51 protein-coding genes and 1 riboswitch (2 of these 52 cut by a window edge) are annotated in these 57,671 nt (G+C 47.0%); of the genes, 49 read left to right on the top strand and 2 right to left on the bottom strand.

Annotated features, from left to right (window positions below):
- From FS628_RS18740 to fni, 6 genes are all read left to right on the top strand, one after another.
- Window positions 1-745 carry the 3' portion of a phytoene/squalene synthase family protein gene (locus FS628_RS18740; protein ID WP_145324461.1) on the top strand. It extends 128 nt beyond the left edge of the window, so only the last 745 of its 873 coding nucleotides appear in the window; the start codon falls outside the window, past its left edge; the stop codon is at window positions 743-745.
- Window positions 745-1,512: a carotenoid biosynthesis protein gene (locus tag FS628_RS18735; RefSeq protein ID WP_145324459.1), complete on the top strand. Its 768-nt coding sequence runs from the start codon at window positions 745-747 to the stop codon at window positions 1,510-1,512. Before FS628_RS18740 ends, FS628_RS18735 begins: the two co-directional genes overlap by 1 nt.
- Window positions 1,481-2,242 carry a lysophospholipid acyltransferase family protein gene (locus FS628_RS18730; RefSeq protein ID WP_145324457.1) on the top strand — a complete coding sequence of 254 codons (762 nt, stop codon included), beginning with the start codon at window positions 1,481-1,483 and terminating at the stop codon, window positions 2,240-2,242. The genes FS628_RS18735 and FS628_RS18730 overlap by 32 nt, the downstream gene beginning before the upstream one ends.
- A gap of 1 nt (window position 2,243) precedes the next feature.
- A complete protein-coding gene (locus tag FS628_RS18725) occupies window positions 2,244-3,392 on the top strand; it encodes a glycosyltransferase (protein ID WP_145324455.1) in 1,149 nt (382 codons plus the stop codon).
- A gap of 11 nt (window positions 3,393-3,403) precedes the next feature.
- Entirely contained in the window at window positions 3,404-4,870 is a 1,467-nt protein-coding gene (locus FS628_RS18720) for a phytoene desaturase family protein (RefSeq protein WP_260871111.1), read from the top strand.
- A 279-nt stretch (window positions 4,871-5,149) separates the two neighbouring features.
- Window positions 5,150-6,217 carry a type 2 isopentenyl-diphosphate Delta-isomerase gene (gene fni, locus FS628_RS18715; protein ID WP_145324451.1) on the top strand — a complete coding sequence of 356 codons (1,068 nt, stop codon included), beginning with the start codon at window positions 5,150-5,152 and terminating at the stop codon, window positions 6,215-6,217.
- A gap of 150 nt (window positions 6,218-6,367) precedes the next feature.
- Here the strand turns inward: fni and FS628_RS18710 are convergent, their stop codons facing one another.
- Window positions 6,368-6,784, bottom strand: a complete 417-nt coding sequence (locus FS628_RS18710; protein ID WP_145324449.1) for a hypothetical protein — start codon at window positions 6,782-6,784, stop codon at window positions 6,368-6,370.
- Between the two features lie 72 nt (window positions 6,785-6,856).
- Entirely contained in the window at window positions 6,857-7,246 is a 390-nt protein-coding gene (locus tag FS628_RS18705) for a hypothetical protein (RefSeq protein WP_145324447.1), read from the bottom strand.
- A gap of 250 nt (window positions 7,247-7,496) precedes the next feature.
- Between FS628_RS18705 and FS628_RS18700 the strand changes: the two genes are divergently transcribed.
- From FS628_RS18700 to FS628_RS18490, 43 genes are all read left to right on the top strand, one after another.
- Window positions 7,497-7,967 carry a GNAT family N-acetyltransferase gene (locus tag FS628_RS18700; protein WP_260871110.1) on the top strand — a complete coding sequence of 157 codons (471 nt, stop codon included), beginning with the start codon at window positions 7,497-7,499 and terminating at the stop codon, window positions 7,965-7,967.
- A 189-nt stretch (window positions 7,968-8,156) separates the two neighbouring features.
- Complete coding sequence (gene ychF / locus FS628_RS18695; RefSeq protein ID WP_145324445.1) at window positions 8,157-9,257, top strand: redox-regulated ATPase YchF; 1,101 nt, start codon at window positions 8,157-8,159, stop codon at window positions 9,255-9,257.
- A 523-nt stretch (window positions 9,258-9,780) separates the two neighbouring features.
- Window positions 9,781-10,848 carry a peptide chain release factor 1 gene (gene prfA / locus FS628_RS18690; RefSeq protein ID WP_062836950.1) on the top strand — a complete coding sequence of 356 codons (1,068 nt, stop codon included), beginning with the start codon at window positions 9,781-9,783 and terminating at the stop codon, window positions 10,846-10,848.
- Between the two features lie 24 nt (window positions 10,849-10,872).
- Window positions 10,873-11,757: a peptide chain release factor N(5)-glutamine methyltransferase gene (prmC, locus tag FS628_RS18685; RefSeq protein WP_145324996.1), complete on the top strand. Its 885-nt coding sequence runs from the start codon at window positions 10,873-10,875 to the stop codon at window positions 11,755-11,757.
- Between the two features lie 85 nt (window positions 11,758-11,842).
- A complete protein-coding gene (locus FS628_RS18680; protein ID WP_145324443.1) occupies window positions 11,843-13,063 on the top strand; it encodes an FtsW/RodA/SpoVE family cell cycle protein in 1,221 nt (406 codons plus the stop codon).
- Window positions 13,064-13,428: 365 nt separating this feature from the next.
- Window positions 13,429-14,646, top strand: coding sequence for an FtsW/RodA/SpoVE family cell cycle protein (locus tag FS628_RS18675; protein WP_145324441.1), 1,218 nt, complete (start codon window positions 13,429-13,431; stop codon window positions 14,644-14,646).
- A 256-nt stretch (window positions 14,647-14,902) separates the two neighbouring features.
- Window positions 14,903-15,562: a stage II sporulation protein R gene (spoIIR, locus tag FS628_RS18670; RefSeq protein ID WP_145324439.1), complete on the top strand. Its 660-nt coding sequence runs from the start codon at window positions 14,903-14,905 to the stop codon at window positions 15,560-15,562.
- 237 nt (window positions 15,563-15,799) lie between these two features.
- Entirely contained in the window at window positions 15,800-16,999 is a 1,200-nt protein-coding gene (locus FS628_RS18665) for an L-threonylcarbamoyladenylate synthase (RefSeq protein WP_440131298.1), read from the top strand.
- A gap of 178 nt (window positions 17,000-17,177) precedes the next feature.
- Window positions 17,178-17,738 (top strand): manganese efflux pump MntP, encoded by a 561-nt coding sequence (locus tag FS628_RS18660; RefSeq protein ID WP_145324435.1) that lies wholly within the window; start codon window positions 17,178-17,180, stop codon window positions 17,736-17,738.
- 58 nt (window positions 17,739-17,796) lie between these two features.
- Complete coding sequence (locus tag FS628_RS18655; protein WP_062836957.1) at window positions 17,797-18,369, top strand: low molecular weight protein arginine phosphatase; 573 nt, start codon at window positions 17,797-17,799, stop codon at window positions 18,367-18,369.
- Window positions 18,370-18,465: 96 nt separating this feature from the next.
- Window positions 18,466-18,547, top strand: a riboswitch (ZMP/ZTP riboswitch).
- 141 nt (window positions 18,548-18,688) lie between these two features.
- Window positions 18,689-19,282, top strand: coding sequence for a TIGR01440 family protein (locus FS628_RS18650; RefSeq protein WP_145324433.1), 594 nt, complete (start codon window positions 18,689-18,691; stop codon window positions 19,280-19,282).
- A gap of 253 nt (window positions 19,283-19,535) precedes the next feature.
- Complete coding sequence (gene glyA / locus FS628_RS18645; protein WP_165980299.1) at window positions 19,536-20,783, top strand: serine hydroxymethyltransferase; 1,248 nt, start codon at window positions 19,536-19,538, stop codon at window positions 20,781-20,783.
- Between the two features lie 425 nt (window positions 20,784-21,208).
- Complete coding sequence (gene upp, locus FS628_RS18640) at window positions 21,209-21,838, top strand: uracil phosphoribosyltransferase (RefSeq protein ID WP_017691929.1); 630 nt, start codon at window positions 21,209-21,211, stop codon at window positions 21,836-21,838.
- A gap of 56 nt (window positions 21,839-21,894) precedes the next feature.
- Complete coding sequence (gene wecB, locus FS628_RS18635) at window positions 21,895-23,052, top strand: non-hydrolyzing UDP-N-acetylglucosamine 2-epimerase (RefSeq protein WP_145324431.1); 1,158 nt, start codon at window positions 21,895-21,897, stop codon at window positions 23,050-23,052.
- Window positions 23,053-23,237: 185 nt separating this feature from the next.
- Entirely contained in the window at window positions 23,238-23,492 is a 255-nt protein-coding gene (locus FS628_RS18630; RefSeq protein ID WP_145324430.1) for an AtpZ/AtpI family protein, read from the top strand.
- Entirely contained in the window at window positions 23,485-23,862 is a 378-nt protein-coding gene (locus FS628_RS18625; RefSeq protein ID WP_145324428.1) for an ATP synthase subunit I, read from the top strand. Before FS628_RS18630 ends, FS628_RS18625 begins: the two co-directional genes overlap by 8 nt.
- A 45-nt stretch (window positions 23,863-23,907) precedes the next feature.
- Window positions 23,908-24,726 carry a F0F1 ATP synthase subunit A gene (atpB, locus tag FS628_RS18620; protein WP_145324426.1) on the top strand — a complete coding sequence of 273 codons (819 nt, stop codon included), beginning with the start codon at window positions 23,908-23,910 and terminating at the stop codon, window positions 24,724-24,726.
- Window positions 24,727-24,804: 78 nt separating this feature from the next.
- On the top strand, window positions 24,805-25,029 hold the full coding sequence (gene atpE / locus FS628_RS18615) for a F0F1 ATP synthase subunit C (protein ID WP_017691934.1): 225 nt from the start codon (window positions 24,805-24,807) through the stop codon (window positions 25,027-25,029).
- A 115-nt stretch (window positions 25,030-25,144) separates the two neighbouring features.
- Entirely contained in the window at window positions 25,145-25,633 is a 489-nt protein-coding gene (gene atpF / locus FS628_RS18610; protein WP_145324424.1) for a F0F1 ATP synthase subunit B, read from the top strand.
- Window positions 25,630-26,178, top strand: a complete 549-nt coding sequence (locus FS628_RS18605) for a F0F1 ATP synthase subunit delta (RefSeq protein ID WP_145324422.1) — start codon at window positions 25,630-25,632, stop codon at window positions 26,176-26,178. The genes atpF and FS628_RS18605 overlap by 4 nt, the downstream gene beginning before the upstream one ends.
- Before the next feature lie 16 nt (window positions 26,179-26,194).
- Complete coding sequence (gene atpA, locus FS628_RS18600; RefSeq protein ID WP_047840700.1) at window positions 26,195-27,709, top strand: F0F1 ATP synthase subunit alpha; 1,515 nt, start codon at window positions 26,195-26,197, stop codon at window positions 27,707-27,709.
- A 209-nt stretch (window positions 27,710-27,918) separates the two neighbouring features.
- Window positions 27,919-28,791, top strand: coding sequence for an ATP synthase F1 subunit gamma (atpG, locus tag FS628_RS18595; protein ID WP_036612560.1), 873 nt, complete (start codon window positions 27,919-27,921; stop codon window positions 28,789-28,791).
- A gap of 94 nt (window positions 28,792-28,885) precedes the next feature.
- Entirely contained in the window at window positions 28,886-30,289 is a 1,404-nt protein-coding gene (atpD, locus tag FS628_RS18590) for a F0F1 ATP synthase subunit beta (protein ID WP_047840699.1), read from the top strand.
- 62 nt (window positions 30,290-30,351) lie between these two features.
- A complete protein-coding gene (locus FS628_RS18585; RefSeq protein ID WP_145324420.1) occupies window positions 30,352-30,756 on the top strand; it encodes a F0F1 ATP synthase subunit epsilon in 405 nt (134 codons plus the stop codon).
- 602 nt (window positions 30,757-31,358) lie between these two features.
- A complete protein-coding gene (locus FS628_RS18580; RefSeq protein ID WP_076332551.1) occupies window positions 31,359-31,616 on the top strand; it encodes a DUF1146 family protein in 258 nt (85 codons plus the stop codon).
- Between the two features lie 522 nt (window positions 31,617-32,138).
- Window positions 32,139-33,485 (top strand): UDP-N-acetylglucosamine 1-carboxyvinyltransferase, encoded by a 1,347-nt coding sequence (murA, locus tag FS628_RS18575; protein WP_186327875.1) that lies wholly within the window; start codon window positions 32,139-32,141, stop codon window positions 33,483-33,485.
- Window positions 33,486-33,950: 465 nt separating this feature from the next.
- On the top strand, window positions 33,951-35,291 hold the full coding sequence (gene spoIID, locus FS628_RS18570; RefSeq protein ID WP_145324416.1) for a stage II sporulation protein D: 1,341 nt from the start codon (window positions 33,951-33,953) through the stop codon (window positions 35,289-35,291).
- Between the two features lie 488 nt (window positions 35,292-35,779).
- Entirely contained in the window at window positions 35,780-36,520 is a 741-nt protein-coding gene (locus FS628_RS18565; protein WP_145324414.1) for a M23 family metallopeptidase, read from the top strand.
- 170 nt (window positions 36,521-36,690) lie between these two features.
- Window positions 36,691-36,978 carry a sporulation transcriptional regulator SpoIIID gene (spoIIID, locus tag FS628_RS18560; RefSeq protein WP_024632710.1) on the top strand — a complete coding sequence of 96 codons (288 nt, stop codon included), beginning with the start codon at window positions 36,691-36,693 and terminating at the stop codon, window positions 36,976-36,978.
- Between the two features lie 219 nt (window positions 36,979-37,197).
- Window positions 37,198-38,196 (top strand): rod shape-determining protein, encoded by a 999-nt coding sequence (locus FS628_RS18555; RefSeq protein ID WP_145324412.1) that lies wholly within the window; start codon window positions 37,198-37,200, stop codon window positions 38,194-38,196.
- 102 nt (window positions 38,197-38,298) lie between these two features.
- On the top strand, window positions 38,299-39,183 hold the full coding sequence (locus tag FS628_RS18550; protein WP_145324410.1) for a flagellar hook-basal body protein: 885 nt from the start codon (window positions 38,299-38,301) through the stop codon (window positions 39,181-39,183).
- A gap of 417 nt (window positions 39,184-39,600) precedes the next feature.
- A complete protein-coding gene (locus FS628_RS18545; RefSeq protein ID WP_145324408.1) occupies window positions 39,601-40,440 on the top strand; it encodes a flagellar hook-basal body protein in 840 nt (279 codons plus the stop codon).
- 12 nt (window positions 40,441-40,452) lie between these two features.
- The gene (locus FS628_RS18540; RefSeq protein WP_017691949.1) at window positions 40,453-40,677 is read left to right on the top strand and encodes a DNA-directed RNA polymerase subunit beta; all 225 of its coding nucleotides are present in this window, start codon (window positions 40,453-40,455) and stop codon (window positions 40,675-40,677) included.
- Window positions 40,678-41,160: 483 nt separating this feature from the next.
- On the top strand, window positions 41,161-41,592 hold the full coding sequence (gene fabZ, locus FS628_RS18535) for a 3-hydroxyacyl-ACP dehydratase FabZ (RefSeq protein ID WP_145324406.1): 432 nt from the start codon (window positions 41,161-41,163) through the stop codon (window positions 41,590-41,592).
- A 111-nt stretch (window positions 41,593-41,703) separates the two neighbouring features.
- Window positions 41,704-43,425 (top strand): phospho-sugar mutase, encoded by a 1,722-nt coding sequence (locus tag FS628_RS18530; protein ID WP_145324404.1) that lies wholly within the window; start codon window positions 41,704-41,706, stop codon window positions 43,423-43,425.
- Window positions 43,426-43,749: 324 nt separating this feature from the next.
- Window positions 43,750-45,771: a DUF5693 family protein gene (locus FS628_RS18525; protein WP_145324402.1), complete on the top strand. Its 2,022-nt coding sequence runs from the start codon at window positions 43,750-43,752 to the stop codon at window positions 45,769-45,771.
- The gene (gene csaB / locus FS628_RS18520) at window positions 45,747-46,928 is read left to right on the top strand and encodes a polysaccharide pyruvyl transferase CsaB (RefSeq protein ID WP_145324400.1); all 1,182 of its coding nucleotides are present in this window, start codon (window positions 45,747-45,749) and stop codon (window positions 46,926-46,928) included. Before FS628_RS18525 ends, csaB begins: the two co-directional genes overlap by 25 nt.
- Before the next feature lie 7 nt (window positions 46,929-46,935).
- Window positions 46,936-47,703, top strand: a complete 768-nt coding sequence (locus FS628_RS18515) for a WecB/TagA/CpsF family glycosyltransferase (protein ID WP_145324398.1) — start codon at window positions 46,936-46,938, stop codon at window positions 47,701-47,703.
- Between the two features lie 375 nt (window positions 47,704-48,078).
- Window positions 48,079-49,206 (top strand): glycosyltransferase family 4 protein, encoded by a 1,128-nt coding sequence (locus tag FS628_RS18510; RefSeq protein ID WP_145324396.1) that lies wholly within the window; start codon window positions 48,079-48,081, stop codon window positions 49,204-49,206.
- A gap of 163 nt (window positions 49,207-49,369) precedes the next feature.
- A complete protein-coding gene (locus FS628_RS18505) occupies window positions 49,370-53,269 on the top strand; it encodes an S-layer homology domain-containing protein (protein WP_145324394.1) in 3,900 nt (1,299 codons plus the stop codon).
- 206 nt (window positions 53,270-53,475) lie between these two features.
- Window positions 53,476-53,817, top strand: a complete 342-nt coding sequence (locus FS628_RS18500; RefSeq protein WP_076332560.1) for a hypothetical protein — start codon at window positions 53,476-53,478, stop codon at window positions 53,815-53,817.
- Window positions 53,818-54,418: 601 nt separating this feature from the next.
- Window positions 54,419-57,391: an S-layer homology domain-containing protein gene (locus FS628_RS18495; RefSeq protein WP_260871108.1), complete on the top strand. Its 2,973-nt coding sequence runs from the start codon at window positions 54,419-54,421 to the stop codon at window positions 57,389-57,391.
- Between the two features lie 151 nt (window positions 57,392-57,542).
- Window positions 57,543-57,671, top strand: partial view of a hypothetical protein gene (locus FS628_RS18490; RefSeq protein WP_145324389.1) — the 5' end (the start) only. The gene runs 2,469 nt beyond the window's last position; the window shows 129 of its 2,598 coding nt (coding positions 1-129); it begins with the start codon at window positions 57,543-57,545; its stop codon lies off the right edge, out of view.

Genomic DNA, 57,671 nt, shown 5'->3' with positions numbered 1-57,671 from the left:
CATGATTGATGACAGTGTAGACGAGCCAGAACATTCGCCCTATACGATTCACGAAATCCATGAATTGTTTGATAAGTTGGACGATGCGGAAGGACACTTTATCTGGCCGGCACTGAGATGGTTGTTCAGCAGTTTCCCTCATCTGGATAAGGGACCATTCTTCCGTCAGATGGAAGGACAGCTCACGGATCTTAAAGTGACGCATTATACAACGCTGGGGGAACTGGAGCATTATTGTTATCTGGTAGCCGGAACCGTAGGCGAGATGTTATTGCCTGTATTGCGGGATGATAACGGTGCGGAAGTAGCCGTGAACGGGATTGCTTTGGGTAAAGGAATGCAGATCGTCAATATAATTCGGGATGTTGGTGAAGATCGGGCCAGAGTGCGCCGGTATGTTCCGCTGGAGATCATGGAGAAGCATGGTTACTCCGAACAGGATTTCGAAGACGGAATCGTGGACGAACGGTTTATTGCCATTGTTCATGAATTAAAAGCTGCAGCATTGAACTGGTTCCGTATTGGCATGGATCGTCTGGATACGTACCCAACGGAAAGTGCGTTTTCCATCGAGCTGGCAGCAGCCTTCTACTCTACCATTCTGCACGCGGTTGAACGCAACGACTATGACGTATACACCAAGCGGGCATATGTTAGCGATGAATTGAAACTGGAGATGTTGGGGGCAATTGTGAAACGTTACCCGATGCTGGCCTATCAAGCTTCCCGAACGGCGGTATCCTGATGGTCCAGTGGCTTTACTGGGCGTGGTATGTTATTGGAGCTGTCTTGATGCTGACGATCGGTGTGCCTGACGTATTATCTTTTTCGAATGGTTTATTTCTAATCTTCTACGCGTTGTATGTTCTGGATCTAATCTATCAGGGGCGCAATCGGACAGGTCTGTCCGACCAGTCAGTCATCTGGCTGAAACCCGGACTCTGGATAGCCTCTGTGATCATCTGGTTGGGAGGTATGGGCGTGGAGTGGGTAGGGGTTCATACCCATTGGCCCTTTGGTGAGTATGCCTATTCTGACTTTTTTGGGATACATCTATTCAGTGTGCCTGTTACACTGGGTTTTGCCTGGATCGCAGTGGTTGGTAACTCGGCGCTGTTAAGTGGTGGCGGTTCAACCTGGACTGGCAGACTGCTTCGGGCAGTGAAGACCGGGTTCTGGGCGATTGTACTCGATCTGGTACTCGATCCTGTTGCGCATGCGAGAGGATTCTGGGAGTGGCAGGCCCCGGGTGGTTTCTACGGTGTTCCGTGGACCAATTACATAAGCTGGTTTATCATGGGCGCATTCTTATCCCTCTTCCTTCCGGCCATGCCTAATGACCGAAGTTCATTGCTGCGTGCGAAATGGCTGTATCAGCTGTTTATTCTTCTGTTCGGCCTACTTGCCCTAAAGGAAGGGATTACAGGCAGCTTTATCATCGCCATTGCTGGTGTGCTTCTTGCCGAGGGGAGCTGGCTGTATGATTCGCGCCGTAAAATCAAAACCGTTTAATCGGATTTTTTCCTTATACAATCACTATTATCTGCTGCGTCGGCGCTTCCGCTCATTCACTCTCTCGGGGTCACTGGACCCGCAGGTGGATAGCAGGGACAACTCCCCGATTAAGCCAAATCGCCCGGTGATTTACTTCATGAACCACAGCTCCTGGTGGGATGGTCTGCTGCTCTATCATGCGTCCAGGCAGACGTCGCGAGGAGATCATTATGTGATGATGGAGGAGCAACAGCTTCAGCAATATGCTTTTTTTCGGAAATTGGGCGCATATTCGATCAATAAGGAGAGTGCGTCCGGTATTCGGACCTCTCTACAGTACACTACTGAACTGCTGGATGCGGGCAAAAGGGTCTGGATTTTCCCTCAAGGAGAAATTCTGCATCAGGAGGCGAGACCGATTCGGTTCCGTCCAGGCATTGGATTGTTGCTTCGTCGCTCCCCGAATGCCATCGCCGTACCGGTAACCTTGTGCCATGGGATGGTTCAGCATGATCTACCGGAAATATCGATGCTGGCAGGTCCTCCTGTGATGGAAGACTGGAAGGCGTTGAAGAGTGAAGAGATTGCCTCCAGACTCGGTCTTTTGTTGCAAAAGCAGTTAGACGATCACAGATCAGAGCTTGTACGGATGGGACAGGGGAGTTTACCCGATGCGCTTCCGCTGATTCGTCATGTACGTTCGACAAGTGAGAAATACGATGCTGCACGAAAGCGGGTGAACCGTTAGGATGAATGCATCTGAAATCTTCTGGATTGTGGTTACATGCATATTGGGCATACAGTTGCTGTTCGCTCTATGGAACGTCTCCTGTCTGCCCAAAGTACGTTCATTCCGTCCGGACAGAATACAACCACCGGACCTGCTGGTCTCGGTACTGATTCCGGCGAGAAATGAAAGACTACATATCGAAGGATGTCTGGAAAGTGTGCTTGCGAGCGATACATCGGGATTCCGGATGGAAGTGCTGGTGCTGGATGATCGCTCCGAAGATGAGACAGCCGCCATGGTACAAGCGATTGCCGACCGTGATGCGCGTGTGCGTCTACTGCATGGTGTCGATCTTCCCGAGGGCTGGATGGGGAAATCCCATGCGTGTCACAGGCTGGTTCAGGAGGCCAAGGGAGAATGGTATATGTTCGTGGATGCGGATGTGCGTCTGGAGCCAAGTGCCATTCGGCAGACTCTTGCGGCAGGGTGTGAGCAAAGCGGTGGACTGGTAACCGGTTTTCCTTATCAGGTAACGAAGACGTGTATGGAAAAAATTGTCGTACCGATGATGGTCTTCACCATCATCAGTCATCTGCCCATTTTCATGATACGCAGATCATCCAGTCCGATGTTTGTGGCCGCTACGGGGGCTTTTTTGCTAATTCATCGCTCCAGTTACGAAGCATCCGGCGGTCATGCTGCCATTCAGGCGCATCTGGTGGATGACATGAGTCTCGCCAAAGCAGTCAAGCGTGCAGGTCATCCGGTGATGCTGACAGACGTGCATGACGTAACGAATACCCGCATGTATCAGAACGGTGCAGAAGTATGGAACGGATACAAGAAAAACATGTACGAAGGTATGGGACGCAAAGACGTACTGCTGCTTGGCACGATGTTGATGTATACGCTGATGTATATTGTGCCTCCGCTGGGCTTGATTATTGGGTTAGTCACAGGTAATTTAACGTTTATTCTGTATGGATTGTTAGTAACATTACTGGGTATGGCTGTGAAAAGAGTCGCGGATCATGCTGGCGGACAACCCTGGTGGCTTGCCTTTCTGCAACCGGTCAGCATGGCCTGTGTCATAGCCATCGGACTCGCTTCCTGGCAGGCAGGCCGCTCCGGCAAGGGGTATGTATGGAAAGGTAGGCGGTACAGTTGAGAGGTAACGTCATGATTATCGGTGCAGGATTCGGAGGTCTGTCGTGTGCGATACGACTGGCTTTACAAGGTGTGCAGGTGACCATTCTGGAACGACAGCAACACGTAGGTGGCAAGCTGCAGCAGATTGAGCGGGACGGGTATCATTTTGACCGGGGACCGAGTACGATCACGATGCCATCCACCTTTCGTTCAGTCTTCGACCATGCGGGTGTAGCGATGGAAGATTACGTACAGCTATATGAGCTAGAACCGCGAACGCGTAATGTATTCGCAGATGGCACAGTGGTAGATTTGTCAGGCAATCGCGGGTGGATGAAGGAGCAGATCGCGGCGTATAGTCCGGAGGATGCGTCTCGTTATGATGCGTTTATGGATGAGTCTGCTGCACTGTATGCGGAAGCCAATCGTCATTTTCTGGGTAAGTTGTTGCTGTCTCCTTCTGACAAATACAATCTTCAGATGCTGCGCAGCCTGCTCCGCGTACGCCCAACGGTGAAGCTGGATAAGCTGCTGCGTTCGTATTTCCAACATCCGCATACGCTGGCTATGTTCGGACGATACGCGACCTATGTGGGATCATCGCCGTATCAGTCGCCTTCCATCTTTGCCATGATGGGGCATGTGGAAGCAGACATGGGCATCTACGGGGTCAAGGGTGGAACCTATCAACTGATCGAAGGAATGACTCGGCTGGCACGGGAAAAAGGCGTACGGATCATTACCGGCACAGAAATCCGGCAGATTGTTGTTCGGAACGGCAAAGTGGCTGGCGTGGATACGGATCAAGGCTTCCGGGAAGCCGATCAGGTGGTTGCCAATGGAGATGTGCTTAGTGTGAATCGACTGCTACTCGCACCGGAACACCGAAAAGAGATGAGTGATGCCCGCATACGGAAGTACGAGCCATCCATTTCGGGATTTGTGACGCTGGCGGGTATGCGAAGACAATATGATGCGCTGCTGCACCATACGGTCTTCTTCCCGGAACGGTATGAACCGGAGTTCGACCATATTTTCCGTGAACGTAAAATGCCCGCCGATCCCACGATCTACATCTGTTATTCCGGTTATTCGGAAGAAGGCATGGCTCCGGCGGGAGCCAGTAACCTGTTCATTCTGGTCAATGCCCCCTACTTGTCGGACTCGTGGAATTGGGAGGAACAGACGGAACGTTACGGGGAGTTTGTGCTTGAACAGTTAGCGACGCGGGGAATTACCGGTTTGAAACAATCCGATGTGCTGATCCGGTATACGCCGCGAGATATTGAACGGGATACTTTGGCGCATCAAGGGTCGATCTATGGCATCTCTTCCAACTCCGTGAAGCAGACTTTCATGCGGCCGGGCAACCGAAGCAAAGATGTACAAGGACTCTGGTACGTCGGCGGAACGACACATCCGGGCGGTGGAACCCCGATTGTAACGTTGTCCGGACAGCTTGTTGGTGAGCAGTTGGCATCGGAAATCTTGAGATAAGTTCGTTGCGCAGGATGATGGAGTGAAGTTCATTCAGCGAGGGATGATCCGTGCTTTTAAGCAGGCATATGATAGTGGTGCTCCGAGATTTAAGTGAGATATTTGGTGTCGGGGCATCCTTTCAATAGGAGGATTGGAACGTTATACTGGATAGAGTTGAGCTGTAATGCTTATTTAATAAATGTTTTGTCTTTTTTACAAAAGACTTATATACATAGAAGCTAGGAACAGGCAGGTTATCCTGTCGATCCGCACGATTCTCACATAGGAGGTCTCATCATGAATGAACAAGAGCGAGCCGGCGAACGGCTGCTTCCCGAAGTGGCTACGGGAGAACGGAAGCTGGAACACGTGCGCCTCTGTCTTGAGGAGAATGTGGCAGGAGAAGGGGTAACCAGCGGCATGGAACGGTATGCTTTTCGTCATCACCCACTGCCGGAGCTGAATTTTGAAGAGGTGCATCTGGAGACTTCGTTTATTGGGAAAAAAGTACGCACACCCTTGCTCATCAGTTCGATGACGGGTGGAAGCAAAACAACGGGCGCTATCAATGAGCGCCTCGCCCGAGTAGCGAACGCCAGAGGGTGGGCGCTCGGCGTAGGTTCGATCCGGGCTGCCGTGGAACAGCCGGAACTCGCGAGTACCTTCGATGTGCGGCGCTGGGCACCGGACATCCCGGTCATTGCCAACCTGGGCGCGGTGCAGCTGAACTATGGCTTCACCACGGTTGACTTCCAGCGCGCCGTAGATATTGCGGGAGCGGACATGCTCGTGCTTCATCTGAACACGTTGCAGGAGGTTTTTCAGCCGGAAGGTAACACCAACTTTAGTGGATTATTTCAGCGGATTGAGAACTTGTGTCGTGAGCTAGACGTGCCTGTTGGCGTAAAAGAAGTAGGATTTGGCATCGATGGTGTGACGGCGAAAGCCTTGTATGAAGCGGGCGTTGCATTTATCGATGTAGCCGGTGCAGGTGGTACAAGCTGGGTACAGGTAGAGAAGTACCGCAACAATAACCCGGTACGCCGGGCAGCAGCTGAAGCTTTTGCCGACTGGGGCATTCCCACAACGGAGTGTATTCAGGAAGTACGAGCGCTGAACCCAGCGGGCGCCTTGATTGGCAGCGGTGGACTATACACAGGCGTGGATGCAGCCAAAGCCCTCGCGCTCGGTGCGGATCTGGCTGGCTTTGGCCGATCTCTACTCGAATCCGCAGTAGCTTCCGATGATGCGCTGAACGAGCGGTTAGAACAGGTCGAATTCGAGCTACGTACCGTGATGTTTGGCATTGGGGCTGGGCGGATCGAGGATTTGAAGCAGACGTCACGTCTGGCGGAACGGCGTTAGGCCGGGAGTTAAAATGAAGGTGATATAAACTTATTTGCGCATTATATAATTATGTATTTTGAGTCTACTCATAAGCTTTCTATATAATCTGGAACAAAAATAAAGAGAGAGAATATTTCAAAAAAATATCCTCTCTCTTTATTTTTTATATTAAAATTGTCGGGCACTGATATTCATGTCAATTTTATGCCCTGTTGAACTGTAGACATAAACTTTGACTTTTGTTGTGCCTATGACACCTATTCTTATTTTTGTTTGAGTCCCTTTCTCGATTGGAACGTCAATTGGGGAAAGATTGCCCACGGTAACTTTGGAATACATCGTATTTGTACTAGTGTTCTGAATCCAAATATTGGTATCTTCACCATTGTCAGGATCCAATGTGAAAGATCTCTCATATGCATTGTAACTGCTGTAACGATCTGGTCTGATAAGCTGTATATCCATTGGAGTAATAATCGAATCATCAGGTTTCTCCACAGTGATTGGAGGGTTAGCACTAGCTGGATGTGCAGAAAGTAATATAGACAAAGCTAGACCTGCACCTAAAATTATGTTGAAAGACAATGTAATTTCCTCCTATATGCTGGTAGTATGTAATCATATTCCAATTACTTACATAATCGTGTTGCCGAATGATTACATACATTCCTCTTTCACGGTGACATTCTCATTGGTTACAGTAACGTAGGAATTGCCGGATAAGTATTCCGTATAACCACATACCACCTCGTTATATGTTTCTCCACGACTGTTCGTAAACGTAAGGTAAACAGACGATTCTCCTGAAACTTGCAGCTGTGGAGCGAATTTTAGATCCTCACCGCTGGGGATATTCTCCTCCAATAAATGTAGGGAACCCTTCTTAGTATTGAACGAGTTGCCACCTGTAGTCAGGCTCGTCTGAATATTGGTGAGTTCATAGTCGGACTGATTGTGGATTGTGATTCTTAAATGGCGAAAGGGATCGACTGCATTCAGAAAGCACATAAAAGCGATGATGCCGATTCCGAGTATGATGGCGGACAAGATAATAATTTTATTTTTGGAGAGAGGGCGACGTGTTCTCAGGTATGATCCACTCCTTTCCTTTATGAATTAATAAACGCTGGGAAGAGATCAATAGTTATAAACAAAATGAATAATATGAAACTCAAATTTAAATCGTCAGAATAACTTCAAGCACTAAGCTGGATAACGAGATACAATACGATATAGTAGTGCATAAAAGAGTGCACAGAGATCATACATAGAACACTCAAATGAGGAGGGAAATAAGTTGGAACTTTCTCCAATGAATCAGGAAGATTATGCGAGTTTTCGCATTCGATCGATTAAGGATTTTGCAGAAGAAAAAGTAGAAGCGGGTACCTGGGCTGAGGAAGAGGCGCAGCAACTGGCGGAGGAATCTTATGAACGTTATCTGCCAGAAGGCTTGAATACACCCGGAGCGTATCTCTACAATCTGGTGCATCCTGTGGACGGCAATGTGGGGTATATCTGGTTTAATATCACGGATAATCGTCGCGGGAAAGATGCCTTTTTGCTGGATATTGTGGTTGAAGAAGCACACCGTGGTAAGGGATACGGAACAGAGACAATGCAGGCGCTTGAACAGACGGCTTTGAGTCTTGGGGTGGATCGCATTGGTTTGCATGTGTTTGGACATAATGTGCGGGCGAGCAGCCTGTATCGCAAGATGGGATATGAGGTAACGGATCTGACGATGTACAAGGAAATCAAAAGGTAAATCTAAAAGCGGATAATCTAATCCCAAGTTATATACGAAAAACGAATCAACCGCAGTAACCGGGGATTTCGGGAAGCGGATGGGACTCTGGTCGAATTGGCGAAGTTCCTTGATGCCTTGGGGTTTGTCATATATAATGTATAGGATTATCCATACCGAACAAGTAATCAATGAGGAGTTGTCATATACATGGCTTTGAAAGCTGGAATCGTGGGTCTGCCTAACGTTGGTAAATCTACATTGTTTAATGCAATTACACAAGCAGGTGCCGAATCGGCAAACTATCCGTTCTGTACGATTGACCCTAACGTGGGGATCGTTGAAGTACCCGATGAGCGTTTGGACAAACTGACAGAACTCGTTGTACCTAAGAAAACAGTACCAACGGCGTTTGAGTTTGTAGATATCGCAGGTCTTGTTCGCGGTGCGAGCAAAGGCGAAGGTCTTGGTAACAAGTTCCTTGCCCACATTCGTGAAGTAGATGCAATTGTACACGTGGTACGTTGCTTTGTAGATGAGAACATTACACACGTCGATGGCAAAATTGACCCGGTAAGCGACATCCAGACAATCAATCTGGAGCTGATTCTGGCCGATATCGAGAGTGTTGAGAAAAAAATCGATCGTTCCAAGAAAAACATGAAGGGCGGCAACAAGGCAGCCTCTCAAGAAGTAGAAGTGCTGGAGAAAGTGAAGGCTGTTCTGTACGAAGACAAGCCAGCACGCAGCATGGAACTTACCGATGATGAGCGTCTGATTGTACGCGATCTGCACTTGCTGACCCTGAAGCCTGTTCTATACGCAGCCAATGTAGCTGAGGACGAAATCGGCGACGTGGCGAACAATGCTTACGTGCAAAAAGTAAGAGAATTCGCAGCTGCTGAGAACGCAGAAGTGGTGCCAATCAGTGCGAAGGTTGAAGAAGAGATCTCCGAGCTGGAAGGCGAAGATAAGCAAATGTTCCTGGAAGAACTTGGTATTGAGGATTCCGGTCTGAACCTGTTGATCAAAGCAGCTTACAAATTACTCGGTCTGTATACGTACTTCACAGCAGGTGTACAGGAAGTTCGTGCATGGACAATCCGTAAAGGAACCAAAGCGCCTGGCGCAGCGGGTGTCATTCACACCGACTTCGAACGCGGATTCATCCGTGCAGAGGTTGTTTCCTACGACGATCTGGTTGCAGCGGGTTCCATGAACGGTGCTAAAGAGCGCGGACAACTTCGTCTTGAAGGTAAAGAGTACGTTGTAAATGACGGCGACGTTATGCACTTCCGTTTCAACGTATAATTCCTATATAGTTCACTACGTTTAAATAATAGTTATTGCAGCCCTGTTATCTTCTCTGGAAGATGATGGGGTTTTTTATTTTTTTGATCGCTATCTAACGTATACATGTACTGGATTGTTCATACGTAGTGGATATAATAAAAGGAAAAGCACAATCCGAGATATACAAAATAGAAATATTGTTGCATTACCCGTCGATCGGTTACTATTCAGAACCATAAGAATATGCTATAATTAAGAGTCGTATACCACGTTGAATTTCGCGCTTGAACAGATGAGCTGAAGCGGACTTCACACAGGGTACACGATTTCTTGATCTTACTTTAAAAGTAAAGGATTTGATGACGTTGTAGCGATGTTATACGTCGATCATACGTGAATGTGAATACATGCTGCGGTCAGGGGATTCGGTGAGAATCCTGTGCGTTGTGGAATATAGATTATAGATGTTATGAATTATGAAACCGAAATAATTATTGAAAACGATATTTGCATGGAAAAATAATGCGTGAGGTGACTATATATGTTGGATAAATTACAGGCGTTAGCCGACCGTTATGACAAGTTGAGCGAGTTGTTGTGTGACCCGGATGTGGCAAGTGACAACAAAAAGCTGCGGGAATATTCCAAAGAACAATCGGATCTGCAACCGACTTACGAAGCGTACAATGAGTACAAACAGGTAAGTGAGGATCTTGAAGCAGCGAAGGAAATGCAGGGCGAAAAGCTGGACGATGAGATGCGTGAAATGGTCAAAATGGAAATTGACGAACTGAGCACTCGCCAGAAGGAACTGGACGAATTGATTCGTGTGCTCATGTTGCCAAAAGATCCGAATGACGACAAAAACGTTATTGTTGAGATTCGCGGAGCAGCTGGTGGAGATGAAGCTGCATTGTTTGCAGCAGATCTGTACCGGATGTACACACGTTATGCGGATGCACAAGGCTGGCGTGTAGAGCTGATGGACGTTAACACAAATGATCTCGGTGGATTCAAAGAGGTTGTTTTCCTGATCAACGGCCGTGGCGCTTATAGCAAAATGAAATACGAAAGCGGCGCACACCGTGTGCAGCGTATTCCAACAACCGAATCCGGCGGACGTATTCATACGTCAACTTCAACGGTTGCGGTTATGCCTGAAGCCGAAGATTTCGATATCGAAATTCATGATAAAGACATTCGTGTCGATACGTTCTGTTCCAGTGGTGCCGGTGGACAATCGGTTAATACCACGAAATCCGCAGTACGGGTAACGCACGTTCCAACCGGAATCGTGGCTACGTGTCAGGATGGAAAATCTCAGAACTCTAATAAGGAAAAAGCGTTGCAAGTTCTTCGTACACGTATCTTTGATATGAAACGTATGGAAGAGGAAGCGAAGATCTCTGTTGAGCGGAAGAGCAAAGTGGGAACGGGCGACCGCAGTGAGCGTATTCGTACGTACAACTTCCCGCAAAGCCGTGTGACGGATCACCGTATCGGTCTGACGATGCACAAGCTGGATCAGATCATGAACGGGGAGATTGAAGATATCTTGTCTGCACTGACGATTGCTCAGCAGACCGAGTTGATGGATAGAGGAGAATAATCTGTGACCCGCGCGCAGTTCGTCATGACGCCGGAACAGAGCTGTCGGGAAGCCTTTGTGGAGGCTTCCTCTTTTTTGGAGAAGTGCGGCGTGTACGAGCCGCAAAACAATGCTCGGCTGCTGCTGGAACATGTACTCGGCGTCTATGGCGCCCAGTACTACATGATGCAGCCGGAGCCTTTTCCCAGCGAGCATCGCAGCCGCTGGGAGGACGCCGTCACGCGCAAGGCTGCGGGTGAGCCGGCGCAATACATTATCGGCAGCCAGGAATTCTACGGGCTGCCGTTCGAGGTCACGCCGGCTGTGCTGATTCCGCGGCCGGAGACCGAGCTGTTGGTCGAGGCTGTGCTACGCGAAGCCGACCGCGTGTTTCCTGACGGCGCTCCACTCGCCGTCGATATCGGCACGGGCAGTGGTGCCATCGCGGTGACGATGGCTTCACTGCGCCCGCGCTGGCAGGTTGGCGCCGGGGATCTCTCGGCGGCTGCCCTGCAAGTGGCCGCGCGGAACGCGGCCGCGAACGGCGTACAGATCGACTTCCGTGAAGGCGATCTGCTGGCCCCGTTCGCAGGGGCACGGGTGGACATCCTGGTGTCCAACCCGCCATACATCCCGGCGGCGGATATCGCCGGGTTGCAGCAGGAGGTGCGCGATCATGAGCCGCGCATGGCACTGGACGGCGGTCCGGACGGGCTTGCACCGTACCGTATCATGCTGGAGCAACTGGCGCTGCTGCCTGGACCGCCACAGATCATTGGTTTTGAGCTGGGCCAGGGGCAAGCTCGCGACATCGCGGCTCTGCTTGAAACGGCGGGACATTGGCCGGAAATTATCATTGTACCGGACCTTGCCGGAATCGAGCGGCATGTCCTGGGTGTTCGTACTTCGGAACAGGTGACGAAAATGTAAGGTTCCGCGGGTTTTCTTTTTACCGTGAAATCCTCTACAATGAGATATACCGAAGATTTCTGAATGCTTGGGGGAACATAATTACATGCTGCACAAATTTAAAAAGATAGACTATTCTATTGTGTTTATACTGGTTATTCTGATGGTTATCAGTGTTTTGTCGATTTACAGTACGACGTTTGGTCGTCCGAGGCTAGAGGGTCTCGCGAAAAGTGCAGTTCTCTTTTATATTTTGGGATTCGTAGTCTTTTTTGGAATGTCGATGATCAATTATAAATTCATAATCAAAAATTATTTATATATCTATGGCGTGGGTATGCTACTGCTTATATTCGTTATGTTCTTTGGTAAAGAGTATTACGGTGCAAAAGGTTGGCTGTCCATCTTCGGGGTCAGTTTGCAGCCTGCTGAGTTGTTCAAGCTATGCCTGATTGTGTTTTTATCGGCCTTATTGGCCAGAAAGAAGAATCGTCCGCTCTATTTCGGACGTGATGTTATTCCGATCTCACTCTGTGTTCTGCCGCCATTACTACTCGTATTGCTTCAAAATGACTTGGGAAATGCGTTAAGTTATGTGATCATTCTTGTGGGTCTATTATGGATCGGCAACATCAAATTTACGCATGCCCTCATTGGCTTTATGATTGCTGTGGCTGCTTTTATCGGCGGCACACAGGCGTACATTCATTATCATGATGAGATTGTTAAATTCCTGAATGACATTGGACGTTCGCACTGGGCGGATCGCTTTGACCCTTGGCTAGTGCCAGAGCTGACCTCAAGAGATGTGCTCTGGCAGACGTATAATGCGAAGCTTGCGATTGGTTCAGGCGGTATTACGGGCAAAGGCTATATGGAGGGCACGACGATTCAGTCGAATCGGGTGCCGCTGGCTTATGCCGACTCGATCTTTGTACAGATCGGAGAGGAATTTGGCTTCATCGGTGCCTCGGTATTGCTTCTCCTGTACTTTATCCTTATTCACAGGCTGGTGTTGATTGCACTGGAGTGTAAGGATCGCGCGGGGCCTTATCTCATTGTAGGTATTATAGCGATGCTGCTCTACCAGATCTTTGTCAATATTGGTCCATTCATTGGTCTGATGCCGTTGACGGGGATTACGCTGCCGTTTATCAGTTCGGGTGGTACCTCAATTATGATCAACATGATCAGTATGGGAATTGTAATGAGTATTAAGGTTCACACGGAAGAGAACGAGGATATTCTTGGCTCTGCGGAACAACCGAGTATTACAGACTTGGTGATGAAATTGTTAAGACGCAAGCCCTCCCAGCAGGAGCAATAATGTTCTCGAATCAAACCGTGAAATAGCACGTCAGATTTATGTAAATAAGCTATATAAGTTGAACTAATCTTTTACACGATAACAGCGATTGGAAGGTTATTCTGTCATCGTAGTGTCAGTGCAAATAATCCTTGGTTAACTTATATATAACTATAGAACCCTGGAACAGACCAACCCAAGTCACATTGGGTGGATGTTTTGGGGTTTTTGTTGTTTTTTTTTGGTGGGATTGACGCCATTGAATAGTTTGCTTTTTAACCTGAAGCGATCCAGATTTCCATTTTATTATCCAATTATATACAATGGTAATATTGAGTTTAATTGGAAATCATAGAATGCTAGATTTCAGGGGGATGGACGGCGTCATGTTGAGAATGCTGAAGAAGATGGACGGTGTGATTCTTTTTGTAATGCTGCTGCTCATGATTATTAGTGTATTTGCGATTTACAGCGGGACGCAGACAGATGCCAACCTGGCGAATCACCATGTCAAAACGCTGTATTTCTATGTGGCCGGGTTCATTGGAGTGCTCGTGATCGGGCTTGTGAATTACAAGTTATACGTGAAATATGCGTTTTATTTGTATGGCTTGGGCATCATACTGCTAATCCTGGCCAATGTTCTGGGCAGTTCGATCAATAATGCCAACGGCTGGCTGAAGCTGGGGGACTTTTCTTTTCAACCGGCAGAGCTGTTCAAGATGATTCTGATTCTGTTCCTTGCCCATTTGATCGTGAAGAGGCAACGAAGCACGCTGGAGTTCTGGAGAGATATTGTGCCCATTGGCTGCTGGGCGTTTATTCCATTTGCCCTGGTTATGGCTCAGAATGATTTGGGTAATGCACTGGGATATGTGGTGATTCTGGCTTCAGTGTTCTGGATCGGGAACATGAGGCTGAAGCATGCATTGATTGGGCTGGCAATTGTGGGAGTGGCATTTTTTGGCTTTGTCAAAGCCTATACCTTCTACCATGACGAAGTGTTCACCTTTCTTGAAAAGGTAAAGCGGGAGCATTGGGCGGAGCGGATTGATCCATGGCTTGTACCGGAAAAAGCTACCTCTAAGGCTTCCTGGCATACCAAAAATGCAGGCTTAGCCATCGGATCAGGGGGCATTATCGGTAAAGGTTATTTGCAAGGAACATCCGTTCAGAGTGGACGAGTCCCCTATACGTATTCTGATTCCATTTTTGTCGTAATCGCAGAGGAGTTTGGCTTTGTCGGTGCATCCATATTGATTCTATTGTACTTTATCCTAATCCACCGCATGGTGCTGATTGCTCTGGCATGCAGAGATCGCGCTGGACCCGTCATCATTGTAGGCATTATTGGAATGTTATTGTATCAGGTGTTTGAGAATGTGGGGGCGTTCCTCGGGCTGATGCCGCTCACAGGCATTACGTTGCCGTTCATCAGTTACGGGGGAACCTCTTTGCTCATTAATATGGCTTGTATTGGGGTGGTCATGAGCATTAAATTATACGGGCAAGAAGAGGAGGATGAGCTTCTGATGGGGGAGCAGCAACCCCGGTTGTCCGAACGTTTATGGAATATGCTCAAGAAAGAGAAAAGTGCTGTGTAACTGTTGAGTCGGTGTAGGTGAAAAGTAAAGCGGTGGGACGTATAACGAGATTGTAATTAGAAATGGAGAGGTTGATTTGCCCTGTAATCAGGTGCAGATCGGCCTTTTTAACATGACTGGTGAGCGAATGTAAATGAGAGAATTGATGTAGTAGATTTATTGCAAATGCTAGGTTTACTTCCGGTTCTTCGGGGCATACTGATAGACATGAGAGAGTTGCAGGCAACGTGATCAGAGAGCCGAGGGGGAGAATGGAATGAACAGACGAATTGTAAAGCAAATTGGACTTATTATTGTATGTCTTATGATGATTATCATGATGTGGGAAGGTCAGAAGACGGATGCAGCTGTGGCGGCCACAGCGATTCCGGAACAATCGATTCGCTTGCGGATTCTCGCAAACTCGGATGCACCGGGAGATCAATTGGTGAAACGCGAGATTCGAGATGCAGTCGTTGCACAGATGGGTGAGTGGGTAGCCGAGCTGGAGAATCCGCAAAGTCTGGATGAAGCGCGCAAGGTAATCCGTGAACATCTGTCCCAGATTGAGGATCGGGTAGGAGAAGAGCTGGCCAGTCGCGGTTTGAATTATGAGTATCAGGTGGAATTGGGTTCTGTTCCGTTCCCAACCAAACTATATGGTGGCACCGTGTATCCTGCGGGAGATTATGAAGCTGTTCGGATCACGCTGGGCGAAGGAAAAGGTCAGAACTGGTGGTGTGTGTTGTTCCCGCCGCTGTGCTTCATTGATGCAGGGACCGGGGATGCACTGGCGAAACCTTCAACCGTATCCGCTGCAGCGGCTGAACCTGGAGATGCAGAGGCATCTGTGCAGGGAGATACACCGGAGGCGAGATTCTTTCTGTGGGACATGGCTGTGAAATTATGGAGTTGGGTCACTGGATTATTCGCATAACAATGCATTAGTGATATCAATAAGGGCGACTTCGATTCAGGAAGTTGCCCTTTACATATGAATTGGTGGAGAAGTTACAGTGAGACTTATGCGTGGAACGAAGTGCGAAGGGCATCCGAGGCGGGACAGGTATGTTATAATTACTTATATTGAAGATGTATGTGAACTAACCTACTTGAAGTTTAGGAATGATGATATATGAGCAGAGAAAACGAACCTTGGCAACACACCTCTGAGATGAGGGATGGTAGAGAAATCCGTAATACGAAAGCTCCGGGAGAACTGGTTACCGAGATGTGGGATGTACGCGTCTTGGTGAGCGCTGAGAATGATCATGGAATGGGTAATATTAATGGGTTGGATGTGAAAAAGGGGAGCCCCGATCAACAGGCGCTCGACGACTTGCAGGCTGCCGCAGCCTGCATTCGTCAAGGTCAGACGGTGGCCTTTCCGACCGAGACGGTCTATGGCCTGGGTGCTGATGCGCGTAGCACAGCAGCCGTGGAGGCTGTATTTGTCGCCAAAGGCCGACCTTCCGACAATCCACTGATTGTGCATATCGCGCACCGTGACCAGTTGGATGCGCTGGTCACGGAAGTGAATGAAACGGCAGAAGCGCTGATGGCGGCCTTTTGGCCGGGACCATTGACGCTCGTGTTGCCGGTTAGGCCGGGGGCGGTGTCCCCACGAGTCACCGCCGGTCTGGACACGGTGGCCGTGCGCATGCCGGACCACCCGGTGGCCTTGCAGTTGATCGCGGCGGCGGCATGCCCTGTGGCTGCGCCAAGCGCCAACCGCTCCGGGCGGCCAAGCCCGACACTCGCGTCTCATGTGCGCGAGGATCTGGATGGCCGCATCGGCGGCATCGTGGACGGCGGCCCCACCGGGGTGGGCGTCGAGTCCACGGTCGTGCAGGTCGGTGACGACGGTACCGTCACCATCCTGCGCCCTGGCGGCATTACGGCGGAACAGCTGTCCGCCGTTGCCGCCCGTGTCGCCACGGACCCCGCGCTACTCGCGGAGGGGTTCGATGGCGTGGGCAGCCCGGCGCCGCGCTCGCCCGGCATGAAGTACACGCACTACGCACCCGCAGGGGCGCTGTGCGTGGTAGAGGGGCCGCCCGCAGCGGTGGTGGCCTGGATCAGCGCCGCCATCGCAGAGGCGGCGCAGCGCGGAGAGCGCACCGCGGTGCTGGCGTTCGCCGAGCACGCGGAGCAGTACCGCGCCGATGCCGTGTTCTCGCTGGGTGACGCCAGCGAGCTGGAAGAAGCAGCGCGCCGGCTATACGCTGCGCTGCGCAGCTGCGATGAGCAAGGCGCCACATATATTGTGGCTGAAGCCTGCTCGCGCGAAGGGCTGGGTGCAGCCGTCATGAATCGGCTGCTCAAGGCTGCAGGTAACCAACTCATACAAGTTGGCGACCAGCAACCCTCCTAACCTCTCCTGATCATACAGTCAGGAGAGCAATCACCCTTTTTTCAAAACAATTTCAAGATATCTATAAAGCCAGCATCGAATTCCATAGATCCGTCATCGTTTACCTTTCATCGGTCATGTTTAGGTCCTTGTCCGCATATCGTGTACAAGAACCTTTACGTGACTTGGGGGTATGGGGATGTGGGATGTGTCTGCCCATGTAGGGCAGTTGGTAACTATTTTGATCATGGCTGTTGCGCTGGGCCTTGATGCGTTCTCGCTCGGAATCGGAATTGGCATGAAGGGCATTCGACTGAGGGATGTATTACGGATCAGTACAGTAACAGCGCTGTTTCATATCATCATGCCGCTCATCGGCATGTATATGGGCAAATACGTCAGCTCGCTGCTCGGTGACATTACGACTTATGCGGCGGGTGGATTGCTTGTTCTACTGGGTGGTCATATGATTCTGAATGCATTCCGCGAAGGCGATACCAAGCTGGTGGACCACCGTTCCCTGCTCGGCGTTGTTTTGTTTTCACTCAGTGTAAGTGTGGATTCATTTTCCGTTGGCGTTTCACTGGGAATGTTTAGTAGTAATCTGATTTTGACGGTCCTTGCCTTTGGTGTGTGTGGCGGGGTGATGTCGGTAATGGGGCTGCTATTAGGCCGCCGGGTGAGTCAGAATCTTGGTGATTACGGCGAAGCTATTGGTGGCGCAATCTTGCTTGCGTTCGGACTTTTGTTTATATTCTAGAATAAAACGTGAGTAATCATATCATTCGCATCATATGTAAAATGGGGAGGCTAACACAATGAAACATATTTTATTCGTATGTACAGGAAATACGTGCCGCAGCCCCATGGCAGAGGGGCTTTTGCGAAAATTGGCATCGGAGCGCGGTATTCAGGTAGAGGTTCGTTCCGCAGGTGTGGCAGCAACATCGGGTATGCCGATCTCCCGTCATGCGGAAGCGGTGTTGAGAGATCATAACGTGGAAGGACCACCTCATTCCACACAACTTAGCTCCAATCTAGTAGGTTGGGCTGACTTGGTTCTTACGTTAACACGGAGTCACAAGCAACATGTCATGCAGGTTTTTCCCGACTCCGTCCACAAAACCTATACATTGAAAGAGTATGTGGAGGATGATGAACAGGTATTAAATGATGTCCAGGAGTTGGACAGCCTGTTTGCGACGCTGGAGATGAAACGTGCCCTTGGGCAAGAGATCCTGGCATCGGAGCGTGAGCGAGCCATTGAGATCAGACAACGAATTCCAAGTTTCGATATCTCCGATCCGTTTGGGGGAAGTCGTGATGATTACAATATAGCGGCGGCTGAGATTCGGACTGCATTGGATCGGCTTTTGGATAAGCTGGGATAATTCTGATCCTGCGGGGCAGGTTATAGAAACAGGACACGTGATGTAAATTAACCGTTGATTTTAGACGCGGGTTGTTTTATGATGAAGGGGAAAACAGGGATCCGGTGTAACTGGCGACGAAGTGGGCATAACCACGATGGAGCACCGGAACAAACGGCCGGTCGCCTGGGCAAAAGAGCAATTCTGCGTTACCCGCAGACTGCTCTTTTTTTCGTCTTTCATCTGATTATTCGCTATAATAGTACCTGAGATGCCGTGCAAGAATACGAAGGACAGCCAAGAGAAAGCAGGCATGATTTTATCGGGAGGCGATGATAGGATGACTATAGAGTTAGATTCGGAACAACCCGGATTGCAAGAACAGACCGCATCCATTCTGCATGAACTGGCGCTAGCCGGACAGCTTGGACCTGGACAGATCGTTGTGATCGGTACAAGCACAAGTGAAGTCGCAGGCGAGCGAATTGGTACAAGTGGTGCCATTGAAGTGGCGCAGCAGCTTCTTGCGGGTATACGCGAGGTGCAGGAGGAGTTCGGTTTTGACACGGTATTCCAATGTTGTGAGCATCTGAACCGTGCGCTGGTAATGGAACGTTCTGTGCTAACTCGTCTTGGATTGACTGAGGTTGGTGCAGTACCCGTGCCCAAGGCCGGAGGTTCCATGGCATCCGCAGCATATCGTTCGCTGACCGATCCATGCCTGGCTGAACATGTGCAGGCCCATGCTGGCCTGGATATTGGGGAGACGATGATTGGAATGCATCTCCGGCATGTAGCCGTACCCTATCGTACAGCGCTCCGCTATGTTGGAGATGCTCGTGTTACCACAGCGTTGACTCGTCCGAAGTTGATTGGCGGCGAACGCGCGGTGTATCGTATGGAAGAGCAACCAGATTCGACATTTTGTGACTAACATATAAAGCGAGACTAATTGGGTTACACTCCTGACTTTGATTGCATCACCATCTTCCGATCGCTGTTATCCCCAGATTTTTTTATTCCCTATTTAAAGGGGAAATCCGGTGATAGCCTATGCTTCGGAGTAGCTTTCTAAAGAAAGCTTTTAGGCGACCACTTCGTTTCTTCAGATTGGTGTTGCACTCGCCGTTTTCGTGTAAACATTAGTTTCACTTTATAATTCACTTATACCTGGGAGGAATTTAATCATGGAACAATTGCGCAAGAATGACCCGGCAGTACTGGAAGCGATGAATCTTGAACTAAAACGTCAACAGAACAACATTGAGCTGATTGCATCCGAGAACATCGTAAGTGAAGCAGTAATTGAAGCACTGGGATCTGTTCTGACCAACAAGTACGCTGAGGGATATCCTGGCAAACGTTACTACGGCGGTTGTGAGCATGTGGACATCGTTGAAGACATCGCACGTGACCGTGCAAAAGAATTGTTCGGAGCAGAACACGTGAATGTTCAGCCTCACTCCGGTGCACAAGCGAACATGGCAGTATATCTTGCAGCATTGAAACCTGGTGATACTGTACTTGGTATGAACCTTGCCCATGGTGGACACCTCACACACGGTAGCCCGGTTAACGCATCCGGTTTGCTGTACAACTTCGTAGCATACGGCGTACAGGAAGATACATTCCTGATTGATTATGATGAAGTACGCAAAGCAGCTTTCAAACACCGCCCTCGTCTGATCGTTGCAGGTGCAAGCGCATATCCGCGTACCATTGATTTTGAAAAGCTGGCTTCCATCGCCAATGATGTAGGCGCTTTGTTCATGGTGGATATGGCTCACATCGCCGGACTGGTTGCTGCTGGTTTGCATCCAAACCCGGTTCCACATGCGCATTTCGTAACAACAACAACACACAAAACGCTGCGTGGACCTCGTGGTGGTATGATTCTGTGCCGCAAAGCATGGGCAGCAGCCATTGATAAAGCTGTATTCCCAGGTTCCCAAGGTGGACCTCTGATGCACGTGATCGCTTCCAAAGCGGTAGCATTCGGAGAAGCTTTGCAACCTTCGTTCAAAACATATGCACAGAATGTCGTGAAAAACGCACAGGTTTTGGCTGAAACACTGATCGCTGAAGGATTGAACATCGTTTCCGGTGGTACAGATAACCACTTGATGCTGATCGACACACGCAGTGTGAACATCACAGGTAAGGAAGCTGAGCATGTGCTTGATTCCATCGGTATTACCGTGAACAAAAATGCAATTCCATTCGATCCTACTAGCCCGTTTGTAACGAGCGGTATTCGAATTGGTACACCTGCTGCAACTTCCCGTGGCATGAACGAAGAAGCGATGGTAGCGATCGGTAAGATCATTGCCAAAACACTGAAAAATCCAAAAGATACGGCGAAGCTGGATGAAGCTCGTGCAGAAGTGACTGCACTGACAGACCAATTCCCGCTCTATACCGACCTTAAATACTAAAAAAACGTTGCTCATGCTGCTTTCTTTTGAGTTTTTATAAATTGGAATACAAAAGACGAAGCTGGCAGAATGCAACCGGAGAAGCGAAGCGCTCGCCTTTATCCCATGATTTTCTCCTTTTATAGGAGAATCAAAAAAATCAGGGGATAACAGCGGTCGTAGGTGCAATCTGTTTGCGGAGCATCACTTGTATTCATATTTTTCCCACTCAATGACATAACAGCATGAGCAAAACAGGACCGGATGGATCATTTTCCGGTCCTGTTTTTTATAGGATTCGGTATTCTGTAATGATTGGGTGCCCTTTGATGGTGTAATTCGTTGTTGGTGATGATATAATATACAGGATTTATCGAGCCCATGAATGGTGGCTAGGTATATTTGGAAATGCTGAACATGAAGAACTTACCGGAGGGACAAATTAGATGGGAAAATTAGTAATATGTGATCACCCTTTGATTCAACACAAACTGACGTTTATACGCGACATGCGTACGAATACGAAAGATTTTCGTGAATTGGTGGATGAAGTAGCAACGTTGATGGCTTATGAGATTACAAGAGATGTTGAACTGGAAACGATTGATGTACAGACACCTGTAGCTGCAACACAAGGTAAAGTCATCTCTGGACGTATGCTCGGACTGGTGCCGATTCTGCGTGCAGGACTCGGAATGCTGGATGGCGTTGTGAAATTGTTGCCAGCGGCAAAAGTTGGACATGTTGGTCTGTTCCGTGACCCGGAAACACTGCAACCGGTAGAATACTACACCAAACTGCCTACAGACGTGACAGAGCGTCAATTGATCGTAATTGATCCGATGCTTGCGACTGGCGGTTCGGCAATTGCAGCCATTGACGTGCTCAAAAAACGCGGCTGTACTCAAATTAAAATGATGAACCTGGTGGCAGCGCCGGAAGGCGTCAAAGCTGTACAGGATGCACATCCTGATGTGGATATCTATGTAGCAGCATTGGACGACCGTCTGGATGATCATGGTTATATCGTTCCAGGACTTGGAGATGCAGGAGACCGTCTATACGGCACTAAATAAGCATATTTTCATGCTTGTAAGAGGTTCGGAACTTATAGAAAAGGGGCTTTGCTCGAATGTCCAACAAAATTAAAGTCATGACGATCTTCGGGGTGCGTCCGGAAGCCATCAAGATGGCTCCGCTTATTTTGGAATTGCAAAAACATCCCGAGTCTATTGAATCCATTGTTTGCGTAACTGCGCAGCATCGCCAAATGTTGGATCAGGTACTTGAAGTTTTCGACATTCATCCCGATTATGATCTGGATGTAATGAAAGACCGCCAGACATTGAACGAAATTACGATTCGTGTACTTGGTGGTCTGGAGCCGGTATTAGCTGAAGCCAAGCCGGATATTGTACTGGTTCACGGGGATACATTGACTACCTTTGTAGCGAGCTACGCAGCATTCCTGCAACAGATTCAGGTAGGGCATGTGGAAGCGGGACTGCGGACGTGGAACAAGCTGTCTCCATATCCGGAAGAGATGAACCGTCAGCTGACGGGAGTACTGGCTGATCTACACTTTGCGCCTACGGATTGGTCTTCTTCCAATCTTGCCAAAGAAAATAAATCGGAGTCTAGTACGTACGTCACAGGCAACACGGTAACCGATGTGTTTCAATATACAGTACGGGAGGACTACACGCACCCGGTACTTGATTGGGCCCAAGGCAAACGCCTTGTGCTGATGACAGCTCATCGCCGTGAATCTCAAGGCGAGCCTCACCGCAACATTTTCCAGGCCGTCAAACGGATTGCCGACGAATTCGAAGATATTGCCATCGTGTACCCGGTGCATCCAAGTCCTGCTGTGAAGGAGCCGGCTCACGCGATTTTGGGGAATCATCCCCGTATTCAATTAATTGATCCACTAGACGTGGTGGATTTGCATAACTTTTACCCGCATACTCACTTGATTTTGACCGATTCAGGCGGTTTGCAGGAAGAAGCGCCTTCGTTTGGTGTGCCTGTGCTCGTATTGCGGGATACAACAGAACGCCCGGAAGGTATTGAAGCTGGAACGCTGGAATTGGTAGGTACCGAAGAGGAACGTGTATATGAACGGACCAAAGCTCTGCTTACAGACGAAACACTGTATGCAAGCATGAGTCAGGCTGCCAATCCATACGGTGATGGACATGCTTCGGAAAGAATTGTCAATGCGATTTTGCACCATTTTGGTGTAAATAGTGAGCGTCCGGAATCATTTCACAGAAAATTCAAAAAATAATACTTTTTTTCTGACGGATTTATAAAGGGCAAGCATACAGTTAAACTGTACGGTTTACGCGGGTTTATGGGCTTTGAGGGTCTATATTCCCGTCGTTTTACCCTTTAAAACGCTAAAATCATTCAATTGACAAAGGCTCTCATCATTCAGTAAAATTAACTGGGATTGCAAGGGTGGCGTGGAAAATGGCCGATTCGAACAAACCAAATTCATCCCGTAACCATGACGATAACGTGTGGAAAGCAATGGGACTCGTGACAGCATTTGGGATCGAGATTGCCATTCTCGCTGTTGCCGGATATTACGCTGGCTCCTGGTTGGACAAGACCATCGGAGGTAACGGAATATGGATCGCCGTAAGCGTTCTCTTTTTTCTTGCGGCAGGCGGTGTAAGCATCTACTTTATCGCGAAAAAAGTCATGGGGGAAAGTGATGAGTGAACTAACCAGATACCGCAGATCGATGACTGTTTTCATCATGTACTTTCTTATGATTTGTTTTCTCGCAGCGGCCTTTATGCCACGTGTGGAGACAATTGCTTTGGGACTGGCCCTGGGTACAGGAGTTAGCTGGATCAATGCATTTTACTTGGGCTACAAAGTAAGGAAAATGTCTGATGATGCGGCAGAAGGTAACTTGAAGCGTGTGAACCTGGGATTTTTGACAAGAGCGGCACTCGCTGTGCTCGGTATATTCATATCGATGCGCTTTCCGCAGTACTTCAATACATATGCGGTTGCAGGCGGTCTCGTCATTGCACAATATTCCTTACTGATTATAGGGATTGTCCATTCCCGCAGAGCAAAATGATGTTAGGTGCTGCAGCTTTCAAGTCGAGAAAGGGGTGAGAAAAATATGCATGAAGCTCCAATTATTATGCTTGGCGGATTTCGACTGGATCTATCGGTTCTGTTGATGCTGGTTGTTACAGGTGCAATTGTTTTTATATTTGCTGTATTGGCAACAAGAAGATTATCCGTTGAAAACCCCGGCAAGCTGCAAAATTTTATGGAGTGGGCAGTAGAATTCGTCCGCAATCTGATTTCCAGTACAATGGATATGAAGAAAGGTAAACATTTTATCTCTCTCGCTCTTTCCATGATTATGTTCATTTTTGTAGGGAATATGCTCGGTCTTCCGATCGTGGCTGTATCTGAAGTAACAGATGTTAATCAGGCACAGGTATTCGGTCAGCCGATTGTTACAGCGGTGGAAGCGTTTGAAGAAGCGCATGCCAAGGACCCGGAAGCACACCCGCACGTTGAACTGGCATGGTGGAAATCACCGACAGCCGATCTGTCTGTAACAATGGGACTTGCTCTGGTAGCGTTCCTTGTATCTCATGGACTCGGATTGTTCCGCAACACGAAAGGCTATCTCCAGCATTACCTCAAGCCATTCGCCTTGTTCTTGCCAATCAACTTGATTGAGACGGCATCCAAGCTATTGACACACGGTATGCGTCTATTCGCGAATATCTTCGCGGGTGAGGTACTGATCGCAACGATCCTGAAACTGACCACATTCAAAGTGTTTGGTGCTATTGCAGCGATTCCGCTACTAATGGTGTGGCAAGGCTTTAGTATCTTTATCGGCGCGATCCAGGCATTTGTGTTTGTTATCTTGATGATGGTGTACATTTCACAGAGCATCGAGACGCACGACGAGCATTAAGTTTCAAGCCCTACGAAGATTTCTTCACCAGGCTGAACAATAAAAAATTCGATTTATCATTTTAAGGAGGATATACAAATGGGAGCAATGGCATTAATCGCAGCAGCAATTGTTGCAGGACTGGGCGCGTTTGGCGCAGGTATTGGTAACGGTATGGTAATCAGCAAAACGGTGGAAGGTATTGCCCGTCAACCGGAAGCAAAATCCACTCTTCAAACAACAATGTTTATCGGTGTAGGTTTGATCGAGGTATTGCCGATCATCGGTGTGGTACTCGCGTTCATGTTCTACGGTATGGCTTAATTAAATTTTAAAGGTTTGGCGGGGAAGGCCATAGCCATCCGCGCCTTCTTTTTAGGTAATGTCTGCTACCTGCAGATGAATGTTTCAAGGATACCTCCAGGAAGGAGTGAACAGATTGAGTTTCATATGGGAAAATACGCTTCTTGCGATTGTTGCATTCGCAATTTTATATTGGCTGCTTAGCCGTTATGCTTTCGGTCCTTTGTTCTCCATTATGGAAAAACGTCGTGAACTCGTGTTGACGCAGATGAATGAGGCTGCACAGACTAGAGAACAGGCCATCGCCTATGTGGAGGAACAAAAACAAGCTCTTGAGCAAGCACGCCAAGATGCTTACGACATCATTGAACAATCCAAACAAACGGGTGGCAAACAAGCTGAATCGATTTTGGCTGATGCGAAAGCAGAAGCTAATCGTCTGAAAGACGATGCAGTACGCGAAATCGAGAGCGAGAAGAACAAAGCAGTCGCAGCGCTTCGAAGCGAACTGGGTACAGCTTCCGTTCAGATTGCATCCAAGTTGATCAAAAAAGAAGTTGAGAACGGTCCTGCACAAGAAGAACTTGTGAACCAATACCTCAATGAGGTAGGAGGCCGACAATGAGCCGCGATACGATTGTTGCCAAGCGTTATGCGAAAGCATTGTTCGAAGTTGCTCTTCAGCAGCAGCAGGTGCTTGAGGTTGAACAGGAACTGGTTGCAGTAGTTAGTGCATTGACCGGAGATGCTGATATCGAGAAATTCATCGTATCTCCTAACATCTCTGATGAAGCTAAGCAGCAGGTGCTTCACTCAAGTCTTGATGGTAAGGTATCCGAATCAGTCCTTCGTACAGTCTTGTTGTTGATTGAACGCGGACGCGTTGAATTGCTGGAAGACTTGCTGATTGATTATCGGAAGATCCAAGGTGAGTCGCTCGGCATCGCTGATGCGCGTGTCTACTCGACTTATGCATTGAATGATGAAGAAAAAGAAGCGGTAGCCCGTGAGTTCGGTGGCCGTGTGAATAAAAAGATTCGTATCGAGAACATTGTTGATCCGACTCTGCTGGGCGGATTGAAAGTCGCCATTGGCGATACGATCTATGACGGCAGCTTGGCTGGCAAGCTCGAACGTCTTGAGCAGTCTTTTAACAGACGAGTACAGTAGATTGGGGTGAGGACACTTGAGTATCAAACCAGAAGAAATCAGTACATTAATTAAGAGCCAAATCGAACAATACAAGACCGATATCGATGTAGTCGAAGTCGGAACGGTAATCGAGGTTGGTGATGGTATCGCTCGTGTTTACGGACTTGAGAACGTCATGTCCAACGAGTTGGTTGAATTCCCAAGCGGTGTTATGGGACTCGCCATGAACGTAGAAGAAAGCAATGTCGGTGTCGTTATCCTGGGACCTTACTACGATATTCGTGAAGGCGACCAAGTGAAACGTACTGGTCAAATCATGCAAGTGCCTGTAGGCGAAGCATTGATTGGACGCGTTGTGAACCCGCTCGGTATTCCAGTAGATGGCAAAGGGCCAATCGCTACAACGGAATTCCGTCCAGTTGAAGGTAAAGCACCAGGTGTAATGGATCGTAAATCGGTTCATGAGCCAATGCAAACAGGGATCAAAGCCATCGATGCAATGGTTCCAATCGGCCGTGGACAACGTGAGTTGATCATCGGTGACCGTCAAACAGGTAAAACATCCATCGCAATTGATGCGATCCTGAACCAAAAAGGTAGCGGCATGAAGTGTATCTACGTGGCTATTGGTCAGAAACAGTCTACGGTTGCTCAAGTTGTGGAAACTCTTCGTCGTAAAGGCGCAATGGAGTACACAATTGTTGTAACTGCAGCAGCTTCCGATCCATCACCACTCTTGTACATCGCACCGTATTCCGGTTGCTCAATGGGTGAGTACTTCATGTACAAAGGCGAGCATGTTCTGGTTATCTATGATGACTTGACCAAACAAGCCTCTGCATATCGTGAGCTCTCCTTGTTGCTTCGTCGTCCACCGGGCCGTGAGGCTTATCCGGGTGACGTCTTCTACCTGCACTCCCGTTTGCTGGAGCGTGCTGCGAAGCTGAATGATGAACTTGGTGGTGGTTCTTTAACCGCACTTCCGTTTATTGAAACACAAGCTTCCGACGTATCTGCATACATTCCAACGAACGTAATCTCCATCACAGACGGACAAATCTTCCTGGAAGCTGACTTGTTCAATGCTGGACAACGCCCGGCGATCAACGTAGGTATTTCCGTATCCCGTGTCGGTGGTTCTGCTCAGATTAAAGCGATGAAAAAGGTTGCAGGTTCCCTGCGTCTCGACCTCGCTCAATATCGTGAGCTTCAAGCGTTCTCCCAGTTCGGTTCCGATCTGGATAAAGCGACTCAGGCCCGCCTGAATCGTGGTGCACGCATGATGGAAATCCTGAAGCAAGGTGTTAACCAGCCTCTGCCTGTAGAACAACAGGTAGTCAGCTTGTACACTGCAGTTAAAGGATTCCTGGATGAAATTCCAACAGGTGATGTTACTCGTTTTGAGCGTGAGTTCCTCGCGTTCATGGAGAGCAGCCACCCGGAAATTCTTGCATCGATCCGTGATACTAAAGAATTGACTGCAGACAACGAAAACGCGCTGAAAGGCGCAATTGAGAAGTTCAGAAAGAGCTTTGCTGTCTCTGTCTAAATAAATGATTGCAGGTGCGGAGTTGTCTAACCGATTCCGCATGTCTGCATGTAATACTTTGACTCTGTCAAAAAAGATGATGCTTACGATGTAGTTTTGACTTTGTCAAAACTAATGGTGATGCTTACGAAGTAACTTTGACTCCGTCAAAGTAGGGTTGTGCTTACGATGTAGTTTTGACTTTGTCAAAACTTTAAGGTGGTGAAATCATGGCAAAAGGCATGCGCGAAATTAAGCGGCAAATTAAAAGCGTACAAAGCACCAAGCAGATCACCAAAGCAATGGAGATGGTAGCTGCTGCAAAACTGCGTAAAGCGCAGGAAAAAGCGGAAGCAGCCCGTCCTTATTCGGAGAAACTGAAAGAAGTTGTAGCGAGTATTGCATCAAGCACCCAAGGCATACAGCACCCGATGCTGGAGAGCCGTCCGGTCAAAAAGACTGCTTACCTGATCATTACATCGGACCGTGGTCTTGCAGGTGGATACAATGCGAACGTTTTGCGTCAGGTTAATCAGACGCTCAAAGAGCGCCACAACTCCCAGGATGACTACGAATTGTTCGTCATTGGACGTAAAGGACGCGATTACTTCAGACGTCGTGAAATTGCGATGGCATCCACAACAACGGATCTGTCGGATTCGCCTTCATTTGCAGATATCAAATCCATCGCACACGAAGCTGTTCATGGGTTTGAACTGGCTGAATTTGATGAATTGTACATTTGTTATAACCGCTTTGTGAATGCGTTGACCCAGATTCCTACGGTAGAAAAACTTCTTCCGATGGAAACACCTGAGGTAACTGCTGCGGAAGGACCAACGGCAAGCTACGAATACGAGCCGTCTGCTGAGGCTGTACTGGAGGTTTTGCTTCCGCGTTACGCGGAAACGCTGATCTATGGTGCGCTTCTGAACGGTAAGGCAAGTGAGCTGGGCGCGAAAATGACGGCAATGGGTAATGCAACCAAAAATGCATCCAAACTCATTAACGACTTGTCATTGACCTATAACCGTGCCCGTCAAGCGGCGATTACGCAGGAGATTACGGAAATTGTGGCAGGTGCCAACGCAGCACAAGGCTAACCGTTTTTTATTAATGAAGGCTTGCAGAGCAAAGATAAACGAACGGTACATTATTTTTGCAAAAGTAGCAGGCTTGTAGGAGGGGAACGTTAAGATGAACAAAGGACGCGTTGTGAGCATCATGGGTCCGGTTGTTGACGTCGAGTTTGATCGCGGCGGTCTGCCGGAAATCCTCAATGCCATTACGATCACTACAGTAAGTGAGAGCGGCGTTAGTGTAAACCTTACACTCGAAGCTTCGAAACATCTGGGTGACAACCGTGTACGTTGTATTGCGATGTCCTCCACGGATGGACTTGTTCGTGGTATGGAAGCATTAGATACAGGAGCTCCAATCTCTGTACCTGTCGGAGAAGCAACACTGGGTCGTGTATTTAACGTACTCGGCGAAGCAATTGATACTGGCGGTGCCGTAGCTGCTGAGCACAAGAACCCGATTCACCGTTCAGCACCTGCATTTGATGAACTGACTACCCAAGCAGAGATGCTGGAGACAGGAATCAAAGTTATCGACTTGCTCGCTCCTTACGCCAAAGGTGGTAAAATCGGCCTCTTCGGTGGTGCGGGTGTAGGTAAGACGGTAACCATTCAGGAATTGATCAACAACATCGCACAGGAGCACGGCGGTATCTCCGTATTCGCGGGTGTTGGTGAGCGTACACGTGAAGGTAATGACTTGTATCACGAGATGAGTGATTCCGGCGTTATCAACAAAACAGCAATGGTCTTCGGACAAATGAACGAGCCTCCAGGTGCACGTCTTCGTGTAGCCCTCACAGGTCTGACAATGGCGGAATATTTCCGTGATGAAGAAGGCCGTGACGTGTTGCTCTTTATCGATAACATCTTCCGTTTCACCCAAGCGGGTTCAGAAGTATCTGCCTTGCTTGGACGTATGCCTTCCGCGGTAGGTTACCAACCTACGTTGGCAACAGAAATGGGTCAACTGCAAGAGCGTATCACATCAACGAAAAAAGGTTCTGTAACATCCATCCAGGCCATCTACGTGCCTGCGGATGACTACACTGACCCGGCTCCTGCAACGACGTTTGCCCACTTGGATGCAACGACGAACCTGGAGCGTAAAATTTCCGAGATGGGTATCTACCCTGCGGTAGATCCACTGGCTTCCAGCTCCCGGATCTTGTCCCCTGAAGTTGTAGGTGAAGAACACTACAGTGTAGCTCAAGGCGTTAAACGTATCTTGGCACGTTACAATGAATTGCAAGATATCATTGCAATCCTGGGTATGGACGAGTTGAGTGAAGAAGACAGAGCGCTTGTATACCGTGCTCGTAAAATCCAGCGTTTCTTGTCCCAGCCATTCCACGTTGCTGAAGCATTTAACGGTATTCCGGGTAAATACGTTCCGGTTAAAGAAACGGTGCGCAGCTTTAAAGAGATTCTCGAAGGTAAGTATGATGATCTTCCGGAAGCAGCTTTCCTCTTTGTTGGTACAATTGAAGAGGCAGTGGAGAAAGCCAAAACACTGGTTTAGTCTGAATCCAGGATTGTCCTTATGAAGCGGGCTATCCTTCGGATATTTCAGGAGGGATGGAATTGAGCACCTTTTTGTTGGAAATCGTAACACCCGAGCGTTTGGTATATTCAGAACAGGTGAATAGCATTACGGCTCGTGGTATTGAAGGGGAACTGGGCATTCTGCCAGGTCATATTCCTATGGTTACACCTTTGCAGATTGCACCGATCCATATCCATAATGGAAAAGAAAATAAACAAGTTGCTATCGGTGGCGGGTTTATCGAAGTTCGTAAAGATAAGGTAGTTGTACTCGCAGAGAGTGCTGAATTCCCGGAAAATATTGATGTGGATCGTGCGCGTGCGGCAAAAGAGCGGGCAGAACGTCGGCTTGCAAGCCAAAGCAACCAGGACCACTTTGATCACCGACGTGCAGAGATCGCACTGCAAAAAGCGGTTAACCGGATTAATGTATTCGGCAAATAAACGATTCTTGAAGGCCCGGCGGCCTAGTCTGCCGGGCTTTTTTGAGTTTTTTTGATAGAATTGTTTTATCAAAATAGCAAAATTATTTGTTTGAACATCCAGGAGATTCTTCATTATAGAGAAGTTTCTTAAATCCATTATTCACCGTTTATGAGAATTTGAATAGGATGTAGGACTAAAGTAGTGGGCGTATTTACCACTATGAGAACCATTTTTTACATGAAGGATTATAAATTATTTCCGAGGAAATGACAGAATCGATATCGAAATAACGCTCTTTTATGTCGTTTTAGTCACAAAATCCCGGCATTTTAAAATTAAAATATTTTAGAAGTGGAAATCAATGTAATTGACAATGTATGATGAAAGAGCCTATATTCCATAGAGTCAGCAGAAGCAGGAAGCTGCGTAGTAGATTCCATAGTCATGCACAGCCGGATTGTTGCTGCTCGCCCTTTGGGCATCAGGAGATTCCTGCATGGCAGGAGTAAATCTGACAGTACGCTCAGCATGTTATCCTCAATACATTCTATGCTAACAAGTTATGGGTGTTGGGCATATGATATGCTGATCGCTGCAACAAATGTGGAGGTAATGAATATATGGATACTGATCTGACGAATCAGGTGAACCAAGCGCTAAGCACCAATGGCTTGGTCTCAATTATCGTCTCCCTGTTATGTATAGCATTGTCTTGGTGGGCTTTGCAAAACCTCAAACTGGATTTAATCATCAGACAGCCACGAGGTGCTCAGGGAAGACTGTTACATTTGTTGCTCGCTATCATTTTGGGGCACGCCGTTGCTGGCTTTGTCATTGACTACTTGTCTTGGACCCAAATGTTGAAGAATTTGTTTTAATGTTGAGATGGTTGGTTAATCATCTGTTAGGTTCTTCAAGCTGCTCATTGTCGAATAACATCGATTAATTGTGTTAACAATTAGAGTATGAGTTGTCGGCAAAGAAATTAAGAAAAAAATGTGACGTGAAATTGGATGGATTTGAGATGTTTTATGTAAAAATGCTTGTATCGTACAATTCAAAAATGTTATGATGGAAGTTAGGGAATTCACAATTGTTCACTTATTTTGTAGTTATAAACGGGATATCCGGTTGATGCCGGCTAATAACCATCCCACTGTGTCTGTTCTGATGCTCTGCTTGCTTGTAAGACACTAATTTTACATGCTAAATAGCAGAATGCACTGCACATGGTATTATTGATATGGATTATAAAAACCAATTCTTTTCTGAACAGACATCTGCGGCAATATGCCAGAATATGTCGAAATTCCACACACAGCAACAGTCCTTTCTACACATAGTGGGGCTTACGTATTCCGGAATGAAGAAAAGGGAATAAAAGCGCGGAGGGAACCATGATGAGCAAATTTATCGTCCGCGGTGGCAAAAGGTTGACCGGAAGTGTCAAAGTTAGCGGCGCTAAAAATTCTGTTCTTCCGATCATCGCTGCCTCTCTCTTAGGGGAAGAAGGACAAAGCGTTATTATTGACGCGCCTCCTCTAGACGATGTGATGACGATTAACAAGGTGTTGGAATCGCTGGGAGCGGGAGTTACATACCGGGACGAAGTGATTACCGTAAATGCGGAGAAACTTACTTCCTGCGAAGCCCCGTATGAATGGGTAAGTAAAATGCGGGCGTCTTTCCTGGTCATGGGGCCTTTGTTGACCCGAATGGGTCATACAAGAATCTCACTTCCTGGTGGATGTGCCATCGGTACACGGCCTATTGATCAGCATTTGAAAGGTTTTGAAGCCATGGGCGCAGAGATCAGCTTGGGCCAAGGTTATATCGAAGCTCGTAGCCAAGGTCGGTTGCGTGGCGCGAAAATTTATCTGGATGTGGCTTCCGTAGGTGCCACTCAAAATATTATGATGGCTGCAACATTGGCTGAAGGTGTAACTGTTCTGGAGAACGCGGCAAAAGAACCTGAAATTGTGGATCTTGCCAACTTCCTGAATGGAATGGGCGCCATAGTACGTGGTGCTGGTACTGGAGTTATCCGCATTGAAGGTGTGGAGAAACTGACAGGCGTAACACACACGGTTATTCCGGATCGGGTAGAAGCTGGTACGTATATGGCTGCTGCTGCAATCTCTGGTGGTGACGTGTACATTGAAGGTGCAATCTCTGATCACTTGGGCTCCGTTATTGCGAAGCTTGAAGAGATGGGTGTAACGGTCCAACCGGATGAGAATGGCGTGCGTGTAATCGCAGATCGTCCTCTTAAGGCTGTGGATGTGAAAACATTACCATACCCAGGATTCCCGACAGATATGCAATCTCAGATGATGGCACTCTTGCTGGCATCTGAAGGAACAAGTGTCGTGACAGAGACTGTTTTTGAAAACCGATTCATGCATGTGGATGAGTTCCAATTGATGAATGCGGAGATCAAAGTTGAAGGACGTTCGTCCATCATCACAGGTAATGCCAAGCTGAAGGGTGCCAAAGTAACGGCTACCGATTTGCGTGCGGGTGCCGCACTCATTATTGCAGGTCTTGTTGCTGAAGGTACAACGGAAGTGGGCGGTGTTCATCACATCGACCGTGGTTATGTACATCTCGCTGAGAAGCTTAACGGTCTTGGCGCTGACATCTATCGGATCTCGGTTGATGAGCCTAAGCTGGAAGCAACCAAAGCACCTAGTGAAAAAGTGGAGAAAGAAGTACCTATGTTTAAGGTACAACCAACTTTGGCTTAACACTGGATTGAACGAAAAGAATACTGTTCTGTAGTATTGAGGCACACGGTTGTTTGGAAATGCGATGGAACATATGTTGTAAAAGATGAAAAAGCTAAGCCATCCGGCTTGGCTTTTTTTGTGTTTATTTTTAAGAAGACGAACGTGATGTTTGATACCTGATTCTATTAATAGCTGGTCCTAACTTATATATCATAACATCGTATTCTGTATCGATTCTGAACCAAATGAAAGAGCAGACTTTATATAGGGTGTCATATCCAGATAAACACCGGTATTCAGCGACAGATCAACCTTTTTAAGATGTACATGGTAAAAGAAAGCTGGAAAGTTAACGGAACGAAAAGGGACCCGTTTCTCTTAAATCAGGTTCTATCAGATCGAGCTAGCTCATACCCTAAACTATGGATTTGAACAACACGACCGGCACTTAACCGGCCATAGACAACGGAGGGTTATATTCGAATGAAAGAAGCTCGTGTACAGGTAAAGGTACCCCTTGTCCCCCGTCCGGATATGCAAGAGCCGGAGGAGAATATCGTTACTGGAGTGGAAAAAGACAAGCTTGCCCCAGTGAACCTGAGGGCTGTCCCATCACAGCCTGCAAAATGTTCAAGCCCAGAAGGGAAGTCGACAGATAAACTAGACCGACAGGCAGCCGAGCACATCCATATACCTGTTATTGAGTTGGACCAGTTCCGCCGGGTAAAGCGTCGTCGAATGCGGACATTCGGACGAAAACGTCGATGGGGGCGCAACCCTACAAAATGGCAACCGGCTGCGGCTGTATCTGCATTATTGGCGATGGCATTACTGATTCCGGTGATTCTGGTATGGCCGCGGGAGAGCGACTCGGTTAAGTCAACCCCTGTTAGAGCAGATGCCAACATTACACGAACCCCAGCTCCTGCGCCAGCAGTCCCTGTTACCTACCCCGAACCCAAAGTACGCGTATACCTGTCTGCAACAGGGACAACGATGAATCTGCCATTGGAAGACTATGTTACAGGGGTAGTGGCAGCAGAGATGCCGGCGGAATTCAGACTGGAGGCGTTAAAGGCGCAGGCGATCGCAGCGCGCACATTTATCGTACGAAGACTCGCTGCGAGTGATACAAGCGGTGTTCCATCGGGTGCGGCGGATGTGACGGATACGGTCAGTCACCAGGTGTTTATCCCGCCAGATCAGGTGAAATCGGAATGGACTCGTCTGGGGAAGGCGAAGGAATGGGAGAAGCTGCAACAGGCTGTACGCGAAAGTCGAGATGCGGTCATGACATATCAAGGCAAAGCGATCACAGCTTCCTTTTTCTCTACAAGCAATGGATATACGGAGAATGCAGAAGATGTGTGGGGGAACGCTGTGCCATATCTGCAAAGTGTAGACAGTCCATGGGATAAAAGTCTGGCTCCGGGCTTCAAACAGACCGTTACGATGAAACGTAGCGAGATTCTGCAGAAACTGAATCTGGATGCCATTCCGGTTACTGCTCAGAAGGATGGATCGTGGATGGAAGTATTATCTACAACCAAAGGGCATCGAATTAAGGAAATGCAGATCGCAGGTGAAACATTCAACGGTCCTGAGGTTCGCAAGCTGCTTGGGTTAAGGTCCAGCCAGTTCAGTTGGAAGGCCGTGGGAGATGAGGTCCAGATTACAACGTACGGATATGGGCATGGTGTGGGTATGAGCCAATGGGGAGCGAACGGCATGGCGCAGGAGGGACACACCGCCACCCAGATTCTCAAACATTACTATACAGGCATCTCATTCGGACAGGCATCCAAGATGCTGGCATCGAAGTAGGAGAGAGGAATTCGAATGGATACTAACGTACGGGGATGAGCAGTTTAGTTTTGGAACTGATGGGTAACGAATCTGAGAAACCTTATCAGCCCATATCACGACGAATGAAAATTCTAACGAATCTCAGACGCGTGGTATCTCAGTCACATCCTATATCATTTCGGCTTCTCTACGAACCACCCATTCCGGAGCTTTCGAGATTCGGTTATATATGCGGAGAGTGTAGCGTATGGGGAGCGCAGGGGACAGAAAAGACCTGTAGAAACGAAGTGTCCGCCTTTACTACCGGATTTCACCTTTTGAAGAAGGTGATAGAAGAAATCCGGGAGTAACAGCCGGTCGAAAGTTTTTCTGGCCCCGGAGCGGCGCACGTACTAACCACTCATCCCCACATATATAGCACTCTCTGAAACCTCCGTGAAAATAATTAGAGTCGCGCGTGTATAAAAGAGTTGCACCCGGTAACACTTGTTACTGAGGTGATTAAGATGAATGAACAAAACAAAAAAACAATCCAAGAAGAAACTCCTAAAACAACTCAAGGAGTACCGGCTAGCCAGCCCTCTTCATGGAAAAGAGCAATGTCCAAACGCTGGGTCTTCCCGGCAGCCTACATCGCAGCAGCAGGCATTATACTAACCTTAGTGTGGGTCTATCAGGGCACAGGCGACAAAACGCTGAACTCGGACCCTGCTAGCGGGGTAGTAGAAACAGGCGCAACGGCGGGTACAGAAGAAACAGCAGTAGGCGGAGAACAGGAAAGTGTGGAAGTTGTTGCAAAGTCGGAGAATTTTGTATGGCCGGTAGCGGTACCGTCCGAAATTTCAGTAGTAAAACCTTTCTATGACAACGAAGCTTCAACCGAGGAACATGAAGCGGCGATGGTGCAGTACAATGATACATTTATCCCGAACACGGGTGTCGATCTGGCACGTGGGGATAACAAAACGTTTGAGGTAAAAGCAGCGCTTGCCGGTAAAGTTACACGGGTGGAGCAAAATCCGCTCACAGGTCAAGTTGTGGAAATCACTCACAGCGATAACCTGAAGACGGTATACCAAAGCTTGGCAGACGTCAAAGTGAAACAGGACGACGAAGTGAAACAGGGAGATGCAATTGCATCTGCTGGCGTCAATGAATTGGGTAAAACGCTTGGCAACCACCTTCACTTTGAAGTGTACGAAGACGGACAGCCGGTTAACCCGCAAGGATATCTTCCGGAAAAATAAATGATTTTTACCGCAGCAACATGATGGGCAGAGGGTTAAACCTCTGCTCTTTTTGTGCTTTTCAGAAAATAATGGGACCTTCGAAGCTTGTCACACCTCTAAACCGCGAATATATAGGCATGCTCCTCATATAATGTACCAAACTATCCACACAGTAGGGAGGCGGGAGCGTGCACGATTACATCAAGGAACGGACCATCAAAATTGGTCGCTGCATTGTTGAGACGAGGAATACGGTCCGTACCATAGCCAAGGAATTCGGCGTGTCAAAGAGTACTGTGCATAAGGATCTGACGGAGCGTCTGCCGGAAATCAACCCTGATCTTGCTGACCAGGTGAAACACATTTTGGAGTACCACAAGTCGATCCGCCATTTGCGGGGCGGTGAAGCGACCAAAATCAAATACAAAAAAACGAGTGGCAAGAAACGTGAGGTGTTGGCTTCCGCCAAATCGTAAGCCTCTTCTTAAAGACGTAGGCCAAAAAGCTCACACATGCATTGAATCCCTCCCCTGAAGTATGATATGTTAAAAGCTGGTACAGGATCGAATTATGACATCTTATCAGCCCGATTTTTACATATATATGTTGCACTTTGTCGAACGAGCGGTGACGTGATAAGGGACTCTTTTTCACAGGATACGCTGACCAAATAATATCACTTTGGGGGCTCTTTTATGTTTAGCAAGGATATCGGTATTGATCTTGGCACGGCGAACGTGCTTATTCACGTGAAAGGAAGTGGGGTTGTCCTCGATGAACCTTCCGTCGTGACCATTGAAAGAGATACGAAGCGTGTCCTTGCTGTTGGGGAAGAAGCGCGTCGTATGGTGGGGCGTACTCCAGGTAACATTGTTGCCATTAGACCGTTGCGCGACGGCGTTATTGCGGACTTCGAGATTACAGAAGCGATGCTCAGACATTTCATTAATCGTGTAGGTGCAAGAAGCTGGTACAGCCACCCTCGAATTCTGATCTGTGCACCAACGAACATTACTTCCGTGGAGCAGAAGGCCATCCGCGAGGCGGCGGAGCGCAGCGGTGCCAAAGAAGTGTTTCTGGAAGAAGAGCCGAAAGCGGCAGCGATCGGTGCGGGAATGGATATTTTTCAGCCGAGCGGCAATATGGTCGTGGATATCGGCGGCGGAACGACTGACGTTGCAGTCCTTTCTATGGGCGACGTGGTCACCGCCTCTTCTATTAAAGTCGCAGGGGACAAGTTCGACGAAGCCATTATCAAGTTTATCAAAGCCAAGTACAAGCTCATGATCGGCGAACGGACCGCGGAAGATATCAAAATTGCGATTGGTTCCGTGACACCAGGTGGACATCAGTCCGAGATGGATATTCGCGGACGCGATATGGTATCCGGTCTGCCAGTTACCGTAACGGTATCGGGAAAAGAAGTACAGGAAGCACTCTGGGATTCTGTGCAATCCATCATCGTTGCAGCGAAGTCGGTATTGGAACGTACACCGCCGGAATTGTCAGCGGACATTATCGACCGTGGTGTAGTGTTGACTGGTGGAGGCGCATTGCTCAAAGGACTGGACGAGCTTTTGTCCAATGAATTGCATGTACCGGTATGGGTTGCGGAAGATCCAATGCATTGTGTCGTGAAGGGGACAGGCATTATGCTTAATAATTTGGATCAGGTGGTTAAGAAAAAGTTCTAATCTGCCGATATAAATAGCAAAGGTTCGCCATGCTCGGGAAGCAGAACGGACAAGCAGCCAACCTGCGATGCAGGACAAGCGCTTGAGGAGAGGGGTTAATTCATGTTAAGAGGTCTGTACACCGCTACTGCGGGAATGATTACGCAACAACGCCGCCATGACACAGCAACACAGAATATCGTAAATATGAACACCACGGGATACAAACAGGTGAACAGCGTAAGCCGTTCCTTCCCGGAAATGCTCATTACTTTGGTAGGCGGAGATGCCAATCTTCCAACAAAGCGGCTGGGCAAGCTGAACACGGGAGTGTTCGCGGAAGAGAGTTTGTCCATGAATTTGCAGGGGACCATTATGGAGACGGGACAGAAAAATGATTTTTCCATCTCATCCAATATGACGGTCAATGATCCGCAGACTGGACAACCTGTTCCGTTTGACGCTTCAGGCAAATTTGTACGGGCCGATGGCACGGTAACTTACCAACCTCAGGCGTACTTTACAGTTCAGGATGCGGAAGGTAACACGAGATATACACGCGATGGTCACTTTGATATTACAGGAACAGGGCAACTGCTGAGTTCAACAGGTTCACAAGTGTTGGATAATAATGGTCAACCTGTGGTGTTGACAGGTTCTGTAGAGCAATTTAAAGTGGATGAGCAAGGACGTCTTGTGGATGCAGCAACAGGTGTACCGACAGGCGTAACACTTGGGATCAGTGTCATTGACCAACCGAATCAGCTGGTTCGTCAAGGTGATGGCAATTTCAGTCTTAGTGATACAAACGGGGCAACGGCCCGGATGATGGCTGCAGGAGATAATGTGCAGATCCGTCAGGGTTACCTGGAAGGCTCGAATGTGGATGCTTCACAGGCCACAGTTGATATGAACGCCGCATTCCGCGCGTATGAAGCAAACCAGAAGATCGTGCAATTTTACGATCGCAGTTTGGATAAAGCCGTCAATGAAGTCGGGCGTGTATAACGCCGACGTTTAAATATAACCGCGCAGCGGAGAGTCAAACGTCCTTTGCGTAGCAAAGCAGAGAGGCTCACGCGGAGCGCAAACCAAACGCATCCGAGACTATGGGAGGAATGCGCAGCAGTATCTGAGCGTAGCGACGGTCTCGACAGTCCTTTGCGAAGCAAAGCAGGGAAGAGACCACGCGGAGCTACACGCCGTATAAAGAGCGTGCCCGACTATGATTCAGCCATGTGAAGATATGGCGTGAATCATAGTCGGGCAGTCGCGGCGAACACACACCATCGTCACTTAGCAAGATCGTACCCCACTTACCTAATCCGCCTGTTTCGGGAGTCCAGAGGGCAGCGCCATCTGGGGCCCTCCCTACTAGGGAGGGTTTGGGAGGGTGGACAGGACACAAGGGAGGGTAAACCACCGATGAATAATTCCATGATTAGTGCCAAGGTTTCCATGACCGCTATACAGCAGCGTCTGGATGTCATTTCCGATAATATTGCCAACGTGAATACGGCAGGCTATAAGAGCAAGCAAGCGGCCTTCGAGGACGTGCTGACCCGGGTTCAACAACAACCGGATAAGTACAAGCTGGATGGGCGCTCTACACCAATGGGATATAACCTCGGTTTTGGTGCTCGTTTGGCAGATGTGACGAAGGATATGTCTCAAGGTACCTTAAACGAGACTGGTCTTCCCACAGATCTGGCCATTGAGGGAAATGCCATGTTTGCGGTTGAAGCAAATGGGGAGAAAATGTGGACACGTCAGGGTGCATTTCATTTTGTACCGGATACAAGACCGAAGCCTACTCCGAATGCACCAGATATGATGGTCATGGTCAACGGCGAAGGTCACTTTGCCCTGGATCGTCTAGGCAACCGTATTACGGCACCGACTAATAGCAAAGTTGCTTTTGATGAAAATGGCAACCTGTTAATCCGACGCGGTAATGAGGCGAACGCAACCATTGGAGCACAGCTGCAAGTGGTAGACATTGAACGCCCTGAGGGACTGGTACAGTATGCGGATAACCTATTCGGTCTGGATGCGGGATTGACTGAGGATGATGTATTTGGCGCCAACGCGGCTACACGTCAAGCGGTCGCCATGATCCGTCCAGGTTATCTGGAGCAATCCAATGTAGATTTGACACAGGAGATGTCTTTGCTTATGCAAGGACAGCGGACATACCAGCTGGCAGCACGAGCGCTGACTTCGAGTGATTCCATGTTGGGTCTTGCCAACAATATGAGAGCGTAAAAGGTGAATGTGATGACAGAAACACAGCAGCAGAACAGTAAGCCGGAGAAGAAGGAAGTCAAGAAGAAGAAAAGTGGATGGCGCATCGCAAGATGGTTCCTTGTTCCTGTCCTGCTTGTTCTTGCCCTCGCTGGCGGAATGGTAGCTGGATATGTGGTACTGGGCAAACAGGATATCGGTTCCGTATGGCAATGGAGTACATGGGAACATGTATATAATCTGGTGTTCGCTCCATAATGTAACGAGTTCAGCGAAAACTCCTGCGCAGGCAGGAGTTTTCTTTTTGACGTTGAAAACAGTATAATGATGGATGACGTTTCATAGCAAAAGAGGCCTCCCCTGCGAAAGACATTCGTCATCGCGAAGAGAGACCCCTTATCTTAACCTTCACTACTGCAGTCATGAAGGATATAACTAGTGTTAACCGAAAAAATGCTTTTCATACAACATTAAAATTAAAAACCTTTTATATGAGCTTCGACTTGATGATAATCAGGTTTTTCACGTCCGCACTAAAGTCAGTGGAGGGAACGGAATCGTTTGAAAGAAGCGAAGCGCTCGCCTTTGTTTCCGAATGTTATCCATCTGAAAATAGTTCAGAAACATTAGGAAACAACAGCGATCGAAAGAACGATCCGTAACCGCAACGGCCACCTGTGCGCACATGAAAACTTTATGATGAAGAATGCTCATATAAACATCCCGAGAGGAGATAACACTGTGCTCGATATCAAACAGATTCAAGAAATCATCCCGCACCGCCCCCCGTTTTTGCTGGTGGACAAGATTCTAGAGATTGAGGATGGCAAACGTGCCGTTGGTCTGAAAAACGTAACGATCAACGAACCATTCTTCATTGGTCATTTCCCAGAGTATCCGGTAATGCCTGGCGTGCTGATTACAGAAGCGCTGGCTCAGGTTGGCGCAGTAGCTATTCTGAATATGGAAGGCAATAAAGGCAAAATCGGCTTTTTGGCGGGACTGGACAACTTCCGATTCCGTGGACAAGTTGTGCCCGGCGATACGTTGATATTGGAAGTGGAGATTACGCGTCTGAAGGGTTCTATTGGTAAAGGTAAAGCAACAGCCCGAGTGGACGACAAAGTGGTCGCTGAAGGCGAGATCATGTTTGCACTGTCTGACCCAAGCTGATTACATACGTGAGCATTTACATCATGCAGGAACGTAGTCGGGCCGAATGATGCAAGATGCTGAAGTATCTCAGCACACCTGAATTTATATAGACGGAAGGGGTTTATCGGAATGGAACAGTTAAGCACAACAGCAGCAGAGACGTTGCAGCAATGGTTGGAGGATGCTTCGATTGATGAAGCAACGAAACAGGAGCTTCGTGACTTGCAGGATCAGCCGAAAGAGCTGGAGGAACGTTTTTACAGAAACCTGGAGTTCGGTACAGGGGGATTGCGTGGAGTTATTGGTGCCGGAAGCAATCGGATGAACCGTTACACTGTAGGTCGGGCAACGCAAGGGTTCGCGCGTTATCTGCTTGAGGAACATGGTGACAAAGAAGGCAAACCTTCTGTAGTCATTGCCCATGATTCCCGTCATTTCTCGCCTGAATTCACATTGGATGCTGCGCTTGTATTGGCTGGAAACGGCATTGTAGCCAAGCTGTTCCCATCCCTTCGTTCGACTCCGGAATTGTCATTCGCAGTGCGTCATCAGAAGGCCACTGGCGGAATCGTCGTAACAGCGAGCCATAACCCACCGGAATATAACGGATATAAAGTGTACAACCATGAGGGTGGTCAATTGGTACCGGATGAAGCGGAAAAAGTCATTCAGTACATCCAGGAAGTACCTTCTCTTGCTGACGTGAAGAAGCTGACGCAAGAAGAAGCAGAGGCTCAAGGCCTTCTGATCTGGTTGGGTGAAGAGCAAGACCAAGCGTTCGTGGACACCGTAGGAAGCCGTAGCCTGAGTCGTGAACTGATCCAATCCGGCATAGGTCGTGATTTCAAAATCGTATACACACCGCTGCACGGAACAGGCAACATCCCTGTACGTCGCGTGCTGGAGCAGATCGGATTCGAGCAAGTACACATTGTGGCTGAACAAGAACAGCCGGATGCTGAGTTCTCTACCGTGAAATCGCCTAACCCGGAAGAACGCGAAGCGTTTACGCTCGCAATGAAGCTGGGAGAATCCGTGGGCGCTGACATTCTGATCGGAACTGATCCGGATGCAGACCGTATGGGTGCTGTTGTGAAAGACAACGATGGCAAATATTTCGTCTTGTCCGGTAACCAGTCTGGTGCCATTATGGTACATTACCTGTTGAGCCGCCTGCAAGAGACGGGTACACTGCCAAGCAACGGCGCGGTTGTCAAAACGATCGTAACAAGTGAGATGGGTGCTGTCATTGCTGAACAATACGGTGCAGAAGTGATGAACACCCTGACAGGCTTCAAATATATCGGTGAAAAAATGAACCAGTTCGAAGCAACAGGCAGTCATACATTCTTATTCGGATATGAAGAGAGTTATGGCTACCTTTCAGGCAATTATGCCCGTGATAAGGATGCTGTCCTTGCCTCGATGCTGATTGCTGAAGCAGCTGCGTACTATAAGAGCCAAGGCAAGACACTCTATGATGTTTTGCAAGAGCTGTACAACCAATTCGGATATTTCCTGGAGAAGCTGGAGTCCCGTACGCTGAAAGGCAAAGACGGCGTAGCTCAGATTCAGGCAAAAATGACGGACTGGCGTTCCAATCCACCACAAGAAGTAGCGGGAACTGCTGTACAAGATGTATTGGATTATTCTCTTGGTCTGGACGGTCTTCCGAAGGAGAACGTACTGAAGTTCATTTTGGCAGACGGTTCATGGTTCTGCTTGCGTCCTTCAGGAACAGAACCGAAGATCAAAGTATACTTCGCCGTACGTGGCGAAAACCTGGAAGATGCGGAAAGTCGGATCGAGCGTCTGGTAACTACAGTGATGTCGCGTGTAGACGCACAATAATAGGATTGAAGCAACAAGTAAGGACATGAGAAGGCCTCTCCGCACCGTAAGGTTGGTTGGCGGAGGGGTTTTTCTTTGAAATAATATTATAGATGGATCTATATATATTGAACTAAACGTTTACAAATCGGGGGATAACAGCGATCGAAAGGTTGTTCTGTCATCGAAGTGGCAAGTGAAATATTGCTTTGGTTCAATCTATATGGCATATAAGAGGGCTTGTTGACACAAGCTGTTTGTATCCTATTATTGTATGAATGTTAAATGAACGAATTACTTGAGCTGAACGTGCATTTGGTTCCAACACTTGAGGAGGTACATGTAGTGCGTCAAAAATGGCTTTATTGGAATAACGCTTCTCGGAAGTGGTTGTGGCTCGTCGTTATTATCGGTCTGGTTGCGTCCATCCCTGTAATCAGTGATCGGGTGCAGACAGAATCTTCTGCCAAAAAGGTGGAGCTTGTCTTCAACTATCGGGGTCTGCTGGATATCTCCGCCTATCAGGCACATCCACAAGATTTCATGAATGAACAATTGACTCGTCTAAAAGACGCAGGCGTAACAACGATGGCTGTGTTCGAAAGTACATTGGACGAGCTGAGAAAGACACGTCGACTAATGGTATATAACGGCCAGGATCTCGCGAACCTGACCAAAGATGTGATTCCTTCTAACGCAAATTACACGTATGTGTTATTTACATCAGAGGAAAACGCACAGACGTATACCCCTATTATTGAACAGACGTTCGCTGATCGGCAGATCCCAGTAGTCCCATGGGAATATGAAGGTCGTAGCGGCTTAATATTGCAGACTCCTCCGGAGAATGCCAACATGCAGCCTTTGCAGCCCGATCCGGTTGCCGTGAAGATGCTGCGTGATAAAGGTTTCTACATTTTGCCGCGGATTTCAGACAGTGTGCCTTACAGCCAAGAATCGATGGAGCGCTTGCTTACTTTCTTCGAGGAGAATGGTGTGAAGCGCATCTTGTTTGATGGTGATGCTGTGAAAGGGTACAATGATAATGAAGAGATGAAAAGTCTCGACCAGTTCGCACAGTTGCTGAACAAGCACGATATTGGTCTTGCAGCCATTGAGAACTTGAAGAAACCACAGTCTGGATTCCAGACCCTTGCGTATAAAACGGATTACAACGTTACGCGTCTGTACTCGCTTAGTGACGGCGATGCCAACTTGGACGTCGATGTCATAGCTGACCGTTTTGTTCTGGCAACCAAGGATCGTAACATTCGAATGCTCTATATGAATGCTTCCCCTAGCCGGAATACAGCCAAGGCCATGATTACAGATCCAATTGAGAATCTGATCAACAGCCTGGGTGAACCGGGGCATGCGGTAGAACGCATGGCGAAGCGTGGATTTGAACTTGGACAAGCTGAAGCATTCACAGTTAAGGATTCTTCGATTCAGCGTTATGCGAAGCTGGTTGCTCTCGTTGGTGCGATTGCCATGATTGCACTTATGGTTTCTTATTTTATCCCACTACTGACATTGATCGCATTTGTAGTTGCTCTGGTTGGCAGTGCCGGATTGTTCCTTTTGAAACCAACGCTGCTGGAGCAAGGGATTGCCTTGCTTGTGGCCATAGCTGCGCCGACCATAGCGATGGTGCTGGCTGTTCGTACAGTGAACTATCAGCAACAGCGTCAACCCGACGCATCTGCGGGTCGTCGTTTGAAGCAAACGTTGGTGTTATATGTAAGAACATCAATTCTGTCGTTCCTGGCGGTACCTTTTGTCATCGCGCTGCTTAACAGCATTACGTACAGTCTGGTGATTAACCAGTTCCGCGGCGTAAGTCTGTTGCACTTTGCACCTATGGCACTGGTAGCGATCTACATTGTGTTTTATCGTGGTTCGGGATCGTTCTCGATTAAACAAATTAAAGAAATGCTTCGTATGCCAATTAATGTGTTAATGGTTGTTTTGGCGCTTGTTGCTGCCGTTGTTGGATACTATTACTTGAGCCGTACAGGCAACTCGGGTTCAGTAACACCATTTGAGATGTTCCTGCGTACCACGCTGGAAGATACGTTCGGTGTACGTCCGAGATTCAAAGAATTTATGCTGGGACACCCGCTGTTTATCGTTGGCGTGTTCGCCGCTTTAAAATATCGTAAAGTCGTCTTTGTGCTCATTATTGCAGCGATTGGACAGTTGTCCATGGTGGATACGTTCGCGCATATTCATACGCCGGCTGTATTGTCACTCATTCGTGGAGTGATGGGATTGGGACTTGGCTTAATCTTCGGTATCATTGCTGTGGGTGTGTGGCAAGTAGCGGAAGGATGTTGGAAAAAATGGTCACCACTTCTCAAAAGTTAGTCATCTCGGGGTATTACGGATTCCGCAACAGCGGAGACGAAGCGGTGCTGAAGTCGATTTTGACAGCGCTGGAAGAGGAAAGTCAACGGTCAAACGTCACTATTGAACCGATTGTACTCTCGGGTGATCCCGAGTGGACAACCTCCATGTACGGTGTGCGCTCTGTGCATCGTATGAAACTGAAGGAAGTCCGTGAAGCTCTCAAGGAGAGTGACGGATTAATCAGTGGTGGAGGAAGTCTATTGCAGGATGCAACTGGACTGAAATCCATTCCTTATTATCTGGGTGTGATCAAGCTGGCCCAATGGTTGAAAAAACCAACGTTTATCTATGCACAGGGTATTGGCCCTGTGAATCGCAAAATTTTCAATCCAATGATCAAATCGGTCTTCAAGGCCTGCACCTATGTATCCGTTCGGGATGAACAATCTGCAGACTACCTGCGCGGGCTCGGGTTACAGTGGAATCAGATCCATGTCGTACCCGACCCAGTAATGGGCTTGCCATTACCTGAAGCAAAAGTGGAGAGTGGGGCAGGTGCTGTTTCAGCAGATGCTGCAACTCAAGCTAATCGAGTGGAACCTACATCTGGAGGACATACCAAGCTTCCTGTGATCGGCATATCGGTACGATTCTGGGAGTCAGACCGCAAGGAGCTTACGGCTATTGCTGCAGGATTGAAAAAGTTGTGCTCCAAAAGAGCCGTGCACTTGCGTTTTCTACCATTTCATTTGCCGAATGATGAACAGGCATCACGATTCCTTATGGAAATGCTCGGTGATGTGACCAGCAAAGGCAGCGAGATTAGCATCACACCGGATCTAACAGACCCTCAGCTTATGCTGGAGGAAGTCAGCAAGTGTGATCTCGTGATCGGTATGCGTCTGCACAGTCTGATCTATGCGGCATCGCAGTATGTTCCACCGGTAGGTATCTCGTATGATCCGAAAATTGATCAATTCCTGCTTCGTCTGGATAGTGAACCAGCAGGCAATACAGATACACTCGATGGAGATAAGCTCGCCAAGACTGTCGTTGGACTGCTGGATCAACGTTCACAGTGGTTGAAGGAACATGAAGAAGGCATCACCCAACTGAAGCAGGAAGCCAGAGTGCCTGCACAGCAGATTATTACCTATTTAGGCCGCAAAGGATGAGATAAAGATGAGTCAGAGTCAGACCGGATCAATACCTACCGTTTCGATCTACGGCATTCCTTTTTCCAAACTGACGATGAAAGAAACGGTAAAGGTTCTCCAGGAAGCTGTGCTGTCCAAGCAGACACCATATCAGGTCATTACAGCTAACCCCATTATGGTTATGGCCGCATTGGAAAATCCCGCAATCATGGAAGTCATGCAAGCTGCGGAATTGATTGTTCCTGATGGAACAGGTGTCGTATGGGCTGCAAACTATTGTGGAGATCCTGTAGCTGAGCGAGTGCCGGGTTTTGAGCTTTTACATGAATTGCTGCGTGTTGGAGAAAACTATCGATGGGGCGTATATCTGCTGGGTTCCACCCCTGAGGTGATTCAAGAAACGGCAGTTCGGTTACAACAGCAATATCCGGCGATTCGAATTGTGGGCTATCGCGACGGTTATTTTGGTCCGGCTGAGGATGAACAGGTCATCGCTTCCATTCGGGAAGCCGCACCGGATCTGTTGTTTGTAGCACGTGGGGCCGACAACCAAGAACCGTGGATTCATAAGCACAAAGATGCGTTGCAGGTTCCCGTAACCATGGGCGTTGGCGGCAGCTTTGATGTGATTTCGGGCAAAACCAAACGTGCACCTATACTGTTCCAAAAGTTAAGACTGGAGTGGTTCTATCGCTTGTTGCGTGAACCAAGCCGGGCTGGCCGGATGCTTGCGCTTCCGAAATTCGCTGTTAAGGTGATGCGGGACAAAGAAAACGTGACGAAAGTCCGTTAAAAACAGGTAATTGCGAGATAAATGCGTGTTTTTGCTAGAAATTGAGGATGGCTTTTCGGGTGTGATCAGCGTATAATTCATTCCGGATTACATGTGTGCCACTCCATGAAAACAGAAGCGTTACACTTGCACTACGATTGCAAGGCAACCTGTCGATCGCCGTTATCCCCAGATTTCCTTTTATCCTTTTCCAAAGGATGAAATCCGGTGATAAATGCGAACGTTACACTTCTCTAGGTTTTCCTTGCACTCTCCGTTATCGTGTAACAAAAATTTTTCATCAAAAGTGACTAACAAAACATTTTTTATATATAAAAAGAGATCAGGGGATTTATAATTTCGTACAGGTATTATAATTGGGGGTCGAATGTTCAAATGGTAGCGATCTTTATCATTGGATTTATCGTGTCAATGGGACTGGCTCTTGCCCTGACACCGCTTGTTAAAAAGTTCGCAGTCCGCATTGGCGCGATGGATACGCCGAATGCACGTAAAGTACACACACGGATCATGCCGCGTCTTGGCGGTCTGGGGATATTCCTGGCCTTTATTATTACAGTTGCTGCATTGCTTCCGTTTGTATCGGCATGGTTCACGACTCGGGATATGAGTTTTGTTAGTGCGTTCTTGATCGGTGGATCGATTATTGTACTGATCGGAGCACTTGATGATCGGTTTGAACTGTCTGCCAAAGTGAAGCTGCTTGGTCAGATCGTAGCTGCTTCTGTCGTTGTATTCGGATTTAATATCCGGGTAGATTTCGTCAACATTCCGTTTCAGGATTCCTATTCTTCACTCGAAGCTTGGGTAGCCATTCCACTAACGATCTTCTGGATTGTTGGTGTAACGAATGCGATTAACCTTATTGACGGCCTGGATGGTCTGGCTGCGGGTGTATCTGGTATCGCAATTGGTACCATTGCCGTAATGTCCTTCCTGATGGGGAACATGATGATCGCTTTGATGTGCCTTGTGTTGTTGGGTAGCATCATTGGATTCCTGTTTTTCAACTTCCACCCAGCCAAGATCTTCATGGGGGATACCGGATCGCTATTCCTTGGTTTCTCTCTGGCGATGCTGTCCATGCTGGGATTCAAACAAATTGCTATCGTGTCCTTTATTACACCGCTGATCATTATCGGTGTGCCGCTCTCGGATACCTTCTTCGCGATTATCCGTCGTGCGGTACAGCGGAAACCGATTTTCGCACCGGATAAAGGTCACCTGCATCACTGCTTGCGTGAACTTGGATTCAGTCACCGTCAGACGGTCCTGATCATTTATGGAATTGCCGCTTTCTTCGGAGTTCTGGCCATTATCCAATCTTCCGCTGCGATGTTCGAAGCGAACTGGGTAACGTTCGTGGTCATCTGTATCATGATGTTCTTCCTCCAAGTGGGAGCAGAAGTCATCGGACTTGTTAGCAAAACGAGAAGACCGGTCATCAACTTCCTAATGCGCATGCGCGTCAAGCTGAATCCGGAGACCCGTTCGAAATCATAAATAGATAAATGTAATGGTTACAGCTATTCTTGAATATTATTCCAGACCCAACCTTATCCCTTGTGGATAAGGTTTTTTGTTTATTTTGAGATTTTTACTAAATATTTGGAACCTTTTGCCGATATATAAAGGTAACTGACTTAAAAAGAGGAGAGATGATTGAATGCAACGTACGAAGAAGCCGTTAATCTGGCTGATGATGGTGGCACTGGTTGTATCTCTAATACCAGCTGGCCTTGCACCAGTCGCATCGGCGGCGGGACAAACAAGTTACTTTACTCCTGATAATGCTGGGAATGTCCAATTGAAAGATACAGTAGGCCTCAAATTGACTGGAACTGGCACGGATGTGCTATCGCGTGCAACTGCTTTTGTGGTAACTAGTAGTGAACAGCCTGTAACCGGTACGTTCACGAATGTTACAGGATCCACTTTGGGTGCCAACGTTCAACTCATGAATCTTAAAGATGGAACTTGGGTTCCAGATAGCACACGAGTAGCACCAGCAGTTGTAACAGTTGATCCGGATCGTCCGGATAACCGTTTTAAAGCAACGCTAACATTGTTTGCAGGTATGAATAAAGTTACGTTTACAGGTTCACAAGGACCAAGTGAAAGATCAGAGAGTTTTTATATTTTGTATGATTCTGTTCCGTATATTGAAAAATTGCAAGTTCTTGGAGGAGCGGACAACCTTGATCTGAATGAAGGATCCCAAGTGGTCGTCGATACAGGCGAAGTAACACTTAGTGGTGTTGCCAAAAACTCATCTAAAGTTACAGTTTCCCTGAATAATGGTGAGCCTCTTCCAACCGCTTTGCAACCGGATGGACAATTTTATTCACCGATGATGCGACTGAAGGCTGGCTTAAACGATGTAAAGATAACTATTGAGAGTGGCGTGGACAAGAACGTCTTCAATTACTCATTGTTATACTATGATGAAACCAACCCATACTCTAAATTGGATCTGATAGAGGGCGTGGCCCCAGGTGCTTTGGCTCAAAGCATGTTATCTACTAGACCGACATATGGAGGGAATCCTGCGGAAGCCAATGTGAAGGTGGAATTGCTTGTCCCAGACGATGAGACAAATGCTGTAACGCAAATTACAATTGACGGAGCAATTAACTCTACGATTACTCCAAATGTTGTACCGATACCGAGTGTTGGAGTCAACACACCTTCTTATGCTTTGATTTCATTCGATATCCCATCGATTACTTTTACCAGCTCCGGAACTCCTGCGGAATTGGATCGTTTGCAGAATCACTCACTTACTGTGAAATATGGTAAAAGCACGGCAACGACAAATATGAACTTTCAGTATTTGGCTAATGAAACAGTTATTACAGACTTGAAGTATCTTAGAGATTATAAAGGAACAGGTACGATTCCTGATGGTGTACCATTGACAGGTGCAAGTGTCAATGCGGCGGATTTCTACATTTTGGTTGAGACAAGCAGAAACCCAAACGGTGCAGTGTTATCAGCTGAGTATCTTCCAAGAGGAACTAGTGCGATAGATCTGCAGTTTGTTCAGCAAGTTACGCCAACCAAATATATTTATCAAATTAAAGGCTTCAAAAACGGAAATCAGACAGTTCAGTTTAAATTTGATGGATCGGCGTCAAGTCGCAATGCAACCATTTCGTTTGCATCCAAAAATTATATTTTCGTAAGTAATTTATCGGATGGTCAAACATATGATATGAACTCAAAGGCAACAGATGAAATTATAGTTGAAGGTAAATATGTAGATTTTGCGACACTGGATAGCAACTTCTTCGTAGCTGAAATTTTTGCGAATGGCGTCAAAGTATATTCTACTCATCCCCAGAATCCAGCTGGGACAACAGCACCACAACAAACGCTTACCTTGGGTAGCGATGGTAGCTTTAAGGCTATTATTAAAGTAGACGGAGACACAGGGCCTCTTTACTTCGGGGAGAACCGTATTGTGCTTACAGGTACCGGTACTGGAGATAAGGGGCAGTTAAACGAAGTTTCCAAAGAATTGCGCATTTACATCAATGACAATAATGTGTCTACCATTAAAAATCTACAGCCATCACCAAGTAGAGCTCGTTCAACATTTTTGGAACCCTTTAATCCTGACGATCAATGGGTGAAGAATTTATTCAACCTTTCTACCGATTTTACATTTGCTGATAAGAAGTACACTACAAGTCTTAAAAATTTCGATTTGGCTATTCGTGGTGCAGGAGCTACTCGTATGAGTCTGAGTATGGGTACCCAAAATATATTTACACTGAACATACCAGAAGGGTCTGCCGGAAGTACAACATGGGAAGACCCAGAAATTTCTGCTGAGTATGCTTTGAACAACGGTACAGTTATTGTTGATCGTACCGGGAGACAACAGGATTTTGTAGTGCGTCTAAGAGACCTGAAGGCAGAAACTCCTGGCACATATATCTATACCTTGGACCTATATAACAAAACTGGTGCAAAGACAAGTCAAAAGATTGAAATCGTAAGGGAAGCTGCTGGTTATCGCATTATAGCTCCGCAACCCACTTCCGGTAGCCAGATTGTTGTTAACAAAAACTTTGTTCATTTTGATATTGAAGCCGAGGGAGCAACTTCAGTTGTCATAGACAAAGAGACGGCTAAAAAGCTGCAAGGAACAGAATCCGACCGTTTTGCTCTTGACTATGTTGGGCTCAAAGCGGATAAAGTAAACAAAATTAAACTTACAATTGATCGTAGTGGTGTAAAAACCACTGATACAATCGAGGTGTATTATACGAGTGCTGCAGGTGTGGATTCACAGTATATGGCACCTAAAGTAGCCAATAAATACTCTGCCTTCAACAAGCAGTTAGAGCTGAACTTTCCAAAAGGCACAGTAATGGAGAGCACAGATAATAGTGGAATTGCCAAGTTTTATCCGAATAACAAGTTGCTGTTCGGTATTGCGGACCCGAATACGGGAATAGTGGAACGCCGCAATGACTATGGAAGTATTGTTGGTTTCAAAACAGAGGATGGAGATCCTAATCCATTAAGCGTGCCAGATGAGTATTACAGAAGATTCTCAGCAATAACAGGTGATTCTGTAAACTTTAGTCCAATCTCAGAGATTTACTGGATTAGTGGTGGTCTCGGAGAATCAGGAACCAGAGGTACTGATAATTACAAGGAACCAACGAATGGGGTAGGTCCTTATACTTTGGATTCGTTATATGGTAATCCCTTAACGCCTACTGAACGCAAAATTAAACCTTCTGAGCGTGGTACATTGACCTTGACATACGATTCAAATGTCGTAGATGATGCTGGCTCAACGATCTCAGTATTTTATTATTCACCAACTCGGGAGTGGAAGCGAATTGGTGGAGAAGTTGATTCCAAGAAACACACAATTACAGTTCCATTTGATAACTTCGGTTATTACAAAGTCATGAAATTAAGAAGAAGTTACAACGATATTACGAATCATGGATGGGCCAGAAATATTCTTAATGCATTGTATGCAAAAGGGTTCATGACGCCATTACGATTCGAACAATTCGGAACAGATGATCGAACATCCAGAGGAGAGTTTGCTACGCTTCTGGTAAAAGGATTGAATCTGCCTATCACTTCCGATAGCAGAAGAACTTTTACAGATGTAGCACCTGGAACGAGTTCGTTTACATGGGATTATGATAGTATTGAGACAGCAGCTAGAGCAGGAATTATCACCGGTCTGACCGATGGTGTATTTGGACCGGACCGTCCTCTCACACGCGAGCAGGCAGCTGTTATGATTGCGAGAGCACTCGAACTGAAATTAGCTGCAAATGATAATAAGCTCCAAAGTGCATTAGCCAAGTCTTTCATTGACTCAGGTAGCATGGAGAATTACGCAGGACCTTCGGTACAAGCTGTTACCAAAGCGAAGATCATGGAAGGCTCACCAGTTACAGTTACAGGTCAAAGCAAACCACAATTTGCATTTAATCCCAAAGGTAATCTGACACGTGCAGAAGCGGGTAAAATTGCAGTTGAATTGCTCAAAAAGAGCACAAAAGTATTCCCTAAAAACTTAAGCTAGTTTTGAGATGAATTGATGCATTTTAGGAAGGACCTGCCCCTCATTCTGCAAGGGGCGGGTTCTTTTTATGACTGTGAAGCAACTGATATAGAACTCTTTTATAATAGAAGAGATCTGTTTTTTACCAATAACTATTTTTGTAATTTGTTAGAGATTAAGATACAATAACGGTAAATACACAATGATCTAGAGGGTGAAGTTAGCTAATGAAACCGATTTATTCGAGAGCCCAATTGGGTTACATGAAGGCAAAGACACAGTTCGAGAAGCAGGCAGTCATTCTGGAGAAAAAATTGGAAGATACACGTAAGACAGAGGAGATCTCTCAGGAAGTAATGGAAGGACTTGTACAGTCCACTGGCTTCCATGATGCGTATAACAGTCTGGTTCTGGCCGAGAATGAATTGATTGAATGGTCTCACACCACGATGAAGCATGAGAAGACATACCGGGAGAACAGACAACCAATTGACGATATGTATCTGAGATTGAATAGTGATCCGAATATGCGTGCTCAGATTATTGAGTTAGCGATGAAGATTCGCTAAAAGTTAGATTATAGCAATTGTAGTGTTTCAAGAAGAGGTGCCCCTTGGGCACCTCTTCTTTTATTTTCAATATTGTAGAATTTGTCGCTTCATCGTGGAAAATAACGGGTACAAATAAACGTCTAAATCATTTCTTACGCAAGATGTTCTTGGAAAAATCATGATAAGTACAGCTGTGATAAAGGTTTTGAACCTGATAAAGACCCGCACTGCATCAATACATAAATAAATTCAAAACTTTTTTTGATGAATCCGCAACTTTTTGAAATCTGCTGCGTTTAAGATGTAGAGTCGAAAACATTGGGCAACTTACCAAGAATGACCTCGTGAAGAATCTTGTCTATTTATTAGAAAAAATTGCTTTACGGCACGAGAGACCCATTGTATAATACGTAAGGTAGGATTAGGAAACTACTCTATTTACGTATGATTCTATCATTTATTATTGTTTACAAGTTTCTGTGATATGCTCACAGACATCATTTATATTAACTTGCTCATAACTCTGGAAAGGGGGTGCGACAATAGAATGAGGAATACGAGCGACCCTATTAAAGAAAATTCCAATGTTATGAACGCCCAAGGAGGAGACAAAAAGGTTATGAAGAAAATTTTATCCGTAGCACTGTCTACAGCAATGGCATTCTCAATGTTTGCATCTGTAGCATTCGGTGACACAGCAGTAACACCACAACAACAGTTTGATGCATTGAAAGCAAAAGGTATCTTCAATGGTTACCCAAATGGCACAGCTGGTCTGGACAAAGAGATGACTCGTGCTGAGTTCGCAAAAGTTATCACTAAATTGCTAGGTCTGAAAGAGATCACTGGAACTCTTTCTTACAACGACAAAAACTACACAGCTAAAAACTGGGCTGTACCTTACATCGAAGCAGTAACTGCTGCGGGTATCATGGAAGGTAAAAACGTAGAGAAAAAAATCTTCGACTTCAATGGTAAAGTGACAGTAGCTGAAATGGCTACAATCTTGACTCGTGCACTTGATCTTGAAATCCCAACTGAAACTAACAACAATGCAGCAGCATGGGCTAAAGGTTATGTTCAAGCAGCGATCAACGCAGGTCTGATCGACGCTAACGCTAACTTCTCTGGTAATGCTTCCCGTGAATTGTTGGTAGGTGCAGCTTACTCCATCGATCAAGCTCAAAGCATTAAAGTTGAATCTTACACAGTATCCGAAGCTGGTAAAGTAGTTGAATTCAAAATCAGCGACGGCGAAACTGTAAAAGTAACTTTGGATAAAGCTCTTGAAGCTAACAAAGAAACTGAAGTGAAATTTACTTACAAAGATAAAACTTTCACTGAAAAAGTTACTTATGTTGTAACTGCAGCTCAAAAAGTTGTTAGTGCAACTGCTAACAACCTTAAACAAGTTGTTGTAACATTTGATGGTGATGTTGATGCTGATAGCGCTGAGCTTGAGTCTAACTACACAGTAGACGGATTCAAATTCAAATCTGCTACATTGTCTTCTGACAAGAAAACAGTAACTTTGTTGCTGCCAGCAGAGCAAACATTCACTTCCCAAAAAGCTTACAAGTTGAATGTAAGCAATGTTAAAAACTCTGACAAATCAAAAGTGTTCAAAGAGACAGTAACAGTGACTCCAGTTGACACTACTTTGCCAGAAGTTTCAGAAGTAAAAGGCCTCGGAACTAAAGCTTTCAAAGTTGTATTCTCTGAGCCGGTTAAAGCTTCTTCTGTAAACACAACTTCTAACTTCCGCATCGACGGTAAAGCAATTTCTGGATATGTTAACTTCACTTATCCAAGTGTTGCAGTTATCACAACTGACCTGAGCGTTGGTAAACACACATTGACAGTAAATGGTGTTGAAGACTATGCAGGTTACAAACTTCTACAAAAAGAAGTTGAGTTCGAAGTAGTTGAAGACACTACAGCTCCAGAAGTAGTTAGTGCAAAAGCTACTAACCTGAACAAAGTAGAAATCGAATTTAACGAGTCTGTTAAATCCGTGAGCAAAGCATACCACACGTCTTCTGGTAAAACAGGAACTGTTACTGTTGAAGATAACAAAGTAACTGTAAACTTCGAAAACGACAACAAGCTTAGCTTGGGTGAAAACACAATTACTTTGGAAGGCGTAACAGACTATAGCAACAACTCTGCTACACGTACTTCTAAAGTGACTCCAGTGATTGACACTACTCGTCCAGAAGTTGCTTCTGTAACTGCTGAAGTTTACAACAACAACCACGTATTCACTATTGAATTCAGCAAAGCTGTTGAAGCTACTGATGTTGCTAAAACAGCAAACGCTAACTTCACTTTGAAGAATGAAAAAGGCGAACTGGTTACAACTAGAGGCTTCACAGCTGCTGGTCACCCAGTTAATGCTCCTAAATTCGTAGATGGCACTGGTAACAGACGTGTACAAATCACTACAATCGGTGAGTTGCCACAAGGTAAATATACTTTGGAAATCGCTGGTATCCGTGATATCGCTGCAATTGCAAACACAATGTTGCCGTACACTACTACTGTAGATGTAAGTGACGTTGCTAAACCAAAAGTTAACGATGCTTGGTTCGTTCAAGAGAACACTGGTAATGGTTCTCTGAAAGATCTGGACATTTACGTTACATTCAGCAAAGAAATGGCTGTAAGTGGTAACGGTAGTGCGATTGATCCAAACAAATATAACTACCAAATCGACAATGGACCTTTGTTGCCGCTTCCTAACAACACTGAGGTAACTCAAGTAAATGCACAACAAGTGCGCATTTCCTTGCCTGCCAAAGAAAATGGATACCTGGCTGCAACTCAAACTCTGAATCTTCGTATCGCTAATGTAGCAGATACTAAAGATAACTACATCGCTGGAAACTACGTTTCTACGCCTGTTGTAGCTAAAGATTCCAGAAAAATCGGTGTTGAGTCAGCTAAAGCTGTATCTGACAAAAAAATTGAAGTTCAATTCAATGGATACTTGTCCTCTGTAAGTGCAAGTGACTTCGCTATCAGTGCGACTAGCGCAACTTACGGTTTGAAATTGAACAGTGTTGAGACTAAAGATGGTAACACTTTGGCTCACTTCGAAATCACTACAGGTCAATCTTTGGATGCAACAGCTTCCACAGCTAACTTTGTTACAATTCGTTCAGTTGAAAACATCCAATCTGTAAGTCCTAATGGTATCAAGGTTGGTACTGTTAACGAAAGCTTGACAGATGGTATCGCACCTAAATTGGCAGTAAACAGTAACTTCAATGTTGTTGAAGGTGCAGTCCAAACCAATGGTAAAAAACAATACACAGCTACATTGACATTCAACGAAGCTTTGAATGTTGCTAACAACACTACTGGCTTCTTGGCTCGCCTTGGCGGATCCGAAGCTACTGTTACTGCAGTTGCTGCTGGTACTAACAGTAATGAAGTAGTAGTTACATTTGAAGCTGCTGGTGATACACAGTTGGCTGGTTCTTATGTAGAACTGTACCTCAATTCTACAAATGCAACTAACAAATTTGTAACTGACAAATCCGGTAACGCTGCTGATGCTTCCAACGTTTCCGTACAAAGACAGTACTAATTTATAAGTTTTTTAGAGAAGACCCTTAGAGAAATCTAAGGGTCTTTTTTTATTGTGGTTTATTCGATAAAACACAACAACATCGTAACTTTCTCACCTTTCCAAACGTTTATACTATAAGAGCAACAAGCAACTTATGGGAGGTTTGGAAGTGAATCAAAAGAATATGTTTGTGAGCTTGCTCGCGAGTGCGATGTTAATTAGTTCAACAGCTGGCATCGCCATGGCAGCGAGTACAACCAATAAAACGTCTGCCACCAGTTCAAATAGCAGTACATCG

Source organism: Paenibacillus xylanexedens, from assembly GCF_007676705.1.
GTDB classification, from domain to species: Bacteria; Bacillota; Bacilli; order Paenibacillales; family Paenibacillaceae; genus Paenibacillus; species Paenibacillus xylanexedens_C.
Note: the sequence above shows the minus strand (reverse complement) of the source record. Positions and strands in the feature narration are given on the sequence as shown.

Coding starts and splice junctions, on each gene's coding strand:
- FS628_RS18580 (WP_076332551.1), top strand. CDS start 31,359: ATGGATACTGATCTGACGAATCAGGTGAACCAAGCGCTAAGCACCAAT.
- FS628_RS18605 (WP_145324422.1), top strand. CDS start 25,630: ATGAGCCGCGATACGATTGTTGCCAAGCGTTATGCGAAAGCATTGTTC.
- prfA (WP_062836950.1), top strand. CDS start 9,781: ATGTTGGATAAATTACAGGCGTTAGCCGACCGTTATGACAAGTTGAGC.
- FS628_RS18545 (WP_145324408.1), top strand. CDS start 39,601: ATGAATAATTCCATGATTAGTGCCAAGGTTTCCATGACCGCTATACAG.
- wecB (WP_145324431.1), top strand. CDS start 21,895: ATGTCCAACAAAATTAAAGTCATGACGATCTTCGGGGTGCGTCCGGAA.
- FS628_RS18625 (WP_145324428.1), top strand. CDS start 23,485: ATGAGTGAACTAACCAGATACCGCAGATCGATGACTGTTTTCATCATG.
- spoIID (WP_145324416.1), top strand. CDS start 33,951: ATGAAAGAAGCTCGTGTACAGGTAAAGGTACCCCTTGTCCCCCGTCCG.
- FS628_RS18515 (WP_145324398.1), top strand. CDS start 46,936: ATGAGTCAGAGTCAGACCGGATCAATACCTACCGTTTCGATCTACGGC.
- FS628_RS18675 (WP_145324441.1), top strand. CDS start 13,429: ATGTTGAGAATGCTGAAGAAGATGGACGGTGTGATTCTTTTTGTAATG.
- atpB (WP_145324426.1), top strand. CDS start 23,908: ATGCATGAAGCTCCAATTATTATGCTTGGCGGATTTCGACTGGATCTA.
- FS628_RS18660 (WP_145324435.1), top strand. CDS start 17,178: ATGTGGGATGTGTCTGCCCATGTAGGGCAGTTGGTAACTATTTTGATC.
- FS628_RS18655 (WP_062836957.1), top strand. CDS start 17,797: ATGAAACATATTTTATTCGTATGTACAGGAAATACGTGCCGCAGCCCC.
- FS628_RS18550 (WP_145324410.1), top strand. CDS start 38,299: ATGTTAAGAGGTCTGTACACCGCTACTGCGGGAATGATTACGCAACAA.
- FS628_RS18505 (WP_145324394.1), top strand. CDS start 49,370: ATGCAACGTACGAAGAAGCCGTTAATCTGGCTGATGATGGTGGCACTG.
- fni (WP_145324451.1), top strand. CDS start 5,150: ATGAATGAACAAGAGCGAGCCGGCGAACGGCTGCTTCCCGAAGTGGCT.
- FS628_RS18500 (WP_076332560.1), top strand. CDS start 53,476: ATGAAACCGATTTATTCGAGAGCCCAATTGGGTTACATGAAGGCAAAG.
- FS628_RS18725 (WP_145324455.1), top strand. CDS start 2,244: ATGAATGCATCTGAAATCTTCTGGATTGTGGTTACATGCATATTGGGC.
- atpG (WP_036612560.1), top strand. CDS start 27,919: ATGGCAAAAGGCATGCGCGAAATTAAGCGGCAAATTAAAAGCGTACAA.
- glyA (WP_165980299.1), top strand. CDS start 19,536: ATGGAACAATTGCGCAAGAATGACCCGGCAGTACTGGAAGCGATGAAT.
- FS628_RS18555 (WP_145324412.1), top strand. CDS start 37,198: ATGTTTAGCAAGGATATCGGTATTGATCTTGGCACGGCGAACGTGCTT.
- FS628_RS18510 (WP_145324396.1), top strand. CDS start 48,079: ATGGTAGCGATCTTTATCATTGGATTTATCGTGTCAATGGGACTGGCT.
- FS628_RS18730 (WP_145324457.1), top strand. CDS start 1,481: ATGATTCGCGCCGTAAAATCAAAACCGTTTAATCGGATTTTTTCCTTA.
- prmC (WP_145324996.1), top strand. CDS start 10,873: ATGACGCCGGAACAGAGCTGTCGGGAAGCCTTTGTGGAGGCTTCCTCT.
- FS628_RS18720 (WP_260871111.1), top strand. CDS start 3,404: ATGATTATCGGTGCAGGATTCGGAGGTCTGTCGTGTGCGATACGACTG.
- atpE (WP_017691934.1), top strand. CDS start 24,805: ATGGGAGCAATGGCATTAATCGCAGCAGCAATTGTTGCAGGACTGGGC.
- atpD (WP_047840699.1), top strand. CDS start 28,886: ATGAACAAAGGACGCGTTGTGAGCATCATGGGTCCGGTTGTTGACGTC.
- FS628_RS18495 (WP_260871108.1), top strand. CDS start 54,419: ATGAAGAAAATTTTATCCGTAGCACTGTCTACAGCAATGGCATTCTCA.
- csaB (WP_145324400.1), top strand. CDS start 45,747: ATGGTCACCACTTCTCAAAAGTTAGTCATCTCGGGGTATTACGGATTC.
- FS628_RS18630 (WP_145324430.1), top strand. CDS start 23,238: ATGGCCGATTCGAACAAACCAAATTCATCCCGTAACCATGACGATAAC.
- FS628_RS18735 (WP_145324459.1), top strand. CDS start 745: ATGGTCCAGTGGCTTTACTGGGCGTGGTATGTTATTGGAGCTGTCTTG.
- FS628_RS18665 (WP_440131298.1), top strand. CDS start 15,800: ATGAGGGATGGTAGAGAAATCCGTAATACGAAAGCTCCGGGAGAACTG.
- FS628_RS18565 (WP_145324414.1), top strand. CDS start 35,780: ATGAATGAACAAAACAAAAAAACAATCCAAGAAGAAACTCCTAAAACA.
- spoIIR (WP_145324439.1), top strand. CDS start 14,903: ATGAACAGACGAATTGTAAAGCAAATTGGACTTATTATTGTATGTCTT.
- FS628_RS18530 (WP_145324404.1), top strand. CDS start 41,704: ATGGAACAGTTAAGCACAACAGCAGCAGAGACGTTGCAGCAATGGTTG.
- upp (WP_017691929.1), top strand. CDS start 21,209: ATGGGAAAATTAGTAATATGTGATCACCCTTTGATTCAACACAAACTG.
- FS628_RS18680 (WP_145324443.1), top strand. CDS start 11,843: ATGCTGCACAAATTTAAAAAGATAGACTATTCTATTGTGTTTATACTG.
- ychF (WP_145324445.1), top strand. CDS start 8,157: ATGGCTTTGAAAGCTGGAATCGTGGGTCTGCCTAACGTTGGTAAATCT.
- FS628_RS18650 (WP_145324433.1), top strand. CDS start 18,689: ATGACTATAGAGTTAGATTCGGAACAACCCGGATTGCAAGAACAGACC.
- FS628_RS18540 (WP_017691949.1), top strand. CDS start 40,453: ATGACAGAAACACAGCAGCAGAACAGTAAGCCGGAGAAGAAGGAAGTC.
- murA (WP_186327875.1), top strand. CDS start 32,139: ATGAGCAAATTTATCGTCCGCGGTGGCAAAAGGTTGACCGGAAGTGTC.